This is a genomic window from Rugamonas aquatica (assembly GCF_009380215.1).
Classification (GTDB): domain Bacteria; phylum Pseudomonadota; class Gammaproteobacteria; order Burkholderiales; family Burkholderiaceae_D; genus Rugamonas; species Rugamonas aquatica_B.
Map to the genome: position 1 here is coordinate 1 of NZ_WHUG01000022.1, position 55,036 is coordinate 55,036.

Consider the following 55,036-nt stretch of genomic DNA (forward strand, 5'->3'; position numbering starts at 1 on the left):
TCGTACCCGCGAAGGCCGGTGCCGCGCCGGCGCGAAAAAAAAGCCACCCGAAGGCGGCTTGCTGACTTATCGGCCGCGGCCCGCGCAGCGGCAACAGCGCTCCGCGCTCGGCAGCACAGCACCGCTCCGGCGGCCGCGGCCGATAAGTCAGCAAGCCACCTTCGGGTGGCTTTTTTTTCGCGCCGGCGCGGCAGCGGCATTTGCGGTTACGATAAGGTTTCCGCCACCCTGCCCCGGAGCCCCCATGCCCCAGTTTGCCGCCAACCTGTCGATGCTGTTCAACCACGCGCCCTTCCTGGACCGCTTCGCGCTGGCCCGCGAAGCCGGCTTTGACGGCGTCGAATTCCTCTTCCCCTACGCCTACGAAGCCGAGGTGCTGGCCGAGCGCCTGCGCCAGCACCAGCTGCAACTGGTGCTGTTCAACCTGCCCTGCGGCGACTGGGACGCGGGCGACCGCGGCATGGCCTGCGATCCGCGCCGCCAGCAAGAGTTCCGCGCCGGCGTGCTGCGCGCGCTGGAGTACGCCACCGCGCTGGGCGTGCCGCGGCTGCACTGCATGGCGGGCAAGACGCCGGCCGGACTGGCGCCGGAACGCGCCCACGCCACCTATCTCGACAATCTGCGCTGGGCCGCCGCCGCGCTGGCGCCGCACGGCATCGAGCTGCTGATCGAGCCGATCAACCACTACGACATCCCCGGCTACTTCCTCAACTACAGCCGCCAGGCGCTGGACATCATCACCGAGGCCGGCAGTGCCAACCTGTTCCTGCAATACGACATCTACCACATGCAGCGCATGGAGGGCGAGTTGAGCAACACCATCCGCGCCAACCTGCCGCTGATCAAGCACATGCAGATCGCCGACACGCCGGGCCGCCACGAGCCCGGCACCGGCGAGATCAACTACCGCCACCTGTTCCGCTTCATCGACGAGATCGGCTACCGGGGCTGGCTGGGCTGCGAATACCTGCCGGCCGGCGACACCGCCGCCGGCCTGGGCTGGCGACAGGCGCTGAGCACCTGATCTGCGCTGACGCAAAACGAGGATATTCACCCAAGGCAACAATATCCTCACACTTTGCGGAGCGCTTATGAAAACCACCCGTGTCTTCCTCCTGCTTGGACTATTGACGCTGCTCGGCGGCTGCGCCAGCAGCACGCCGCGCATGTCCGCCGTGCGCGCCTTTGCCGCACAGGCGCCGCAGCTGGGTGCCTACCACGAACTGACCGAGCGCTACCGCACCACCTACCAGCGCGAACAACCGTTCCTGAGCGCGGCCGCCGACGCCCGCGAGCGCGAGCTCGACCGCCAGCGCCAGGCCGCCTGCGACGATTTCGCCCAGCTGCAGCGCGGCGTGCAAGCGTATATGCAGGCGCTGGGCCGGCTGGCCGGCGACGGCGCCTACGACATGGAAGACCAGGTCAAGTCGCTCGGCGACGGCATCAAGGCCTGGCCCGACAGCGGCCTCAGCGAGCACCACGTGAGCGCCTACGCCGGCCTGACGCGACTGGTGGCGCGCACTGTCACGCGGCCCATGCAGGAAGCAGCGGTGCAGCAGCTGATGCGCGACGGCCGCCCGGCCGTGCAGCAAGTGCTGGAAGCCATGCACATCCTGCTGACCCTGTACGGCAAGACCAGCGACAACGAAGAAAAAATCGTGCTCGGCATGCTGGAGACGGAGCTGCCCTTCCTCGATCCCAAGCGCGACCGCCTGCTGCAGGCATTGGCCCGCTCGCAGCAGCACGACAAGCAGGTCGAATACCATCTGATCGCCGCGCGCAACGCGCTGGCGCAGAAGAACCTGGCCGCCATCGAGCAAAGCCACCGCGTGCTGCTCGACCAATTCCCGCATCCCTGATCGCCGCAAGGAGCCGCCATGGCCGATACCCACAACATCATCGCGCTGGCCGACAGCCTGTCCGCCTGCGCCGACGCATTGCACACCCGCCTGATGCACGCCCTCCGCCAGCCGGCGCCGGGCGGCCAGGCGCCCGCCATCTCGCAGGGCGCGGCGCAGGCGCTGTTTGAAAACGAGGTGATCTTGCGCCAGCGCGCCAACGGCATCTACCTCGACGCCGCCCGCCTGTCCGCCAGCGGCCTGGACAGCGCGCAGCAGCAACTGCTGGACGTCACCGCGCGCGCCCGTGACGCCATCGACCGCATCGACCGCGCCAAGGACTTGATCGACATCGCCGCCGAACTGCTGTCGCTGGGCGCGGCGGTGGCCACCGGCAAGCCGGAGCGTCTGGTCGCGCCGCTGGAAAAACTCAAGCACCACGTGGACGCCTTGCTGCCGACGCGCTGACGCGGCCGCGAACAAAATCGCCGCGCGCGGGTCCAATGCCGTAAGGAGTGTGCGGCATGAACGGACTCGACGAGATGGAATGGATGGCCCTGCGGGCGCGGCTGGAAGGCGCGCGGGCCGCGCTGCTGAGCCAGCTGGCGGACGACCTGGACCGCAGCGCCGACGTGCGCCTGCCGCTGCCGCACGAGGCCGAGGCCTCGCCGGCCGACAACGCCAGCCAGCGCACCCTCAACGCGCTGGTGCACGAGGCGGCCGAACACACGACACGCCAGTTGCACATCGTGCGCCACGCGCTGGCCAAGTTCGACGACCGCAGCTATGGCTTGTGCGAGCGCTGCGGCGAGACCATCGGCTATTCGCGGCTCGATGCGCGGCCGGAGGCGCGGCTGTGCATCGCTTGCCAGACCTTGCAGGAACAGCGCCGCCGCTGAATTCAACAAGACTAAGCCGCGTCGCTCCACGGCTGGTTGCGGATCTTGGCCACCTGCCGCTGCGCCAGCAGGCGCCACAGCTGCAGCGCGTCGGCCTGCGCCAGCGCGGCCATGGTGCGCGGATCGGCCAGCGCGATTTCGCAATCGCGGTCCGACCATTCGGCAAAGCGCACCCTGCCCCCGGTCGACACTTCGACTTCATACATCAAGCCATCGTCGTAACCGAAGCGCAGCACCGCGCTGCCGGGACCACCGTCGGGACTGGCGGCGTTGCCGCTGTAGACCTCCGCCAGCGCCGCCGCCATCTGGGCTTCCGACGGCGCCGCCACATCGCGGCCGTCCGGGCGCGTGAGCACTACCCATGCCTGTGTCATAGCCGCATCCCCCTATCCAAACGCGTTAGTCCGACGGGTGCCAGGTTTTTTTATTGTAGCGACTATCATACCCAAAATTGCCGCCGGCGCAGGCATCGTCGCCGATAAGCAACAGCGCGCTGCAATGGGCGATGCCGGACTGGCACTGTTGCCGCCGCCCGCATTTCGCGCGGCATGACAAACCATCCCATGTCGTCCATAATCGACCGATAGTATTTTCGATCAGCAAGCTTCCATTACGATAGGAACGCCTGATGGAACTCGATTATCCCGGCCCGGCGCCCCTGCGCGACGATCTGCAAGCCGCGCTGCGGCTGGCGCTCGGCCGCGCGGAGCTGCAGCTGCTGTACCAGCCGCTGGTCGACCTGCGCAACGGCGCGGTGGCCAGCCTGGAGGCGCTGGTGCGCTGGCCGCAGCCGCCGCCCGGCCTGAGCGGCGCGCTGGGCGACTGGCTGCTGCGCCGCACCTGCCACGACCGCCTGCTGTGGCGCAGCGACACCCTCAGCGGCAGCGACCTGCAGGTGGCGATCAACGTCGCGCCGTGGCAGATGGACGACCCGCAGTTCGGCCCGGCCGTGGCGGCGGTGCTGGCCGAATACGCGATCCCGCCGGGCGCGCTGACGCTGGAGCTGAACGAAACGACGCTGACGCGCGACCCGGCCCGCAGCGACGCTGTGCTGGCCGGGTTCAAGCAGCTCGGCGCCTGCCTGACGCTGGACGACTTCGGCAGCGGCGACTCCTGCCTCGGCCATCTGCAGCGCTATCCATTCGACGTCATCAAGATCGCCGGCGCCTGCATCGCCGGTGTCGCGCAGCATGCCGGCGACGCCGCCTTCTGCAAGGCCGTGATCGCGATGGCGCACAACCTCGGCTTGCGGGTGGCGGCGCGGGGCGTCGACAGCGAGGCCCAGTGCGACTTCCTGCGCCGCCATATGTGCGACCTGGTGCAGGGCGCCTGTTTCGCGCCGCCGCTGGCGCCGGACGCCGTCGCCCAGCTGCTGCGCGACGACCGCCGCCTGCCGCCGCACCTGCTGCGCACGCAGGCGCGGCGGCGCAGCCTGCTGCTGGTCGACGATGAAAAAAACATCGTGGCGTCGCTGAAGCGGCTGCTGCGCCAGGACGGCTACGACCTGTACAGCGCGGCCAGCGGCGAGGAAGGCCTGGAGTTGCTGGCCCGCCTGCCGATCGACGTCATCATTTCCGACCAGCGCATGCCGGGCCTGAGCGGCGCCGACTTCCTGCGCCAGGCGCGCGTGGTGCGGCCGGAAACCATCCGCATCATGCTGTCCGGCTATACCGAACTGCAATCGGTGACGGACGCCGTCAACGAAGGCGCGATCTACAAATTCCTGACCAAGCCGTGGAACGACGAGCAGCTGCGCGCCCACGTCGGCGAAGCGTTCCGGCTCAAGGAAATCGCCGACGACAACCAGCGCCTGCACCTCGAAGTGCGCACCGCCAACCACGAGCTCGCCAGCGCCAACCGCCGCATGGAACAGCTGCTGCACCAGATGCAGCGCCAGATCCACCGCGACGAGATCAGCCTGAGCATCGCGCGCGAAATCCTGCAGCACCTGCCGCTGCCGGTGATCGGCATGGACGACGCCGGCATGATCGCCTTCATCAACGGCGCCGCCGAGCGCGTGTTCAGCGGCGCCACGCTGCTGGGCGCCGAGGCCGGCGTGGCGCTGCCGGCGCTGCTGCCGCCGGCCGGTCAGGCGGCCGGCCATCACGCGCTGATCGGCGGCGTGCGCTATGCCGTCATGGTGTATCCGATGGGCGAACATTCCGCCTCGCGCGGCAGCCTGATTACCCTGAGCCGTTTTGAGGAGAACGCATGAACCTGATCGAAAACCAGATCGCCATCGCCGACGTGGTGCGCAACATCCGCGACCTGCCCTCGCTGCCGGCGGTGGTGGCCGAGCTGCTGGCCAGCATGGAGCAGGACGACATCGACCTGCACGCGCTGGCCGCCAAGATCGCGCTGGACCAGGCGCTGACGGCCAAGACGCTGCGGCTGGCCAACTCCTCGTTCTACGGCATGCAGTCGACCGTCACCACCATCCAGCAGGCGATGGCGGTGCTGGGCTTCCACAGCGTGCGCACGCTGGTGACGGCCTGCGGCGTGATCGGCGGCGTGCCGGCCGTGCCCGGCATGGCGCTGGACTTCGACGCCTTCTGGCGCCATTCGATCGCCACCGCCGTCTGCGCCCGCACGCTGGCGCGCCACATGAAGCAAAGCCCGGACACCGCCTTCACCGCCGGCCTGCTGCACGACCTCGGCACGCTGGTGCTGGCCACCCGCTTCCCGGCCCAGTACGTCGCGGTGGAAGTCTGGCGCCTGCAGCACGACAGTTCGGTCAGCGCGGCGCAGCTGGCGGTGTTCGGCATCGACCACGCCGAGGCCGGCAGCGCGCTGGCCGCGCACTGGAAATTCCCGCGCAAGATCCAGGAGGCGATCACCGGCCACCACGACCCCGATGCCCCCGGCGCGGGCCAGAACATCTACCTGGCCAACCTGCTGGCGCACGCGCTGGAGGACGACGGCGCCGACGCCGCGCCGGTGTGGAGCACGCTGGGGCTGGACCAGGACGCGCAGCAGGAAGTGCTGGATACCTGCAGGCTGGTGTTCAACGAGATGTGCCAGATCCTGGTCGGCTGAGGGAGCACGATGAAACCCAATGTCCAGATCGCCGGCGCGGAAGTGGCGCTGTCGGAATTCTTCGACGGCCATCCGGTGGCCACCTTCGCCATCAACACGCGCCACATCATCATCCACTGGAACCGCGCCTGCGAACAGCTGCTGGGCTGGAGCCGCGCCGACATGATAGGCACGCAGAACCACTGGCTGCCGTTCTACGCCAAGCAGCGGCCGCTGCTGTCGGACTTGATCGTCGCCGGCGAGCAGGACATCGCCGGCCACTACCCGGGCCAGCACCAGCGCTCGCCGCTGATCCCGGACGCGTGGGAGGCCGAGGACTTCTTTCCCAACATCGGCGCCAGCGGCCACTGGCTGCACTTCACCGCCGCGCCGCTGCACGACCGCGAAGGCAAGGTGGTGGGCGCGATCGAAACGCTGCGCGACGTCACCGAGCGCCGCGTGGCCGAGAACGCGCTGCGCAAGGCGCACGACAACCTCGAACACGTGGTGGAAAAACGCACCGCCCAGCTGGCCGACGCCAACGAGCGGCTGGCCGACGACATCCGCCAGCTCACCGAACTGAACGACCAGCTGTCGATGGCCCAGCAGCAGCTGGTGCAGGCCGAGAAGATGGCGTCGATCGGCCAGCTGGCGGCCGGCGTGGCGCACGAGATCAACAATCCGATCGGCTATATTTTTTCCAACGTCGGCACGCTGCAAGGCTATCTGGAGCAGCTGTTCGAGATGCTGGCCGCCTACCAGCAGGCCGAGGCCAGCATAGGCGCGCCCGGCGTGGCGCAGCGCCTGGGCGCGATGCGCGAGCGCATCGACCTCGACTTCCTGCGCGAGGACATCCCGGCGCTGATGCGCGAATCGCGCGAAGGCATCGTGCGGGTGCGCCACATCGTCCAGGACTTGAAGGATTTTTCGCGGCTCGACGCCGGCCAGGACTGGAGCATGGCCGACCTGCACCAGGCGATCGACTCCACCCTCAACATCGTCAGCAACGAGGTCAAGTACCGCGCCGACCTGGTCAAGCAATACGGCGACCTGCCGGAAATCGAATGCCTGCCGCTGCAGATCAACCAGGTGGTGCTGAACCTGGTGATCAACGCCGCCCACGCGATCGGGCCGGAGCGCGGCGAAATCACGCTGCGCACCGGCGTCGCCGACCAGCACACGGTGTGGCTGGAAGTGGAAGACAGCGGCAGCGGCATCGCGCCCGAGGCGCTGTCGCGCATCTTCGATCCCTTCTTCACCACCAAGGCGGTCGGCCAGGGCACGGGGCTGGGGCTGTCGCTGACCTACGGCATCGTGCAGAAGCATGGCGGCCGCATCGAGGTCGATACCGAAGTGGGCCGGGGCACGCGCTTCCGCGTGCTGCTGCCGATCCGCCATACCGAGCCGGCCGAGGCCGGCGTCAAGGAGCACTCATGAGCCGCATCCTGCTGGTCGACGACGAACCCAACATGCTGAGCGCGCTGCAGCGGGCGCTGCGCCAGAGCAGCGCGCTGGCCGGCGCGCAGATCGAAACCTTCACCAATCCCTTCGATGCGCTGAACCGCATCTGCGTGTGCGATTTCGACCTGGCGATTTCGGATTTCATGATGCCGGAGATGAGCGGCGGCGAGTTCCTGCAAGCGTTGAAGGACGTGTCGCCGCTGACGGTGCGCATCATGCTGAGCGCATCGACCGATTTCAGCACGGCGATGGCGGCGATCAACGAGGCGCATGTGTTCCGCTTCCTGCCCAAGCCGTGGCAGCAGGCCGAACTGGAGCAGAACATCCTGCAGGGGCTGGAACACCGCGCCGCGCTGCTGGTCGAGGCGGGCCGCCAGCCGGCCGGCACGCCGACGCCCACGCCGCAGGAACAGGAGGCGCAGCGGCTGGAGCAGGAGGAGCCGGGGCTGCTGCACGTGAAGCGCGCGGCCGACGGCTCGATCATCCTGTGACTACCAGCCGCCGAGGAAGGAATACGGCTGCATCTGCGGTTCGGGCGGCGGTGGCGGCGGCGCCATCCATTCGCGCGGATCGACGCGGTAGTACTTGAGGAATTCGGCAAACAGCTCGGCGTGGTGCTCGGCCATCTGGTAGGGTTTTTCGAAGAAGGTCTCGGTGGCGACGGCGAAGAATTCGGCCGGATTGGTGGCGCCGTAATGGTCCATCACGCTGTGCTGGCGGTACATGGCGCTGTGGCGCAGGCTTTGGAAATCGCGCTCCAGCACTGCCGACCACTCGCTGTAGCTGGCCGGGTTGCCGAGATACGGGGCGCCGTTGGCGCGGCCCGATTCGCTGTCGAGCTGGTGGGCGAATTCGTGCAGCACGACGTTGTGGCCGCGGCCGGGGCCGGACATCACGTCTTCCCACGACAGCACGATGCGGCCATCGTCCCAGGATTCGCCCAGCATGGTCTGGTGGCCCGGCGTCACCACGCCGCCCGGCCCGACCTCGGCGCGCCGCGCCACGAAGGCGCCGGGGTAGACCAGGATGGTGTGCAGCGCCGGATAGACCTTGCTCGGCCGGTTCAGCAGCAGCAGACAGGCCTGGCCGGCGATGGTCACGGCCATCTCGTCGGTGACTTCCAGGCCCTCGCAGCCGATGAATTTTTTCTGGTGCAGAAACTGCACGACCAGGCGCTGCAACTGCTGCTGCAGCGCGGGCGCCATGCGGCGGTAGACCGGGATGTTGTGCTGCAGGACGGCCAGCGCGGCGGCCGGCAGCGGCTGCGCCAGCACCCGCCGCAAGCGCCAGCGCGGGTAGAAAAAAGGCGTCGCTATCAGCAGCGCCGTCAGGCCGATCCAGATCAAAGCTTCCATGTGCCGCGCGTCCGTTGAGATGTCCAGTCCAGGCTAGGTGGGGCGCCTTGCCGACATTTCAATATGCAAACAGCCGGGCATGCCCGGCTGTTCCATCATACGCCTGCGCTAACGCTCAGACCTGTTCTTCTTTTTGCAGCGAAGGAGCCGAGCCGAACAGTGCTGCCACCAGCGGATCGCGCATCACCGGGCCGCGGTTGACGCGGATCGCATAGTGCGTGTCGTCGGCCAGGATGTGGAAGTGGCGGCCGCTGCCGGCCATCGCCTGTTCGCGCAGGCCCGGACGTTCCTTGCGCGGTGGCGCGCCTTCGCGCTTCGGCTGGACGATGGCGGCCAGGAAGGCGGCCACGCGTTCAGGATCCGGCGTCAGCTGGTAGACGGCCTTGCCCAGATAGGTGGCCGTGCCTTCGACGTAGCGCGCCAGTTCGATCACGCCGGCTTCGCGCAGGTCGCGGATGTATTTGCGGGCGCCGGACGGCGAGAACTTCAGGAACCAGGCGATTTCGTCGGCCAGCATTTCGTGCAATTGCAGTTCGCCGATCAGCTTCTGCATGTTTTCGATGCGGCGCAGCGTGGCCGACGTCGAGCGGACGCGCTCGATCGAAGCCATCGACAGTGCCGGCTTGCGGTCCAGCGGCGCCGGACCCGGACGTTCCACCAGCATCAGCTTGGCGGTCGTCGCCTGCATTTCCGGCGAGGCTTTCATCTCGTTCTGGACCAGATGTTGAGGTTGTCTAACTGCATGCATGGGAACACTCCTTATAACAATTGCCGAGATTAGTGGCAGCGGATAGCGTGGCGGGCTGCTGGCATCGCGCTACGGTCTCTGCATCTGACGCCAGAATGCCTTTTCCTGGAGCATTAGTCTGTGCGGCAACGAACATTAGCGAAAATACTTGGCACTTAAGCTGTGACAAATGGCCGCGCACTAAGTTTCAGCAAACGTGCCGTATTTGATACAGCACAAGCTTAGGTACGCTAGCGCACGGAAGAGATGCACCAAACTCCCTAATCTTCAGTCCAACAGCGGTGCATGGTCATTGCTGCAACAACTCATCATTAATAATCGGGAGCTCACCTGTGAATAAATCCAAGAATATCGCCCTCGCCGTCGTCGCCCTGTGCGCGTCGTTTTCCGCCCTGGCTCAGGATGCGGTCATCAATCCATCGTGGTATATCCAGCCCAGCCTGAACGCCATGAAGCCCGATTCGGACTTCGGCGTGGACAAGCGCGGCTACGGCGCCGGCCTCAAATTCGGCAAGGCGCTCAATGAAAGCTGGGACGTGCAAGTCGGCACCACCTATGCCCGCTCCCGTGAAAACGGCCAGCGCTACCAGCAAAACACGCTGGGCGTGGATGGCTTGTACATGTTTTCCCGTAAATCGTTCCGTCCCTTCCTGCTGGTCGGCGTCGGCGCCGAGCGCGACAAGGCCAACCTGAACGTCATCGGCGAACGCCGCAAGAACTCGCCCTACCTGAGCGCCGGCCTGGGCTTCCAGGCCGACCTCAGCGACCAGGTCGCCTTCCAGGCGGACATCCGCAATGTGCACGGCTTCATCCGTGGCGATGAGTTCCCTAACAGCAAGAGCAATAACTACTACGCAACGGTCGGCCTGAACATCGCCTTCAACGCGCCGCCGAAAGCCGCCCCGGCCGCGCCGCCGCCACCGCCGCCGCGCGCGATCGAACCGCCGCCGCCACCACCGGCAGCCGTGGTGCCGCCACCGCCGCCACCGGCGCGCTTTGAAAAAGTGACGATGTCGGCCACCGAACTGTTCGGTTTCGACAGCGCCAAGCTGAACCCTAACCAGCCCAAGCTGGACGACATCGCCAATGTGCTCAACACGAACAGCGGCATCGACAACGTGGTGATCTCCGGCTACGCCGACCGTCTGGGCAGCGACAAGTACAACCAGAAGCTGTCCGAGCGCCGCGCGCAATCGGTCAAGGAATACCTGGTCGGCAAAGGCGTCGCCGCCAACCGCCTGAACGCCGTCGGCAAGGGCGAAGCCAACCCCATCGTCCAGTGCAACAACAAGAAACGCGCGGACTTGATCAAGTGCCTGGAACCGAACCGCCGCGTCGAGGTCGAGCAAATCACCATCGAACGCCGCGTGCAGTAAGCCAACAAGCCCCGCTCCCGCAGCGGGGCTTTTTTTATGATGAAACGAAATCTGGTCTCGGTACTGCGATGTACCGTCAGCGAATGGCTGGAACACCGCGCCAGCAGCAAGGGCGCGGCGTTGGCGTTTTACACGCTGTTTTCGCTGGCGCCCGTGCTGGTGCTGGTGTTGGCGATCGCCGGCTGGTTCTACGGGCCGCAGGCGGCGCAGGGCCAGCTGTTCAGCGAGCTGCGCGGCCTGATCGGCGCGCAGGGCGCCGAGGCGGTGCAACTGGTGCTGGCCGGCGCGCGCGACAAGGAGCAGGGACGGCTGGCCACCATGGTCGCCGGCGCCCTGCTGCTGTTCGGCGCGACCAGCGTGTTTGCCGAACTCAAGGCCAGCCTCGACGACATCTGGCAAGTCCCTCCCCTCGTGCACGGCACGGCGTGGGACGTGGTCCGCACCCGCCTGCTGTCCTTCGGCATGATATTGGTGCTGGCCTTCCTGCTGATGGTGTCGCTGGTGGTCAGCGCCGCGCTGACCGTGCTGGAAAAACTGTGGGGCGATTACTGGCGCGAGGCCGGCGTGGTGCTGTCGGCCGTCAACCTGGCGATCGGCTACCTCGTCATCGCCGCGCTGTTCGCGGCGATCTTCAAGCTGCTGCCGCGCATCCGCCTGTCATGGCACGACGTGACGATAGGCGCGCTGGGCACGGCCGCGCTGTTCACGCTGGGCAAATACCTGATCGGCGCCTACATCGGCAACAGCGGCGTCACCAGCAGCTACGGCGCCGCCGGCTCGGTGATCGCGCTGCTGCTGTGGGTGTACTACTCGGCGCAGATCTTCTTCCTCGGCGCCGAGTTCGCGCGCCAGTACGCGCTGCAGCTGGGCAGCCTGCGCGCTGCCGCCGCTACAGGCCGATAGCATCCAGGCCGGCGATCAGGCCGGCCTTGGCCGAGTCGTCGCGCCAGCCGGCGGCCACATGGCGCACCGTTCCACCGTTGAAGAAATAGAAGACCGGCGTGCTGCGCACATCGAGCATGGGCCAGCCGCGCCAGTGATAGGCGATCGCCATCGGCAGCGCCGGATGCCGGGCATTCCATGCCGCATAATCGTCGAAGCGCAGGCGCAGCGCGTGCGGCGCCTGCAGCTGCAAGGCGCCGTCGAAACGCCGCATCAGCGCGCCAGCGCGTCGGTGGCGGCGCGGGAAAAATGGCAGCCGGCGTCGGCGGCGACATGGATGAGCGGCGAAACCTCCAGCTGGCCGGGAAAGCGCTGCGCCAGCTGCGCGGCCGGCGCAAACATCCGCGCGTAGCAGCAGGCGTCGTAGCTGCGCTGCAGCTGTGCCGGCGTGGCCAGTCCGCTGCCGCAGCAGCTCATGGACTTGCAGCAGATGGCGCGCAAGGTCCTGGTCGGCGGTATGGAAAACGATAAGGAACAGATCGTCGAAAGGGGACGGCCGCGCGATCGCGGCGTACAGCCCCAGCCCGGCGGTCAGCTGCAGCGCGCGGCGCCGCGATTCGAGTGAGGGCTGAGCCATGTCCGGGACGATTGGCATTTAAGCAAGCTTAACTTTACCATCATTGTCGCCCGCACAAACTCTCGGATCATCACATGGGCTTGCGCCGCAGATAGGCGCGCGGCGTGGCGACCGGCAGATCGGCCACGGCCACCGTCGAGGCCAGCGCCTGCTGGTCTTCCTCGCGGATCACCGCGTCGGGCGCCAGCACGCGGGCGATCACCTGCGGGCTGATGCCTATCGATTGCAGGAACTGCACCGCGCTGGCGGTGCCGATGTCGCGCTGCACTTCCAGGGCCTGGCGGACGATGAACTCCAGCGAATGCCAGCCTGCAGTTTCCGAAGTCTCCGGCCGCGCGCGGCGGTCATGCTCTGGACTCATGTGCTGCTCCTCAAGACAGGTGTAACCGTATGTTAGCCGACTCGCGCACAGAAACAAGTGCGATTGCGAAAACTGCCCTACTCGCCCAGCAGTTCCGCCACCACTTCCATGCCTTCGACGCGCTCGGCCACGACCTTGACGATGACGATCAGCGGCACGCCCAGCAGCAGGCCGGACACGCCCCACAGCCAGCCCCAGAACAGCAGGCTGACGAACACCGCCGCCGCGTTCATGCGGGCGAAGCGGCCGGTCATCCAGGTCGCCACCACGGTGCCGACCAGCGTGGCGATCGCCAGCGACGTGCCCATCACCAGCGCGCTCATCTGCAGCGATTCGAACTGCATGAAGGCCACCGCGCCGGTGGCCAGCGTAATCAGCAAGGGACCGAAGTACGGCATCAGATGCAGCAGCCCGGCCACGATGGCCCAGGCGCCGGCATTCTCCAGCCCGATCCAGCGCAGCGCGACCCACATCAGCAAGGCCAGCAGGCCGTTGGTGACGAGCAGCATCAGCATGTATTTCTGGATCGATGAATTGATGTCTTCCAGGATGTGCACGGTGATCTTCTTCTTGCTCAGCGACGGCCCGGTCAGCTTGACCAGCTTGCGCTTGAAGGTATCGCCCGACAGCAGCAGGAAGAACACCAGGAAGATCACCATCACCGCCTGGCTGAGGAAACCCATCACGCCCATCGAACCGGCCCACAGCCAGTCCATGACGGGCAGCGCGCCGCTTTCCGGCGGCGGCGCGGCCTTGCGCGCGGCGCGGCGCTCCTGGGCGCCGGCGGTAGCCTGCTGCAATTCGGTGGCCACGGCCTGGATGCGCTGCAGGGTGCTCGGGCCTTGATGGGCCCGGTCGGCCAGCAGGCGCGACAGCTTATGGCTGACGGTGGGCAGTTCTTCGACGATGGATTCGAACTCGCCCTGCACCTTGTCGATGACGACCAGCGAGCCGCCCAGTATCGCGGCGGTAATCAGCGTCGCCCCGACCACGCGCGGCAGGCGCATGCGCTCCAGCCAGCACACGATGGGGCTGAGCATATAGGTAATCAGGATGCCGAGTAACAGCGGAACGAGGAAATTGCGCGACCATTGCAGCGCATAGATAAACGCCACCGTGGCGATGACGCCGAGCGCCAGGCCACGGGCGTGGACATGCAGGGGAATACGCAAGCTATCGCCATCGGCGGCGGCAGCGTTGACCAGGGGGAGTACTTCAGGCTGCTGGCTCATGATGGCTCGCTAAAAACCGCCGGCGCGGCTGGCCCGGATGGGCGGGCCGCGCCGGCAGGTAAGGCTTACTTGACGTGGATGTCGTTCTTCACGGCGGTCACGCCCTTGACGCCGCGGGCGACGTCGCCGGCCTTGGCGATGTCTTCAGGCTGGGCCACGAAACCGCTCAGCTGTACCGTGCCCTTGAAGGTTTCCACATTGATTTCCGTGGACTTCAGGCTAGGCTCGTTGAAGATGCTGGCCTTGACTTTGGTGGTGATCACGGAATCGTCGACATACTCGCCGGTGCCTTCTTTGGACGAGGTGGATGCGCAGCCGGCGGTGGCCAGCAGCGAAACGGTGAACAGGGCAGTAGCGATTTTGTGTGCGATTTTCATGGCATTCTCCTTGGAGTGATTAACAGTCGTTTGTCAGCTAGCGGGACTGGATGTCCTTGCTACCGATGTAGACGTTGTACGCCCCTTCCCCACCCATCTCTGTACGCTATCGTACAAAGACGGCACATCGCACACGGCGCCTGAACTGAGTGCGGAAGCGCACAGACCCTGGCCGGCGCGCTGGCTATGCTGGATTCATACTTTTTCGGGAGAACAACATGAAACACATGACCGCCATCGCCGCCGTGCTCGTCGCCGGCACCGCCGTCCTCAGCGGCTGCGCCAGCACCAGCTCGGCGCCGCAGCAGCAGGGCTATTACGCCAACCAGGCTGAAGCGGCCTCGTACGGCACCATCGACGCCATCCAGGTCGTGCAGACCAAGTCCGGCAGCAGCGGCGCCGGCGCCGTCACGGGCGGCCTGGTCGGCGCGCTGCTGGGCAACCAGATCGGCTCCGGCAGCGGCCGCACCGCCGCCACGGTGGCCGGCGCGGTCGGCGGCGCCGTGGTCGGCAACAATGTCGAGAACAACCGCAACCAGCCGCATGACCAGTACCAGATCAGCGTCCGCATGGACAACGGCGACTACCGCATCGTCACGCAAGACAATATCTACGACCTGCGCACCGGCAACCGCGTGCGCCTGGTCGACGGCCGCGTCTACCGCTACTAACCGCTGCTCACCGCTACTTATCCCACCATTAGGAGAATCCCATGGGCACCATCATTTTGATCATACTGGTCCTGGCGTTGATCGGCGCCCTGCCGGCCTGGCCGCATAGCCGCAGCTGGGGCTATGCGCCCAGCGGCGTCACCGGCCTCGTCGTCGTCATCCTGCTGATCATGCTGCTCACCGGCAGGCTGTAAGCGCAACGGAGGAAATCATGGCTCACATTCGACCCCTCATCATCGGCATGGCCATGGCCTGCGTCGCCTGCGCGGCGCAGGCCACCGACCAGACCACGCCGCCGCAAAACGCCCAGCTGCAACAGGCGGAAATCGCCAAGGGCGATCCGGCGCGCTGGTACCAGGACGACGCCACCGCCGCCGCGCAGCTGCGTACGCTGCGCAAGGAAATCGGCGCCGCGCTGGCCGAGGCCAACCTCGCCTGCAAACAAGGCCCGGCCGCCGAACGCAACCGCTGCATGCAGGAGGCGCGCGCCACCTACAAGCAGGACATGGCGAACGCGGCGCAGATCCGCGCCGAGAACCACCAGCACTAGCCCGCCAGTCCGCCGGCCGCGCTAGGCGGCCCGCTCCTGGTCGTGCGGCTGCCGCAGCGGCGGCAGTTCATGCACGACCAGCGGCGTATCTTCCGTGACAAAACTCAGCCAGCCCGCCGCCTTGATGGCGCGCAGCGCATCCTGATAGCCCTGGTCCCAGCGCCATTCGATCGAGCCCTTGGAAAAATTGATGTCCTTGGCCGCCATGTTCCAGTCGCGCCCGGCGTACGCCAGCCGCACCACGTGCAGCGTGGTGCCGCAGCCCAGCTCGGCCAGATCCTGCGCGCCCTCGACCGTCCTGGCCCGCTCCGGCAAGGCCTGGTACAGCGCGCGCAACTTCTGCTGCAGCTTGTGGGTGGCGACGTAGTCGTCCAGGTGGCGCTTGGAGCGCGAGGCGAAGGTCACGTCTTTCTGCCGCGTCTGCACCTCGTCCAGCGTGGTCGGTTCGGGGCCGTCGGCGCTCCACAGGTCGACCATGAAGCACAGCGTATCGACATGCTCGTTATCGTCCAGCACGGTCTCCAGCGGCGTGTTCGAATACAGGCCGCCGTCCCAGTACAGCTCGCCGTCGATGCGCACCGGCGGGAAGCCCGGCGGCAGCGCGCCGCTGGCGCGGATGTGGTCGGCGTTGAGGGTCTGTTCGCGGTTGTCGAAGCTGCGCAGGCTGCCGCAGGCGACCTTGAGCGCGTTGACCGTCAGCCGCATGCCGCCCGGCTGGTTCAGGTAGTCGAAATCGATCAGGCGGTTCAGCGTGTCGCCCAGTTCGCTCGTATCGTAGAAGCTGGCCTGCTCGGGATCGACCGCCGTCCCGGTAGCGAACAGGCTCATGAAGCGCGGCTTGAAGAAGCCCGGCACGCCGCGCACCAGCGTGTCCCAGGTTTGCAGCAGCACGTTGGAACGCCGCTGCTGGTCCGATACCTGGCGCATATCGTAGCTGTCGCGGTGGGCGATGCCGTCCCAGAATTGCCGCAACCGGTCCAGCCGCGTCTCGTGCGGATTGCCGGCCAGGATGGCGGCGTTGATCGCGCCGATCGAGGTGCCGACGATCCAGTCCGGCGCCAGGCCGTGCTCGTGCATCGCCTGGAACACGCCGGCCTGGTAGGCGCCCAGCGCGCCGCCGCCCTGCAGCACCAGCACCACGCGCAAGCGCTCGGGATTCAATTCGGGTTTGAGACTGCTCATCTGCATCGCTCCAATAAAAAAACGCCGCAGTTGCGGCGTTTGGGGGATTACTCCTGCTGCGGCGCGGGTTTGCGCCGTAACAGCCAGGCCATGCCGACGCCGGCGGCCAGCGCCACGCCGATGGCTGGCTTGACCAGGCGCTTGCGGGCGATGTAGGAACCCACCGTCAACGCATACGGCATCAGCGTCTTGAAGTTGACGCCCTTCAGGCCGCCCGGCTGCAACAGGCCGCCGAGGCGGGACTGGGCCATGCCGATGGCCTGCTCGACGGCGCCATGGAACATCGCGTCCGGCTGCAGCGCATTGGCCACCAGCGCCTTGGCGTGCACCACCTTGATGCGGTACAGCTCGCCCTCGCGTATCAGGCGCTGCTTGTCCGCGTCGATGGCGGCGCGTTCGGATTCTTTGCTCATCTGCTCTCCCGGTTACAACAGCATGTCGCGGTCGGACTTCAGTTCGGCCATCGTTGCCGGCATCGACAGTTTGCCGCTGCGTATCAGGCCGCGCGCATACAGCATCAGGCCGACGGCGATCAGCAGGAACACGCCGGTGATGATGGGCAGGATCTTCCAGCCCAGCGCATCCCAGGCCAGATAGGCGATCGTCACCGTGCCATAGGCCAGCGCGAAGCAGCCCGCCACCACGGCCAGCGCGAACACCAGCACCAGTTGCAGCAGGTGGTTGCGCACCTCCGACAGCTCCAGCGCGGCCAGCTCCAGCCGCGTCAGCACCAGGCCGATGCTGTTGCGGGCGATATTGCCCAGCGAAGCGATCAGACCCGGCGGACGGTTCATCTCATCGGACACGATGGCTTACTTGCGGCCGATGATGACGCCGATCAGCAGGCCCACGCCGGCCGCCGCGGCGATCGAACGCCATGGGTTTTCCTTGACGTAGACGTCGGCCTGCTTGGCCATTTCCTTGCTGGCGGCCACGGCGCTTTGCTGCGCCTCGTGGGCCTTGGCCAGCGCGGTGTCGAGCGCGCGCATGCCGCGGCCGCGCAGTTCTTCGGCTTTTTCGCCGGTCAGCGCGGTGGCGGCGGTGAACAATGCCTGCGCATCTTTAACCAGAGTTTTCACGTCGTTATTCACGGTACTGATGTTTTGTTCCAGCATGATGGAGCTCCTGTTATGGTTGTGTGAAGTGAAAACTGTACAGCAAAATACCAAATATGCATTAATCCAGCAAATCGCGCATATCGTCTGCGTGTTCTTCTTCCACCGCCATGATCTTGATCAAAAGGTGGCGGGTGGTCGGGTCGCTCATGCCGATCTGTTCGATCATCTGGCGATACGACTCGATGGCGACACGCTCGGCGATCAGATTGGCCTTGATCATCGATTGCACATCGTCAGATGCATCATACTCGGCATGGCTACGTGCGAGCAATGTTGCCGGATTGAAATCTGGCTGGCCGTTCAACTGAATGATACGCTCGGCCAGGCTGTCGGCGTGTTCCTGTTCCTCGACGGCGTGTTCGAGGAACTCGGCCTTGATCGGGCCGTTGTCGCGGCCGCTGACCGTGTAGTAGTGCCGCTTGTAGCGCAGCACACAGACCAGCTCGGTCGCCAGCGCCTCGTTGAGCATCTTGATGACGGCCTCGCGGTCGCCCTGGTAGCCTGCCGTGACCGGGCCGTCCTGCAGATTGCGTGCCGCTGCGCGGATGGCCTCTTTGTCGATGCCGGTGGGGGTGGATTCTGCCATGATGTTCTTCCTTAAAGTTTAGTGACGGGTGGCGATCGGCGCGCCGTTCTGCGACAGCACGATCTCGACGCGGCGGTTCAACTGGCGGCTGCCGGCATCGCCATTGCTGGCGACCGGGAAGGCTTCGCCATAGCCGCGGGTGGCGATCTTGTCGCTCTTCACGCCCATGCCGATCAGGGCGTTGCGCACCGATTCGGCGCGGCGCTGCGACAGCTCCAGGTTGTGCGAGGCGGTGCCGGTGCTGTCGGTGAAGCCTTCGATCAGCACGGCGCTTTGCGGTTCCTGCATCAGCACGTCGGCCAGTTTTTGCGCGGTGCGCATGCCTTCGGCGCTGAGCTCGGCGCGGTCGACGTTGAACAGCACGTCGCTCAGCGTGATGACGATGCCGCGATCGGTCTGCTTGGCTTGCAGGTCGGCCAGCTGCTGTTGCAGCGCGGCGTTCTTGGCCGCTTCGTCGCGGGCGCTGTTGGCGGCGGCGTCGGCCTGGGCGCGCGCGGCGTCGGCGTCAGCCTTGGCCTGGTTGGCCTGCGACTTGGCCTGGTCGGCGCTCATGCGGGCCTGGTTGGCTTCGGCGGTGCGGGCTTCCAGGCGGATCTCGTCGCGCTGGCGGCCGGCGTTGGCGATGTCGGCCTCGGCACGTTTGCCCTTGGCCACTTCCTGCGCGGTGGCGATCTTTTGCTTGGCGATGTAGGCCAGCTTGTCGATCTCGTCCAGGCTATCCTTTTTCGCGGCGGCGGCGTTGGCGCGGTCCAGCGCATCGGCGGCGGCCTTGAATTCCAGTGGCGCGTTGGCGGCCACCGAAGGATTGCTTTGCGCCGCCATGAAATCGCCGCGGGTCTGGTCGAGCAGGCTGGTGGTGGTCGGCGTGGTGCTGCAGGCGGCGAACATCATCGACATCGCGAAGGCGATTGGAATGAGTTGCAGCTGTTTCGTGCGCAGTGGATTCATGGTGAGCTCCTTATTGTTGGGTGGTATTGGTGCTGCGGTTCAATTCTTCGCGCAGCGTGCGTATGCTTTGCTGCAGCTCGTCGGCGGCGGTGGTGGCCTTGGCCGAGCTGGCCTTGCTCTGCGCCAGCTGGGCATCGGCCGACGCCTGGTTGGCCAGGTCTTGCGCGGTCTTGTAATCCTTGGCGGCCAGCGCCTGGTTGGCGCGCATCAGTTTTTCGCGGGCCGATTGCATTTCGGCCGGCGCCAGGTCGGCGGCGCCGGCGCTGGTGGCGTTGGCCACGGCGGCGCGCGAAACGGCGACGTCGGCGGTGGCCGGCGTCTTGTTGCTGGCGCAGGCGCTCAAGCCCAGTACGGCGGCGACGGCGCACAGCGCGGCGAGGTGGTGTTTGGTCGTATTCATTATTCTTCTCCTAAAAAGTCATGCGGTAGGTTGACGTTATAAGCCCATGCCGCCGCAGCTTCAGTACGGTGCCGCACATTCCGCGCCGACCATGCCGCCCTGCGTGCGCCAGCGCACCCGCGCGCCGCGTGCGCCGGTGTAGCCTTGTAAAATACCGTCATTCCAATAAGAAGAAAGGCCAGCCATGTCCCTGCCCCGCCGCACCCGTATTGCCCTCGCCGTCGCCGGCGTCCTGGTCGCCGTGCCCACCGTCGCCGTCATCGCGCTGATGAATTACGACTGGAACCGCGCCCGCCCCTGGCTCAATGAAAAAGTCAGCGAAGCCATCGACCGGCCGTTCGCCATCCGCGGCGATCTGTCGCTGACCTGGGAACGCCAGGGCCACAGCGACGCCGACCGCACCTGGCGCGACTACCTGCCGCTGCCGCATCTGGTGGCGCGCGATGTCCACGTCGGCAACCCGGCCGGCATGCAGGCGCCGCAGGAAATGGCCAGCGTCGGCCAGTTCGCCTTCTCCATCGACCTGCTGCCGCTGCTTGAGCACAAGATCAGCATCCCGGTGCTGCGCTTCGATACGCCGGCGGTGCTGTTGCAGCGCGACGGCGACGGCCGCAACAACTGGACCTTCAAGCAGGCCGACAAACCGTCGCCGTGGAAGCTGGACTTGCAGCGCGTGGTGTTCACCAAGGGCACGGTGCATTACGTCGACGCGCTCACCCATGTGGACGCCGTGGCCGAGGTCGACACGCTCAACGCCGATCCGAGCTACGGCGTGGCGTGGAAGGTGAAGGGCACATGGAACCGCCAGACCGTCAGCGGCGGCGGCAAGGCCGGCGCCGTGCTGTCGCTGCAACAGCAATCGACGCCCTACCCGCTGGCGGCCGACATCAACGTCGGCGGCACCCGCATCGCGGTGGTCGGCACGCTGACCAAGCCGTCGTCGCTGACCGCGCTCGACATGCGGCTCAAGCTGTCCGGCCCCAGCATGGCGCGGCTGTACGGCCTGACCGGCGTGCTGCTGCCGGAGACGCCGGCCTTCGCCACCGAGGGCCATCTGACCGGCAACCTGGGCGAACACGCCAGCCGCTGGGTGTACGACCAGTTCACCGGCCGCGTCGGCAATTCCGATATCGGCGGCAAGCTCGAATACCGCTACGGCCAGTCGCTGCCGCGTCCGTTGCTGACGGGCGCGGTGCAATCGAAGCTGCTGCAATTTTCCGACCTCGGCCCGCTGATCGGCGCCGACTCCAACGCCGCCAAAGAGGCGCGCGGGGTGGCGCCGGTGCAGCCGGGCGACAAGGTGCTGCCGGTGGAAACCTTCAAGACCGAGCGCTGGACCGCGCTGGACGCCAACGTCGGCTTCCAGGCCCAGCGCATCACGCGCGACAAGGATTTGCCGATCTCCAAACTCGACACGCAGATCGGCATGAAGGATGGCGTGCTGACGCTCAAGCCGATGAACTTCGACATCGCCGGCGGCCGCTTCACCTCCAACGTCATGCTCGACGGCAGCGGCAAGCTCAACGCCAACGCCATCCGCGCCGAACTGAAGGCCGGCGCGCGCCATCTCAAGCTCAAGCAGCTGTTCCCGCGCATCGAGGAAATGCAGGCCACGGTGGGCGAAGTCAACGCCGACATCTCGCTGTCGGCCACCGGCAACTCGGTGGCCAGCCTGCTCGGTTCGTCGAACGGCGAATTGAAGGGCGTCATCAACGAAGGCAGCGTCAGCAAGCTGCTGCTGGAAGAGATGGGCCTGAACATCGGCAACGTGGTGCTGACCAAGATGGTGGGCGACAAGCAGGTCAAGCTCAACTGCATGGTCACGGACTTCGGCGTCACCAACGGCTTGATGCAGTCGCGCCTGTTCGTGGTCGACACCTCGGACGCCAAGATCGACATCGCCGGCACAGTCAACCTCGGCAACGAAAAGCTGGACCTGACGCTGCGGCCGGACGCCAAGGGCTTGCGCGTGATTTCGCTGCGCGCGCCGATCTATGTGCGCGGCACCTTCAAGGATCCGGATGTCAGCATCGACAAGGGCGTGCTGGCCTTGCGCGCCGGCGGCGCACTGGCGCTGGCCGTGGTGGCGCCGGTGGCGGCCATCCTGCCGCTGATTAACGCCGGCCCCGGCGAAACCACCGGCTGTGAAACCTTGCTGGCACAGCAAGGCGGCAAGCCGGTCGCGCCGCCGCCGGGCAAGACGCTGGCGCCGAAACCGCCGGTCAAGCGTCAAAACTGACTTGGGCTCTATGTGTGCTGGCGAACGGAGACGCGACGGGGACTTGCGTACTCTATAGTCATTGGTGCAGGCGTTCTCTGCCGCGCCTTAATCAGCCAAGGAGTAGACCATGAAGAACGTCAAACAACTCGTATCGACCGCAGCCGTTGTGGCGGCCACGCTGGGCCTGAGCGCTTGCGCAGGCATGTCGAATCAGGACCGTAACACCGCCGTCGGCGCGGGCGTGGGCGCCGTGGCCGGCTCCGTGCTGACCGGCGGCAGCGCCATCGGCACCGTCGGCGGCGCAGCCGTCGGCGGCGTGATCGGCAACCAGGTCAACAAGCCACCGCGCTGATCGCCAGCACCATGAAAAAAGCCCGGCTGCGCGCCGGGCTTTTTTTATACCATTGATACTTTTTATAAGAATACATTGGCCATGCCGATGGCGCCATTGTCCTTGACCAGCTCGTAGCAGCGGCAGGACACGGCTTCCAGCCCGGCCGAATCGAGGATCTCGATATTGCCCCGGCTGTAGCTGATGAGCTTTTGCTGCTGCAAGGCGCTGGCGGCCTTGGTCACGCCGACCCGCCGCACGCCCAGCGCGTGCGCGAGGAACTCGTGGGTCAGGTGGAATTTTTCCGATTGCAGACGGTCGCGCGTAATCAGCAGCGAGCGCGCCAGGCGCGCCTCCAGCACGTGGAAGCGGCTGCACACGGCGATCTGGATCGCCTGCGCCAGCAAGGTGTCGGTGTAGCGGTACAGCAGGCGCTGCAGCGATGCGGTGCGGCGGAACTCGGCGCAGAAGTCGGCGGCGTCGATGCGGCTGGCGCGGCCGGCGCGCTGCACCACCGCGCGCACCTGCGCCTGCCTGTGCCCCAGCGCCACCGACGCCCCTATCATGCCCTCCTGCCCCACCGAGCCCACTTCCAGCGTCATGCGGCCTTCGGCCACCGCCAGCAGCGAGATCAGGCTGTCGACCGGAAAGTAGACGTGGCGGATGGTCTGGCCCGGCTCGTACAGCACCTCGCCCACCTCCACCCTGACCGTGTCGCACAGGGCCAGCAGTTCGCCCTGCTCTTCGTCGGGCAGGCTGGCCAGCAGGCGGTTCAGCACAGGCCGGGGCTGTGTTCTGTCTTCTTCGGTTTGCGATGAGGGATAGGTATGCATGGAATCAGCCTAATGGCAACGATTTGCGCTGTATGTACGCTCACGCACGGAAGCAGAACATGTCCTGAGCGAAAATCTGCCGCGTAATGCACTACTTTAACCAAAATAAAAGGACACACCATGGACACCCCAACCTCCACCAAGCAATCGCTGCATCCGATCATGGTCATCGCCGCCGTCGCGGTGGTACTGTTCTGCGGCGTCGGCAGCGCCGCCATCATGGGCTGGCTGCCGAACTCCAGCGCCACCGTGCCGGGCGCGGCACCGATGCCGGGCCAGCTGTCGTCGGTGCCGCCGGCCGAGCAGCAAGCGCTGCCGCCGCAAGCGGCCGGCTACGCGAACAACGCCGCGCCGGCGCAGCAGCAACAACAGGAACAAGTCGCCCAACAAGGCCCGGCCGTCTGCACCAGCTGCGGCGTGGTGGAGTCGGTGCGCTCGATCGAACATCGCGGCCAGGGTAGCGGCGTCGGCGCGGCCGGCGGCGCCATCCTGGGCGGCCTGCTGGGCAACCAGGTCGGCAGCGGCCATGGCCGTCAACTGGCTACCGTGGCCGGTGCGGTCGGCGGCGCAGTGGCCGGCAACCAGGTCGAAGGCAATATGAAAACCACGCACAGCTGGGAGATCACCGTGCGCCTGGACAATGGCAAGAAACGCGTGCTGCACCAGTCGTCGCAGCCGCAATGGCGCTCGGGCGACCAGGTCAAGATCGTCAACGGCCAACTGCGTTCCATTTAAGTACGGCAGCGTACAGAGAAGCAAGCCGGCATTGCAGATAATGGAAGCCAGATACACGAACACGACAACATAATCAAACGTTCGCAATCGCTTTCGATGACCACCGTGGACATCGCATAACAACCTGAGGAGAGAGTCATGCTCTATACCATCGCTGTAGTTTTGCTTATCCTGTGGCTGCTGGGCCTGGTCACTTCGTACACCATCGGCGGATTTATCCACATCCTGCTGGTTGTTGCTATCATCATGGTGCTGCTGCGCCTGATTAGCGGACGCGGCGTGTAGCGCCCACTCTGCAAGCCCCTCCGAAGCGGCGCTCCACTTGACGGTGGCGCGCCGTTTTTCTTTTATGGGAGTTCACATGAAACGACTGATCGTGTCGCTGGCCATGCTGGCCGCGGTGCAAGCCTCCGCCCAGACCATCAAGCCCGGCCTGTGGGAGCTGACCAACAAGGTCAAGACCGGCAACGCCCAGACCGACCAGGCGATGAGCATGGCGCTCAAGCAGCTGGCCAATCTGCCGCCCGAGCAGCGCGCGCAGATGGAAGCGATGATGAAGCAGAACGGCGTCTCCATGCCCAAGGCCGGCGGCGACGGCGGCATCGTGCTGACTGCCTGCGTCACGCCCGAGATGGCGGCGAAAAAGGAATTGCCAATGAATCAGAAAGGCAAATGCACGTCGAACAGCGATCCGGTGGCGGGCGGCATGAACATCTCGTTCAGCTGCACCGAGCCGGCCTCCAGCGGCACCGGCACGCTGCGCTTCAACGGCGACAGCAGCTATGTGATGAACATGAACGTCAGCAGCGAAGCGGGCGGCAAGCCGCAGAACGTGCAGGTGGAATCGACCGGACGCTGGCTGAGCGCCAGCTGCCCGGCCAAGCCCCAGTGATTACTCGCTGTCGGAGAACGCCATGTAGCGCTGGAAGGCCAGCGTGGCGATCGGGCCCACCGGCAGGCTGCGCGCTTCATAGCGGATGCACGGCGTGACCTTGCCGTAGTTGCCGGTGTTGAAGATCTCGATCGCCGTCTCCAGCTCCTCGGGACGCACCGAACGCTCTTCGACGACGATGCCCTCTTTCGCCAGCAAGGCGATCACGCGCGCGCGGGTGATGCCGGACAGGAAAGTGCCATTGGCGACCGGCGTCACGACCTTGCCTTCCGGCGTGACCAGGAACAGATTGGCGGAAGCGAACTCGGCGACATTGCCGGCGTTGTCGCACACCACCGCGTTGTCATAGCCGCGCTGCTGGGCTTCGCGGATGGCCTTGCTGGTGTTGGCGTACAGCGCCGACGCCTTGGCATCGGTCGGCGCCATCGACGGGTCCGGGCGGCGCAGCGCCGTCAGGCAGGCCGAGAAGCCGGTGAAGGCCGGCATAGGCGCATCGAACAGCGTCAGCGCGAACGCGCTCTTGTCCGGCACCGGCACCAGCAGGCCGTCGGTGCCGAACACCAGCGGACGGATGTACAGCTCGGCATCGGCCGGGAACTTGGCCACGCCTTCCCGCACCAGCTTTTCCATCTCATCGACGCTCAGCGGGCACACCAGGCCGAGGCGCTCCGACGAGGTGATGACGCGCTGCAGGTGCAGGCGCAGGTCCGGCATATGGCCGCGCAGCGAGCGCGCGCCGTCGAATACGGACGAACCCAGCCACACACTGTGGTCCATCGCGCCAAACAAGGGGGTGTTACCTTCAGACCAGCTGCCGTTGAAGAAAGTCAGATACATGCTCGTTCCTGGTGAGTGCTAAAACGAGCAATTTAGCACGGATCAGAAAGCGTGGCGCAGCCCGACGTGGATGGCCTGGTCGCCGTGTCCGGCGCTGCTGGCGTTGCCGACCGTGTAGCCGGCGCCGTTGCGGTTCTGGATGCGGGCATAGGCCGCATACACATCGCTGCGCTTGGACAGCGCATAGCTGACGCCGACGGCGATCTGGCTGGCGTCGCGGTTGGCGCCGCTGCGGTCATCCTTGCGGATGTAGGAAGCCAGCCAGGTGGTGGCGCCCCTCGGCACGGCGACGCCGACCAGCACGTCGCGGCTGTTGTTGGACGGCGTGCTCTGCGCCACCGCGCCGTAGGGGTTGGACATGTCCCACGGCGAGCTGCCGTCGCCCCTGCTGTGGCCGTAGGCGGCATAGCCGACGAAGCGGCCGAAGTCGATATTCGCCGCCACCAGCGTGTTGCGGGCCGACTGGTCGACCGCCGGCGTGGTGCCGGTGGCGTCCAGCAGATTGTCCTTGCGCTGGTGGGTGATGCGCAGCGTGGCCGCGCCGTGGGCATAGCCGATGGTGGCGCCGTAAGCCCGGTTGACCTTGCTGTTGTACGGCGATTCGCCGAAGCTGTAGATCGCCGCGCCGGTCCAGCCGCCCTTGCTGCGCGGCGACTGGTACTTGATGGTGTTGTCGTAGCGCTTGACGGTGTAGCCGACCAGGTTGGCGGCGCTGCCGGCCATGCCGCCGTGGAAGGGATCGGCCACGTCGGTCAGCGTTTCGTAGACCAGGTTGTACTGCCGGCCCAGCGTGACGGCGCCCAGCGGCCCGTCCAGCCCGACATAGGCCTGGCGGCCGAACAGCTTGCCGTTCTGGTCGGAGCCGCCGGTATCGTTGAGCACGCCCGCCTCCAGCGTGTAGACCGCCGCCGTGCCGCCGCCCAGGTCTTCGCGCCCGCGCACGCCCAGCCGCGAGCCGGAAGCGATGCCGCTGTCGACGCGGGTGCGGGCGCAGCCGCCCTGCGGGCAGCCGCGCTCGGCCACCACGCCCGCATCGAGCAGGCCATAGACTTGCTGCGCGCTGGCGGCCAGCGGCAGGATCAGGGGCAACGCGAACAAGATCGGTTTCATGGCAGGCGAGAGTCGAATCAGTGATAGGCCCATGGTACGACGGCCGCCGCCGCGTTTCTGTGCGGACGACCACGCTCCCGGCGTCTTGCTTCGGCCATCAATAAGTTTCCCAGCGGATAGACTATGTACGCCAGCGTACATACTTGGCAGACTTATACGTCTATACTGCGTTTTTGTCCTACGCGGTCCGCCCGCCTTATGCATGCTAGATATCCTCGAACGCATAGACGCAGACAGCAATGACATCGGCCTGATGGTCGAGCTGTTCGATACCCTGCGTCCCGCGCGCGCCACCGACGGCGCCCGCGCCACGGCCAATGTGCGTACCCTGTGCCAGCTCCTGCGCGGCAATCCCGCCCACGCGCTGGCCCTGCACCACTACGCCCGCAAGCTGCTCTCCAGCCGCCGCCACGCCAGCCTGTACACCGAGATCGGCGTGCTGTCGAACGACGGCTTCTTCACCGAACTCAAGCGGCGCATCGCCTACCGCATCCTGCCGCCCGCGCTGGGCGACGATTACCTGAGCGACGCGCTCGACCGCGTGGTCTACCGCCGCACCGATTACCTGTGGATCGCCGCCGTGCCGGCCGCCGACTGGCTGGCCCTGCTCGACGTGGTCAACGACGCGCCCGCCGCGCCCAACCTGATGCTGCCCGGTCTGCTGGAAGCGATACGCACGCTGTCCTACCGCGTGTGCGCCATCGGCCTGGAACCGACGCTGACCAATTTCCACACCGAGATGGAAACCTACGAGTCGCCCTTCATGGTGCAGAACTTCGAGGTCAACGCCTATCTCGACCACTACCAGCGCATGCTGGGCGGCGAACAGGCCGCGCCGGAAGACGCGCGCCACCTGCTGGTGATGCTGGACCAGTGCGACGCCGTGGTCGCCAAGATCCGCAAGAAGGCGCTGAGCCAGGGCACCAGCATCGCCCTGACCTATCTGCTGGTGACGCTAACGCAAAGCATAGACCGGCTGCGCAAGCTGCTGTTCCTGGTCGATGTCAGCGGCGAGTTGCAGGCCGCGCCGGCCGAGATCCAGCCGATGGACGCCGGCCACGCGCCGCACCAGCAGGAAGGCCCGCCCAGCCCGCGCCGCGGGGCCGCCATCGGCCTGGCGCTGGAACTGATCGAGGCGCACAACAACAAGTACATGGTGCGCGACCTGATGCGCGACAATATCGACCTGTTGGCGCGCAACGTCACCGAGAACGCCAGCCACACCGGCGAGCATTACGTGGCCGACCACCGCAAGGAACTGGGCGGCATGTTCGTGTCCTCGGCCGGCGCCGGCCTGGTGATCGGCTTCATGGCGCTGTTCAAGATATTGATGTCCTACCTGCGCGCCGCGCCGCTGGTCGAAGCCTTCCTGTTCAGCATGAACTATTCGCTGGGCTTCATGTTCATCCACCTGCTGCACTTCACCGTCGCCACCAAGCAGCCGGCGATGACGGCCTCGCGCATCGCCGCCGGCCTGCACAGCAAGGACGGGCGCAACATCGACATCGACAGCATGGCCGAGCTGTGCAACAAGGTGATACGCACGCAAAACATGGCGGTGCTGGGCAACCTGGCCACCGCCATCCCGACCGCATGGCTGATCGCCATGGCCTGGCCGCTGGTCACCGGCCACCACTTGGTGTCGCCGGACAAGGCCATGCACCTGCTGCACGACATCGATCCCTTCCACGCGCCGACGCTGATTTACGCCGCCATCGCCGGCGTCTGCCTGTTCGTCGCCGGCCTGATTTCCGGCTACTACGACAACAAGGCGCTGTACACGCGCTGGGCGCAGCGCATCGCGCAACTGCGCGGCCTGCGCTGGCTGCTGGGGCAGGAACGCCTGAACCGGCTGGGCGTGTACATGGAAAACAATCTGGGCGGGCTGATGGGGAATTTCTTCTTCGGCATCCTGCTCGGCGTGATGCCGCTGCTGGGCTTCCTGCTGGGCATGCCGCTGGACATCCGCCACGTCACTTTCTCGTCCGCCAACTTTGCGACAGCGATGGTCGGACTCGATCACAATGTCACTTGGCAACTGGTGGCGACCTCGGTGGCCGGCTTCCTGCTGATCGGCACGGTCAACCTGCTGGTCAGCTTCGGGCTGGCGCTGTGGGTGGCGCTGCGGTCGCGCCAGGTACATTTCAAGCACGGCTGGCAGTTGCTCAAGGCGCTGGGGCGCAGGTTCCGTCAGGGGCCGGTGTCATTCTTCTTCGGCTCTGCCGCGGAAGAGGCGGCGCCCCAGGCGCTGGCCGATGAATCGAAGTCTCCCGAAAAGGCGCACAAATGAAAACTGTCCACATGCGTTACTTGCTGCCTCCCGCCTTGATGTGCTGGGGCTTGCTGGGCGCATGTGCATCGCTGCCCAACGTGACGGCGATGAGCGACAAGCTCGACCCCGCCGCCACGCCCAGCGTCCAGGGCGCCAACGGCGTCATCGGCGAGGCGCGCACGCGCACGCTGCTGGCCAAGCGCTGGCCGAAGGGATCGCTGGACTTGCAGGCCCAGGCCGCGCTGGAGGAAGCGGCCACCGGCGTGCCCCTAATCGCCGGCAACAAGTGCACGTTGCTGTTCGACGGCCCGCAGACCATGGCCGAGATGCTCAAGGCCATCAACGGCGCGCGCAGCAGCATCAATCTGGAAACCTATATCTTCGACCAGGACGAGCTGGGCCTGAAGTTCGCCGATGCGCTGATCGAGAAGCAGCAGCAAGGCGTGACGGTCAACATCCTGTACGACAGCGTCGGCACCATCGGCGTGCCGGCGGCGTTCTTCGAGCGCATGCGCAAGGCCGGCATCCGGCTGGTGGAATTCAACCCCGTCAATCCGGCCAAGCTGAGCGGCGAAAGCTGGAAGCTCAACAGCCGCGACCACCGCAAGGTGCTGATCGTCGACGGCGCGATCGCCTTCACCGGCGGCATCAACATCAGCGCCACCTACGCCAAGAGTTCCTTGTTCCGCTCCGCCTCGCGCCCCACCGACAAGTCGCAGGTGGGCTGGCGCGACACCCACATCAAGATCGAAGGGCCGGCGGTGCAGGCGTTCCAGTGGCTGTTCGTGCGCCAGTGGGCGACGCAGGACAAGGACGACCTGCCGGCCGCCGACTACTTCCCCAAGCCGGTGATCGCCGGCGACAAGGTGGTGCGCGTGCTGGGCAGCGAGCCCGGCGGCAAGTTCGAAATCTACAAGGCCTACAACCTGGCGATCCAGGAGGCGAAGAAGAGCATCCACATCACCTCCGCCTACTTCGTGCCGGACCGGCAGACGGTGGACGCGCTGATGGCCGCCGCGCGGCGCGGCGTGGACGTGAAAATCGTGCTGCCGGGCGTATCGGACAGCGGGCTGGTGTTCTACGCCGGCCACGCCTTCTACGACGATCTGCTGGACAGCGGCGTGCAGATCCACCAGTTGAAGCTGGCGGTGCTGCATGCCAAGACCGCCGTCATCGACGGCAACTGGTCGACCGTGGGATCGACCAATATCGACACCCGCAGCTTCCTGCACAACAGCGAGCTGAACGTGGTGGTGATGGGCGAGGTGTTCGGCACCGAGATGGAGAAGGCCTTTCAGGAGGACTTGCGCGACTCGGTGCGGATCACGCCGGAAGCGTGGCGCCACCGCCCGTGGGCCGACCGCCTGCGCGAATTCGCCGCCCGCTTCATGAACTACTGGCTCTAAAAATCGGGGGTCAAGTCTGACATTTGGACATGAGCTCAACTGTAGCAAGCCGCTACAGTTGAGCTCATGTCCAAATGTCAGACTTGACCCCCATGGTTTTCACGCCGCGGCGGTCAGCGACCACGTGTCGCCGCTGCGCTGGAAGCGTTCGGTGTGGGCCAGCTCGAAGCTGCCCGTGCCGTCCACCCAGCTGTAGCGCTGGACTTCCACCTGGTCATGCTCGACCCGGATCACGTTGAAGGAATTCGACTCGCCCCGCCCGCGCGTGGACGTGGCTGTGCCGGCCTGCACCATCAGCGCCGCGTAGCCGCTGATCTCGTAGCGCTCGGCCGTGTTGTGCGCGTGGCTGACATGCATATGCCCCGCCAGCAGCAGATCGACACCGCATTCGGCAAACGCCCGCATCGCCAGCGGCGCGCGGTCCACCAGATCGTCCTTGTCGAACGATTCCGGCAAATCGAAGGGATGATGGGTGACGATGATGCGCGTCAGATGCGGATCGACCGCGCCCATGCGGCGGCGGATCTGCTCGATCTGCTCGCGGTTGATGCGGCCATCCTTGAACGTCAGCGAACGCGCCGTGTTAATGCCCAGCACGGCGATTTCCTCGTCCACATATTCCGGCGTCAAGTCCAGCGTGACGTAGCGCGTGTACTTGCGCAGCGGCGCCAGGAAACGGCTGGCGACGTTGTACAGCGGGATGTCGTGATTGCCCGGCACCACGATCTGCGGCCCCGGCAAGGTGTCGAGAAAAGCCCGCGCCGCCTTGAACTCCTCGGTCCTGGCGCGCTGCGTCAGGTCGCCGGACACCACCACCACATCCGGCGCCAGCCTGGCGACCAGTTCCTGCAACGGCCGCAGCAAGTTCTGGTCGACGCGGCCGAAATGCAGATCGGATAAATGAACGATGGTGCGCATAAGGCCCTCCTAGGCCGGAACGATGACGCTCAAGGCCGCCGCCCGCGAGCGGTAGCACAGCGGCGGCTTCATCAGCGTGACCTCGCCGTCGGTGGCGACGCGCATATGATGATGGCGGGTTTCGATCACCAGTTCCGGCGCCGACAACACGTCGAAATCGCGCGCCTGCCCCAGCTTGCCGAACAGCGCATGCAAGCCGTAGCGCAGCAGGCCGAGGCGGGTCGGCTTCTGCGCCACGTACAGGCACAGCTTGCCGCTGTCAATGCGCTCGCGCGCGCCCAGCGTCAGGCCCTGCAGGTATTCGTTGTTGCCGATGAAGACGAAGGGCGTGCGCCGCAGATGGTCTTCACCGTTGATCTTGAGCCGCACGCTCATGAACGGAAAGCGCCGCAAGGCCGCGAACAGCGCGCGCCCGAACGCCGGCCACTTGCCGCGCCCCAGGTGGCGCTGCTGCTGTTCGCGGTCGCGCACGATGTCGGGATAAATGCCCAGGCCGGAGTTGTTGAGGAAGATGCGGCCGTTCACCTCGCCCACGTCCACCTGGCACACCCTGCCCTGCACCACATTGGCGACGGCCTGGTCCAGGTCCAGCGGTATCTTCAAATCCTTGGCGAAATGATTCAGCGTGCCCAGCGGCAGCACGCCCAGCCGCGTGTCGCTGCCGATCAGCACCGAGGCCACCGCGTTGATGGTGCCGTCGCCGCCGCCCGCCACCACGACGGGCGCGCCAGCGGCCAGCGCCTGCTCGGCGCGCGCGATCATCTCGGCGCCGCTCTTGGCCAGCGTGATGTCGGCCTCGACGCCGTGGCTGCGGAACTTCTCTTCCAGCGCGGCGACCCAGCCGCCGCAATAACCCAGCCCGGCCCCGGCGTTGACGATAACGATGATGCTGTCCAGCGCGTTCTCCTGAAAATAGTTTATACCGTTCTGCCTTCGCGGCGCCTGCGCAGCGTCGAGATCGCCGTGATGCAGACCGCCAGCCACGCCACGCTCTCGGCCATCGCCGCCAGCACGTCGCTCAGGTAGTGGGCGCCGAGATAGACGCGGCTCAATGCCACCAACAATACCATCAAGCTGCAGCCGGCGGCTGTACCCAAACGCACATGCCAGTGAGGCCGGGCGATCACAAGATAGCTCGCCAGCAGTCCGTAGAACACCGTCGCGGCCGAGGTATGGCCGCTGGGGAAGCTGTAGGTCATCAGCGTCACCAGCGGTTCGTCGAATGCCGGCCGGGCGCGCTGGAAGTAGTATTTCAGCGCCACGTTCAACAGCGCCCCGGTAGGCACCGCCACCAGCAGCGCCAGCAGCCAGTAGCGCGCCTTTACGCGCCAGAAGTACCAGCCCAGCGCCGCCACCAGCACCGCCATGCCATAGCCCGTATGGACTAGCGACACGCCCAGCATGAAGCTGGTCAGCGGTTCGAAGGCGTGGGCATGGAACCAGTGCGCCACCTGCAGGTCCAGCACCGTGATTTCTTCCTTGCCCATCACATCCTCGGCCAGGTCGCCGAAGATCGCGCCCGAGACCAGCAGCAGCGCCAGTCCGACGGTCAGGTGCAGGCCGAATTCGCCGCTGGGGGAGAGTCTTGCTTCGATGAAACGGACGAATTTGTTGAAAATTTGGTGCTCCAAGGCCGATGGCCGATCAAGTTAGCGTAAAAACCACGAAATAGCGAATTTACTGTTTATTTACACAGTACCTGTTTATTCATACAGTACTTATGCTATTCTGAACTCCTCGATAAACACTACTCCTCCAAAAGGAAACGTCATGACTACACTGCACAGCAGCTTTGGTTCCCGCTTCGGTCTGGAATATATGCCTACCTCTTTCCTGGTTCGCATGGGCAAACGTGAGTTGCTGGTCTGCCGTGACTTCCGCAAGCGCTACTACGCGGTCAACCCCATCATGGAATGCGACACCGGCGTCCAGGCAGGCCATCTGGAAGTGCTGATGTTCCGCCGCTGGTTGTTGATCCTGTCGAAGGCGCACTAATGGTTGCCGGTGCCAGTTGCCCGATCCAGTCGCAAGACAGGCCGGCCGACGCCGCGGCCTCGCTCGCGCTCCTCACCTGGGTTTGGCAACTGGCGAACCGTCATCAAACAGATTCGCCTCGTACCACAGCGTCACAAACAACACCATCACGACCGGACCAATAAACAGTCCGACCAGGCCCAGGGTCTCGACCCCGCCCAGGATGCCGAACAGTACGGCCAGGAACGGCAAGCGCGTGGCGTTGCCGATCATGCCGGGCCGTACGAAGTGGTCCGCCACGAACAGCACGATCGTACCCCACACCGCCACTGCGATGGCGGCCGGTACAGCGCCGTTGAACACCAGCACCGCCGCCGCGCTGACAAACGCCAGCGGCGCACCGAATGGAATGATCGCCAGGATGCCCGTCACCGCCGCCCACAGAGCGGGGGACGGCAGGCCTGCGAACGCGTAACCGATGCCGATCAACACGCCCTCCGCCAGACCGACCAGCACCAGGCCGTTGACGGTGGCGCGTATCGCCGTGGGGATTTTTTCCGCGTAGCGCGCCCAGCGCTGTTCGCTGAGGCAGTGGCTGCCGATGGCGGCTATCTGCCGGTTCAGCGCCTCGCCGTCCTTGTAGAAGAAGAACAGGCACAGGAAGGCCAGGCCGAAATCGACCAGCCGGTGCATAAAGCCCACGCCTGCCACCTTGATCATGTCGCTGGCCGAGTGCAGGCCGTTGATTTCGCGTTCGGACAGCAGGTGCGACAAGCCGTGCGGCTGGCTCAGCGTGGCTTGCCACCAGTCGCTGATCCACTCGCCAACCATCGGCAGATGCTGGACAAAGGCCGGCACGGGGATGCCGTCGGTGTTGGCGGTGACGATGTAGTTGGCCAGTTCCGGCGCCTGCCTGGCGGCCTGCGCCACGCCCAGCGATACCGGCACGATGAAGACGGCGGCGCAGATCAGCGTCAGCACGGCGGCGGCCAGTACATCGTGACGGCCGAAGCGCGCCCGTATGCGCTGGTACAGCGGCCACGTCGCCACGCACAGGATGCCGGCCCAGATCAGCGGCAGGAAAAAGCGATGCATGACGAACGCCGCCAGCGCGATCAAGGTCAGGGAAAAGCCGGCACTGAGGATGTCGCGCTGGGTTTCGGTCATCGGAGTATCTCCTGGAAAATATTGTGGCTATGGTAAGCGCATTTGCCCCGACCGCAAACGGCGGCCTGGCGTTTTAATCAATCTCTAAGCGTGGGCCTGCTCGCATTGTGCGCGCAGGAAGTCGCGCAGTTGCAGTACTGTCGGCGTGATCTGCGCCCGGTGCATGCACAGCATATTCAACGGCGCCGGTTCGCCCAGTATGTCAGGCAACAGGATACGCAGGCGCCCGCTGCGGATATCGTCGGACACGTCCAGCCGAGATTTGTAGGCGATGCCCAGTCCCGCCACCGCCCAGCGCCGCACCACGTCGGCGTCGTCGGCGCTGCGGTTGCCGTTGACGTGCAGCGCCGCCGGCTCGGCGGCGGCGTCGCGGTAGAAACTCCAGCGGTCGTGAATCACCTCCTCCACCATGAAGCGCAGGCAGTTGTGGCGCAGCAGTTCGTCCAGCGCTTTCAACTTGCCGTGCTGGCGGATGTAGTCGGGCGACGCCACCAGCACGCGGCGATTGTCCGGCGCCAGCGGCAAGGCGACCAGGCTGGAATCTTCCTGCCGCCCGTAGCGTATGGCGATGTCGACCGGTTGCCGGTACATATCCGACACGCGGTCGCTGATGCCGAGCTGGAAGCCGACCTTGGGATACAGCGTCTGGAACTGGTCCAGCCAGCCGACCATCATATTGCGGCCCAGGTCCGACGGCATCGAAATCTTCAGCGTGCCGCCCAGCGTGGCCTGTCCCTGGATCAGCGCGTCATGCCCCTCCTTCAGCAGCCGCAGCGCTTCGCGGGCGTTACCCAGGTAGTGCTCGCCCACTTCAGTCAGCCGCAGCGAGCGCGTGGTGCGGGCGAACAGCCGCAAGCCCAGCTCGCCCTCCAGCCGCTTGACGGCGGCGCTGGCCAGCGCCGGCGAAATCTCCAGCTCGCGGGCGGCGGCCGACAGGCTGCCCCGGTCGGCGGTGCGGACAAAGACCGTCAAATCATCCAATCGCAGCACTATCTTCATTCCTTTGAAAGTGTTTCGTTATCCAGCCTCTTTTTCAGCCGTACGAAATAAATGATGATACGCCCATCGCCACTTATCCGGAACATTCCATGAAAGCCGTTGCCTACCGCAAGTCCCTCCCCATCACCCACGACGACGCGCTGATCGATATCGAGCTGCCGGCGCCGCAAGCGACCGGCCGCGACCTGCTGGTCGAGGTCAGGGCCATCTCGGTCAATCCGGTGGACGTGAAAATCCGCGCCAACATGGCACCAGCCGAAGGCGACAGCAAAGTCATCGGCTGGGATGCGGCCGGCATCGTCAAGGCCGTCGGCCCGGATGTCACGCTGTTCAAGCCGGGCGATGAAGTCTGGTACGCCGGCGCGCTGATGCGCCCGGGCACCAACAGCGAGCTGCACCTGGTGGACGAGCGCATCGTCGGCCACAAGCCGGCCAAGCTGGATTTCGCCCAGGCCGCCGCGCTGCCGCTGACCGCCATCACCGCGTGGGAACTGCTGTTCGAACGCCTGGGTGTGAGCCGCGACAAGGCCGCCACGCATGGACAGTCGCTGCTGGTGATCGGCGCGGCTGGCGGCGTCGGCTCCATCCTCGTGCAGCTGGCGCGCCAGTTGACCGGGCTGACCGTGATCGGCACCGCCTCGCGTGACGACACGGCAGCCTGGGTCAAGCAACTGGGCGCGCACCACGTCATCGACCACAGCAAGCCGCTGAACGAAGAGATCACCCGTCTCGGCCTGCCGCCGGTCAGCCACGTCGCCAGCCTGAACCAGACCGACCAGCACTGGAACGCCATCGCCGAACTGGTCGCGCCGCAAGGCAAGGTGGCGCTGATCGACGACCCGGCCGCCATCGACGTGCGCCTGCTCAAGCGCAAGAGCGTGTCGCTGCATTGGGAGTTCATGTTCACCCGCTCGATGTTCGAGACGGCGGACATGCAGAAGCAGCATCAGCTGCTGAACGATGTGGCGACGCTGGTGGACACCGGCGTCATCAAGACCACGCTGGCCGAACGCTACGGCAAGATCAACGCGGCCAACCTGAAGCGCGCGCACGCCCTCATCGAAAGCAACCGCGCCAAAGGCAAGCTGGTGCTGGAAGGGTTTTAAGCGGCGGGGGTTCCACCGTCGGCCGCGCGCTGTTCCATCTGGCGCATGCGCAGCAAGTCCAGCACCGCGTTGTCATGTTCGGCAAGCGCCGCCTGCATGGTGCTGGCCGAGACGCAGGAGGTTTCCAGGATCTGCAGGAACTGCGCCTGCCGCCGGCGCAGGCCAGCCGACTGGTAGCCCAGCTGCTCGAACATGCGGCCGACATCGATGCAGTAGCTGCGCAATTCCCACATGGTGTTCTTGGTGGCCTCGATATCGCCGCGCATGCTGAAGTCAACGTCGATCAGCTCAGTCTGCGCCGGCCCCTCCTTCGCGTACGAACGGATCGCCGGCAGCCACTGGTCGAACTTGCCGGAGATGCGTTTGATGCGGACGATCTTCTGGTCCAGCGTGCGGCAGTAATGCCAGCACAGCCAGCACACGGGCAGCCGCGCCAGCACGCGTGGCAGGCCGGCGGATTGCAAGGTGAGTTCGAGTTTCCTGACGGCGTCGAGCAACCGACGCGTGCTGTCGCTGACGGGCGAGGAAGACATGATGGACGCTCCTGAGGGATATCAGGAACACAGTAGCCGCCGCATCAAGCAAGGCGCTTGATGCGGCGTAAAGTCCACGCAGATTTATTCGGCTTTGCGCAACATGGCCTTGATGCCGCGGAGTCCCTGGCGGATGCGGGCTTCGTTCTCGATCAGCGCGAAGCGCACGTACTCATCGCCGTAGTCGCCGAAGCCGATGCCGGGCGACACGCACACCTTGGCCTCGGACAGCAGCAGCTTGGAAAACTCCAGCGAACCGAGATGACGATACGGCTCGGGGATGCGCGCCCAGATGTACATCGAAGCCTTGGGCTTGTCCACCGGCCAGCCCGCTTCGCACAAGCCTTTGTGCAGCACGTCGCGGCGGCTCTGGTACATGGCGCAGATCTCGCTCACGCAGCTCTGGTCGCCTTCCAGCGCGGCGATCGCCGCCACCTGCACCGGCGTGAAGCTGCCGTAGTCGTGGTAGCTCTTGATGCGCGCCAGCGCCGCCACCAGCTCCTTGTTGCCGACCATGAAGCCGATGCGCCAGCCCGCCATGTTGTAGCTCTTCGACATGGTGAAGAATTCCACCGCCACCTCGCGCGCGCCCGGCACCTGCATGATGGACGGCGCTTTCCAGCCGTCGAAGGTGATGTCGGCGTAGGCCAGGTCGTGCACCACCAGGATGTTGTGCTGCTTGGCCAGCGCCACCACGCGTTCGAAGAATTCCAGCTCCACGCACTGCGCGGTCGGATTGGACGGGAAGCCCAGTATCATCATCTTCGGTTTCGGATAGCTCTCGCGCACCGCGCGCTCCAGCTCGTCGAAGAAATCGACGCCGGGCGTCATGCGCACCGAACGGATATTGGCGCCGGCGATCACCGCGCCCCAGATGTGGATCGGATAGCTGGGATTGGGCACCAGCACCGTGTCGCCCTGGTCCAGCGTGGCCAGCATCAGGTGCGCCAGGCCTTCCTTGGAACCGATGGTGACGATGGCTTCCGAGTCGGGATCGAACTCGACTTCGTAGCGGTTCTTGTACCACTTGGTGATCGCCCGCCGCAGACGCGGGATGCCTTTGGATGCCGAGTAGCCATGCGTGTCGGGACGCTGCACGGTATCGACCAGCTTTTCGACGATGTGGGATGGCGTGGCGCCGTCAGGATTGCCCATCGACATATCGATGATGTCTTCGCCGCGACGGCGGGCCGCCAGCTTGAGCTCGGCGGTGACATTGAAAACGTAGGGAGGCAGGCGATCAATGCGCGAAAAGCTGCGCGGAGTTTGGGTGTCAGTCATGGATGTCTCACGTAAGCGCCCGGAACCGTCCGAGCGACGTCGATGCAATGTTGCATCGGCATCCATACTAGCCCAAGGTTTCGGCTTTTTGCAATAGCCTTTTTAAGCGCCGGCTTGTTTCTCCTGTTCGCTGAACCACTCGAACAGGATCAGGCCGACGATGGACGCGATCGGGAACAGGCACAGGCAAACGACCACCCACAGCGCAGGCGAACGGCCGAGGCGCTGCGCCGACATGCCGATGAAGATCAGGTGCACGATCAGGCTGACCGCGATGCCGACACCGGCCATGATCATCAGCGGCACCGAGTTCAGCGTGTATTTGTTCAGCGGCGGCAGGAAGGCGGCGACGCAGAAAATCCAGGCGATCAGCGAGACCGCTGCGGCGGCGATAGGTTGTTGTGCTGGGGCGGTTTGCATAGTGGTCTCCATCGATGAGCGGCTATGCTGCCACGAACTAGTCAGAAACGCAACACGCCTCAGCGCAGCGACGTCAGCGCCGAGGCCAGCACGATGCTGCTGATCGCCAGCCATTGCGTCAGCGTCAGGTGTTCGCCCAGCACCACCATGCCGGCCAGCGCGCTGAGCGCCGGGGCGCCGCTGCTGAACATGCTGAAGGTACGCGACGACAGCGTGCGCATCGACACCATCTCCAGCGTGTACGGCAAGGCGCTGGACATCACCGCAATCACCAGGCCGATCAGCAGATAGGTCGGCGTCAGCAAGGTCGCGCCCGCGTACCACGCGCCGATCGGCACGATGAACATCGACGCCGCCAGCATGCCCCACGCCACCGACTGCCCGCCATGCATCGCCGACACGCGCTTGCCGAACACGATGTACAAAGCCCAGCACACCGCCGCGCCGGCCGCGTACATGACGCCGACCGGGTCGAGCTGGCCGACTTCGCCGTGGATCGGCAACAGGAAATACAAGCCCACCACGGCCAGGCAGACGGCGGCGAAATCGCGCGGGCGGCGCGACGACAGCACCGCCACCGTCAACGGCCCGGCCACTTCGATCGCCACCGCGATGCCCAGCGGGATCAGGCTGAAGGAGCGGTAGATCAGCAGGTTCATCAAGCCGATCACGCTGCCGTAGATCGCCACGTTGCAGCCCTGCTTCCAGGTCAGCGGCGTGCGCCATGGGCGGAACACCAGCATCATCAGCACCGCCGAAATGCCGACGCGGTAAGCCGTCACGCCTTCCACGCCGATCAGCGGGAACAGGTGTTTGGCCACGGCCGCGCCGACGTTGATCGACAGCTGGCTGGTCAGCAGCGCCAGCCCGGCCAGCAGTGCGCTGCCGTGTTTTTTATCGTCCGTCATCTTATTTGGCCGACAGACCGAGCTTCAACGCAATCGGCTTGCCGGCGCTGGCGTCCACAGTTTCCGCTGCGGCGACACGCGCGGACGCAGGGTCTACGCCGTCATCTTTCAAGGCGGCGAGAATGGCGGCGGCTCGCTTGGCGCCCAGTTGCGGCAAGGCGTCCGCCGGCAACGGCTGGTTTTTCTCAAGGCGTTCCTGCAGCTTGGCGTAGAAGTCGCTGGCGTCCGCAACCTGCGGCTCGCCCTGCACCATCTTGCCCAGACGCTGCAGCATAGGCAGCTTCTTTTGCGCGGCGGCGTTGGCGTCGGCGGCGGCTGGAGCGGCGGACTCGGCGGCCTTCTTCTGCTTGTCCAGCTCGGCCGCGCCGAAGCGTTCTGCATACAGGTCGCGCATGGCGCCGCGTACCTTGCGCTGGCCGATGTCGAGCGGTCCCGGTTGCTCGCCGGCGGCCAGCTTGATGTCGGCACGCGCCAGCACCACGCGGCGCAGCGCTTGCGCGCGCAGGGCCGCGCCGTCGGACTCGACGCTGTACTGGCCGGGCACCGACAGTTTCAGCTGCGCCTTCTTCGCCAGGATCTGCGCCACCTGTTTCAATTTCTCGCGCTCCGGCGGCAGCACGACATCGCTGCCCGGATCGAAGTCGATGGACTCCAGCTTGTCGCCGCTGACGCCGAACAGACTGCCCAAGGCGCGGAATGGCGAGGTGACGATCTTGGTCATGATGTTGCCGATGGCCTTCCACACCACGCTGCCGTAGCTGAACTGCGGATCGTTCATATTGCCGGAGACCGGGACGCCGAGGTCGATGCGGCCGTCGCTGTCCTTCAGGATTGCCAGCGCCAGTTCCAGCGGCAGCTTGAGCGCGTCCGGGCTGTCGATGCGTTCGCCAAGGGTCAGCTTGTCGAGCACGATGTGGTTGTTGCCTTCCAGCTGGCCCTGGCGCACCTTGTACTCCAGGTCCAGCGAGATCTTGCCTTCGGCGATCTTGTAGCCGGCGAACTTCATGCTGTACGGCGAGGCCGAGACCATATCGACGTTCTTGAACACGACGTTGACGTCGGTGTTGTCGGCCGGGACGAAGGGGTTGAGCTTGCCGCGTATGCGCGCCAGGCCGAAGTCGTCGACGCGGCCATCCAGTTCGATCTGGCTGCTGGCGTCGCGACGCGACGACAGGCCTGTAATCACGCCGCCCAGCTCGTAAATTTTGGCGCTGAACTGCGGACGCAGACTGAGGTCGGTGAAGGCCAGCTTGGCATTCTCGACACGCACGCGGCGCACGCGCACGGGGAACGGTTCGGTCGCCGTTGCTGGCGCTGCGGCTGGTTTGGCTGCGGGTGCAGCATCGGCAGGCTGCTGCACCAGCAGGCGCTGGGCGTTGAAGCTGCGGTCGTTTTCAATGATGAGGGCCGCGTCCGGCTGGACCACGCGCAGTTCGGCCACGTCCAGCAGATCCGGGGACAGGCTGAAGGCCAGCTTGTCGGCACGCACCGTTTTCCAGTGGGCGAAGCGGCCGTTGTCTTCTTCGTTCAGCGTCAGCTCGGCCACTTCCAGTGAACCGTCGTAGCGCAGCGATGGATCGGCTTTGCCGCCGGCGCCGGTATGCAAATGTCCCTGGCCGGAAATGCTGCCGTCGGCGATCTTCAGCTTGACGTGCTTGGACAGCAAAGGCTGCACCGGCGCGATCGCCAGCTTGGTCAACTTGAGGTCGGTCTCGACGGCGCCAGTGGCAGGCACTACCTTGCCCTTGGCGACCAGCTGTCCACCTTCACGCATGCCGACGCTGCCGTCGAAAGCCAGCGGTTTCTTCAGGTCGGTGTTGGCGTCGGCCAGCTTGAGGTTGAAGTCTTGCAGGTTGACTTTGATGCCGGTGCTGGCGTCGTCGTAGCGGGCGCCGAATTTGTTGAACTCCACTGTCTTGACGTTGGCCGTCCACGGCGCGGCGGCTGGCGCGTCTTTCGCGGCCGGTTGCGCGGCGCTGCCACTGCCCGATTTCGGGAAGGTACTCAGGAACAGGAATTTGCCTTGTTTGTCGCGAGACAGGTCCAGCTGGCCGCCGTCCGCGTACAGGCGGCCCAGCTTGGCGCTATGCGCAGCCAGATCGATCTCGCCGCCATCGAAGCCCAGTTGCACCAGCTTCAACGGCGTCAACGCGCCGCTGCTCAGGACCAGATTGTCCAGCGAGAAGGCGGCGTCGGCGATGTTGAGCTTGAGGCCATCGGCAGCGGGTTCGGCTTGCAGTTGCAGGCGCAGTTTCAGTTTGTCCGCATTGAACTTCAGCGCGGGGCTGACGGTTTCGTCGACCGCAGCCACAGCGATTTCGTCGAACGCGAGTTGTTTGAGGTGGACTTTCCAGTTGCCGGCCGGAGCCGGTTTCGCGGCAGGTGCAGCGACAGGCGCCGGGGCCGGAGCCGACGCTGCGGCCGGCGCAGCAGGCACCATCAAGCCAGCCAGGTCAAGCTCACCCTTGGCATCGCGACGCACCGCCAGTGCACCGCCGCTGACATGCAGGCCGCCCACGTTCACCGTCCGCTTGAGCAAGTCCACGCCGACATCGCTGACATCGAACAGCTTCAGCTTGACGAAGGCCTCCGCCGCACCATCACGCTTGACCGCGAGATCGTTCAGCGCCAGGCCAGCTCCTGACAGGCCAGCATCCAGCTGCCCATCCTTGTAAGCGAATTTGTAAGGCAGCTTGGCCGACAAGCGGCCATCCACCACGGCCACCCGCGCAAACGACTTTAGATAAGCCGCCATGCCCGGCAAGGCCACATTCTCCAGCGTCAGCAAGCCGCTGCCCGCGATAGGATTGAGCGCCGACGTACCCTTCCAGCGCAACTTGCCGCCCAGCCCCGCATCGGCGCTCAGCGTGTAGTCGCCATTTTCGTCGGGCAGCGTGCTCAGGTTGTTCAGCGTGAACGCGATCGGCGCATAGGTATCGTTGTAGCCGGCATGACGGTCATGCATATCGACCTTGCCCTGCTCCAGCGCGAAATGCTCAATGACCAGGCGCGGCATGCCGCTATCGCTGTCATCATGCTTGCGCTTGTTCAGCGTCGCCACGAACTCCGCGATATTGAACTTGCCATCCGCCGCAATCGCCAGCTGCACCGATGGCGCCACGATGCGGATATCGGCAAAGCTCCAGGCGCGACGCAGCAGCGAGCGCCACTGCATCTCCACCTCCAGCGCGCCGACGCCAAACAGCGGCGCACCATTCGCCTCGGTCAGCTGGAACTGCTGCACCGCCAAGCGCAAGGTGAAGGGATTGAAACTGACTTCGCCGATGCTAGCCTTGCGCTCCAGCTCGGTCTCGACAAACTTTGGAAGCTGGCTTTTTATCAGCTGCGGCAACACCCAGGCACCCGCCAGCGCATACACGCCCACGGCGCCGGCCAAGCCCGCACCCCATCGCTTCCATCGTTTGTTCAATACCTGCAAACTATTCCCCTGAAGATTTCTATTCCACAGGCAACAGTATAGCAAGCACGACAACAATCAGTTGAATAGCGAGCAGTACTGTGTGTTGCTCTCGATATTCTGCCCCGGCGCGCCATCGGCCGCGATCACCTTCAGCCAGCCGTCCGGCTTGGACGGATTCGGCTTCTTGCCGCAGTTGGTGTGCACCCAATGAATGCCTACCCCGCCGTGCGTGTACAACTGGCCGCAGACCTCCACCTTGTCGTTGACGCGGATGCCGCTCAACGACGTCGGCACGGTGCGCTGGTTCGGCTCGAAGCCGCTGGCGAATACATTGTCGATAGCGACATCGTATTCCTTGCCATCCTGGTCGGCCTTCATCTTCAGATGCGTGTGCGACAGTTCCACGCCTTTGCGGAACTGGCCGTGCGCAAACTTCGGTCCCTTGACGACCACACCGGTGCGATAAGTGCCGGCCGATGCCGAGCACATGGCGGCTTCGTCTGCATGGGCGGCGAACGCCACCAGCAACGCACAGCCAAGCAATGCATGTTTCATATAAGCCTCCCGTGATGTGTGAGTGATCGCATTATCCACCACAATCTACTTGCCACGCCATACGGTGCCGATAGACAGCGACGCCAGTTTCTTGCGCCGGCCATACCAAAGATTAACCACGCCGCGCGAAACGAACACCGCCGAGAACATCGACGTCAGAATACCCAGGCAGTGCACCACAGCGAAGCCGCGTATCGCCCCCGAACCGAACACCCACAGCGCCACGCCGACGATCAAGGTGGTGATGTTGGAATCGAGGATGGTGGCCCACGCACGGTCGAAGCCGATGGCGATGGCCTGCTGCGGCGTGGCGCCGCCGCGCAGCTCCTCGCGTATGCGCTCGTTAATCAGCACGTTGGCATCGATCGCCATGCCCAGCGCCAGCGCAATCGCGGCGATGCCCGGCAAGGTCAGCGTCGCCTGCATCCGCGACAGCAGCGCCAGCAGCAACAACAGATTGCAGGCCAGCGCCAGCACGCTGAAGAAGCCGAACAACATGTAGTAGCCGATCATGAACACGGCAATCGCGGCAAAGCCGTACACGGTCGATGAGAAACCCTTGGCGATATTCTCCGCGCCCAGTTGCGGGCCGATGGTGCGTTCCTCGACGATTTCCATCGGCGCCGACAGCGCGCCGGAGCGCAGCATCAGCGCCAGGTCGGCCGCGTTCTGCGCGGTGCCGACGCCGGTGGTGCGGAAGTGGGCATTGAGCTCGCTGGTCAGCGTAGCCACCGAGATCACTTCCGGCTTGCCGGTTTTCTCGATCAGCACGATGGCCATGTGCTTGCCGACGCGGTCGCTGGTGGCGGCCGACATCTTGCGGCCGCCCACCGAGTTCAGGTCGATGAACACGGCCGGCTGGTTGTTCTCGTCCTGGCCGGCGGTGGCGCTGGTGATGTAGTCACCGGTCAGCACGACTTCCTTGTACAGCACGGCCGGCGCATCCCTGCCCACGGTGTACAGCTGCGAGCCCAGTGGAATCGCCGCGCCCATCTCGGTTCCGCGTGTAACGGTCTCGTCGACCATATGCACCTCCAGCGTCGCCGTGCGGCCGATGACGGCGCGGGCACGCGCCACGTCCTGCTCGCCGGGCAGCTGCACGACGATGCGGTCCGCACCCTGCTGCTGGATGATGGGCTCGGCCACGCCCAGCTCATTCACGCGCTTGGACAGCGTCGAGATATTCTGCGTGACGCCGTCGCTGATGGTCTGCTTCAACGCCTCCGGCTTCAGCGTGACGATGGTCTTCAGCTGCGCGCCATCGGCCGCATCGGCCAGCAGCAGCTCTGTGCCCTGCCCTGCGATCACGTCCCGGCCCTTGTTGCGCATGGCCTCGTCGCGGAAGCTGACTTCTATCGTGTCGCCGACGCGCACCATGCCGCTATACAGCACGGACTTGTCGCGCAAGGCGCTGCGCAGCGACGCTTGCACGCCTTGCAGCTTCTTGTCCAGCACGGCTTTGGTATCGACCTGCATCAGGAAGTGCACGCCGCCGCGCAAGTCCAGGCCCAGGTACATCGGCAGCGCGTGCAGGCTCTGCATCCATTGCGGCGTATCGGACAGCAGGTTCAGCGATACCAGATAGTTCGGATCGGAGGTATCGGCATTCAGGCTTTTTTCCAGCACCGACTTGGCGCGGAATTGTGTATCGGGATCGGCGAAGCGCGCGCGCACCGAGGCATGGGCGCTGTCATAGGCCACGCCGGAGGTCGGCACCTGCGCCTGCTTGAGCGCGCTCTCCACCTTGTCGACCAGCTCCGCACCGATGCGCACGCTGGTCTTGCCGCTGCTGATCTGCAGCGCCGGCGATTGTCCAAAATAATTGGGCGCGGTGTAAAGCGCGCCCAACAACAACGTGACCACAATCACGATGTACTTCCACAGCGGGTAACGATTCATCTCTTAATCACTTTTTAAGAATGGACCGACCTAAACTGTGGCTGCTTGAAACTTTTACAAGCCCGTCGCTGAACTATTTCTCGCGTCCACCGGCTGGCTGTATTTGCGGAACTGTTCGCGCATGTGGCGCAGCTTGGCCGCCAGATGGGCGTCCTGCATCACGTACAGGTCCAGACGCGCGGCGTAGTCGGGCGTCATCATCCAGCCGAAGGTTTCGGCCTTGTCTTCTTCCTGGCCGTAGCTCGAATACAGGCTGACCACGCCGGGCTTGGCATGGCCGACATCCTGCAGGTTCTTGCCGTAGAAGCTGGCGCCACCCTTGCCGTACGTGAGCCCGGCCGGATTCATCGCCAGCCATGCGGGATCGGCGTGGTAGTAGTCGTTGTGCTCGCGGTAGTCGATGAAGTGGTAGAACTCGTGATGCACGCGCATCTCCATGCCGGCCGGGCACAGCCTGGCGCTGTTGTCGGCGTAGGCCACGCTGTCCACCTCGGCCATCGGCATCGCCAGCCGGCGCTGGCCGGCCACCGCCAGCTCCTTCACCAGCACGATGTTGTGCAGGCGGACGTTGGCGAAGAAGGCGGACGGATAGCGCTCCATGCCAGGCAGCACCACGCTCAGCAAACGATGCAGGCGCTGGCGGTCGGGCTCGCTGTCGGTAAACGCTTCGGCGGTCGCGCCTTCGCTGTTCAGCTCCCACTGCGCGTTCAGGTTCAGCGCGGCCAGGCGGCGCGTGGCCGTCTCGCGCAATTGGGCCAGCGTGGCGTCGGCCGGCGCCACGCTTGGGTATTGCAGATCCCAGTGGCATTCGATGCGTAAGGCATCGTTGTTGTGATCGACAGGCGCGAGGGTGCTGCAGGCGGACAGCAGCAGCGCACTCAGCGCGCATAAAATTCTGTGACAGGACATGTGGAGACTCATGAAACGGCGCCGGCGCAAGGCCGGCGCCTGGGTTGATTACTTGAATTTGTAGCTGGCGGTCAGCTGCACGAAGCGGCCCAGCTGGCTGTGGTAAGACGTGCCGTAGCCTTGCAGATAGGCCAGCTGGCTGGCGTCCATCGGCGCTTCCTTGTTGGCCAGGTTCTGCACCGACAGCGACAGTTCCAGATTGCGCCAGCCCTTGTAGCGGACAAAGGCACTGGCCGTCAGCCACGAGTGGACATCGCAGTACTGCGGCGTCGCCGCTTCGAAGGAGCAAACCGCGTCAGGCGTGCTCTTGATCGAATAGCCGCCCACGTAGTTCCAGTTGAGGCTGGCGTCCCACGGGCCGCGATCCCAGGCCACGCCGGCGCGGCCGCGGTTCTTCGGCTGCAGGTAGTAGCCGACGTAGTCGACCGGATCCTCGCCCGGATTGCCGCTGCTCAGGTAGCTGTTCATGCGGTTGTAGCTGGCGCTCAGCGAGAAGCGGCCCCAGTCGCCGACGCTGAAGCTGCCGCGCGCATCGACATCGACGCCGCGCGTCTGCGTGGACGACAGGTTGGCGGTAATCAGGCTCAGGTGGTCGAGCTTGCCGCTGACCGGATTGCGCACGATGCGGTCGGCATACTTGGCCTCGTTGTCCAGCAGATAGCTGGCGCTGATGGTGGACAGCTCATCGCGGCGCTTGATGTGGTACGCATCCACCGACAGCGACCAGCCCGGCACCGGCTCGGCGACGAAACCTATCGTCACGCTCTTGGATTTTTCCGCCTGGATGTCGGGATTGGCGCCGGTGGTGAAGGCCACATAGCGTTCGCAATCGTCGTTGGTGGAGCTGAACACCGGGCAGCGCTTGGGATCGAGCACCTTGCTGTAGCCGTTGGTGTTCCCGGCGTGCAGCTCCGGCAGCGACGGCGCGCGGAAGCCTTCTGCATACGTGCTGCGCAAGGCCAGCTGCGGCAGCGGACGCCATTTGATGCCGGCCTTGGGCGTGAAGGCCGAGCCGAAATCGCTGTAGCGGTCGGAGCGCGCGGCCAGGCTCAACTCGACGGACTTGAGCACCGGCGCCGACAGCTCGCCATACGCTGCGGTGACGCTGCGCGAGCCGCTGGAACCGGTCATGCCGATCAGCTGGATGGAGCCATCGGTGAACAGCGGATCCGGCGTGGCGTCGAACTTCTCGCGGCGGTACTCGGCGCCGACCGCGATCGACAACGCGCCGCCCGGCAGCGTGTACAGCTCGCGGTTGCCGTGCAGGTCGATGCTGCTGGTGCTGGTGTCGGCGTGGTTGTCCAGCTGCGGATACAGGCGGCCCATCAGCCCGGCATCATTTTTGGCCGGCTGATGCAGCAGGAAGCTGTTGCGCACCAGGCCGTTCGCATCGAGCACGTCGTTAATCAGCACCTTGTCCTGAATGTAGCCGCGATAGCTGGTGTCGGTCAGCGAGCGCGAGAACATGGCCGCGCCTTCCACATCCCACTTGCCCAGCGTGCCGCGCGCGCCCAGCGTGGCGCGCATGTTGCGGCTCTCGCTGTTGATGGTGGTGGGAATATCGTTGAACACATAGCGCACGCCGACCGTCTTGCCCCACTGGTTTTGCGGATGGTCGGCCGGCAGCAGCAGGTAGCTGATGGTGGTGCCGGGCGCGTTGCCGTACAAGCCGAACTTGTCGACCAGGTCGTTCGTGTAGGCGCCGTAGGAATTGGTGGCGTAGCTGTACATGCCGGACGCCTGGCGGCTGCGGCTGAGCGCGGCGTCGCCGAACATTTCCCAGCCCTGTCCCAGGTCGTAGGTCAGCGCGCTGTAGACGTTGTCGCGCTGGCTCTTCGATTGCAGCGTGACGGCGGTGGTGTTGTCGTTGACGCAGCGGCCGTTCAGCGGCGAGCCCGCATCCACCAGCGGCGGGCAATCGCCGATGATGCCGAGGAAGCTGCCGCCGGTGGTGCCGGACGCGGTGTAGGCGTTGCTGGAGAAGGAGGAACGGCGGTCGGTCAGGCCGAAGCGGCGGAAGTCGGAGTCCCTGGTGCGCGGGCGGGCGTTGACCAGCACCGGGCTGCTGTCGCGGTGGGACAGGCTCAGCAGCCAGTTGTAGCCGTCCTGCGCCAGCGTGCCCTTGCCGTAGGTGAGGCCGATGGCGCCGGTGTTGCCGTCGTGGTAGGCCGAGGTGCCGGCCGAGGCCGTCACGCCCAGGCCCTCGTAGTTCTTGCGCAGGATGATGTTGATCACGCCGCCGATGGCGTCGGCGCCGTAGATGGCCGAGGCGCCGTCCAGCAGCACTTCGATGCGGTCGATGGCGTCGACCGGGATGGCGTTGGTGTCGACAAACGAGGCCGAGCCGAAACCGAACGGCGCCACGCGGCGGCCGTTAATCAGGGTCAGCGTCGCGCCCGCGCCGAGGCCGCGCAGCGATATGCCGGACGAGCCGAAAGCCTGGCCGGGCGTGCCCTCGCTGGTGTAGCCGCCGGCATTGCCGGACGGCAGATCGCGCAGCACGTCGGTGACGGTGGCCGCGCCCGAGCGGGCGATCTGCTCGGCCGTGATAAGCTGCACGGCCGACGCGGTTTCGGCATCGACGCGCTTGATGCGCGAGCCGGTGATCTCCACGCGCGGCGGCGCGCCGGCGTTAGTGTCAGCGCTGCTCTCGGCAGCGGCGTACAAGGGTGCGGCGCCGGCGCACAACAGCGCGACGGCACGAACGATAGGGCGAATTTGCGACATGAACACTCCGTTGTGTGACAGTTTGATGAATTCCCTGAAACTGTCTGGAGTGTGTTGGGTCGCCGTGCCGAGGTCACGGACAGAACTGCTGTTTTTGTACTATCCGGCTCGCATTCCCATGCCGCAGTGCAAACTGTGGGATGCAGGCCACGCCATCGCCGGCGGACGGCGCTACCGCGCCGCGCCGCTCAACGCCGGCCACGGCTGACCACGCGGCGCGCGCAGCGCCGGCGCGTTTGCGCGGCTGCCATCCTTCAACTGGAACACGCTGACCAGCTGCGACAGCGTGGCCGCCTGCTCCTGCAAACCCTGCGCGGCGGACGCCGCCTGCTGCACCAGTTCGGCATTCTGCTGGGTCACGGTATCCATCTGCGAAATAGCCTGGTTGACCTGCTCGATGCCGGAACTCTGCTCGCGGCTGGCGTGGCTGATTTCCGCCATCACGCCGGCCATGCTCTGCACGCTTTCCAGCACTTCGTTCATGGTCGCGCCGGCCTCGGCCACCAGCTTGCTGCCGATTTCCACCTGGCCGACCGATTCGCCGATCAACTCCTTGATCTCCTTGGCCGACGCGGCCGAGCGCTGCGCCAGGTTGCGCACCTCGGTCGCCACCACCGCGAAGCCCCGTCCCTGCTCGCCCGCGCGGGCCGCCTCGACGGCCGCGTTCAGCGCCAGGATATTGGTCTGGAAAGCGATGCCGTCCATGACGGCGATGATGTCGGCGATCTTGCGCGATGACGTGTTGATCGCGCCCATGGTATCGACCACCTGCGCCACCACCGCGCTGCCCTTTTGCGCCACACTGGCGGCGTCGGTGGCCAGCTGCTTGGCCTGGGCCGAGTTGTCGGCGTTGTGGCGCACGGTCGAGGTCAGTTCCTCCATCGACGCGGCGGTCTCTTCCAGCGAACTGGCCTGCTGCTCGGTGCGCGAGGACAGGTCCAGGTTGCCGGCGGCGATCTGGCCCGAGGCGCTGGCGATGACGCCGGTCGCGCCGCGCACTTCGCCGACGATCTTCTCCAGGTTGTCGCGCATGGTGCGCATGCCGAACAGCAGGCTGCTGCTGTCGCCGGCCCGCGTCTCGACGGTGACGCCGAGGTCGCCGGCGGCGATCTGGCTGACGATGCCGGTGGCGTAGTCCGGCTCGCCGCCCAGGCTGCGCGTCAGCCAGCGCGTAATCAACAGCGCGCCGACGGCGCCGAACGCCACGCTGCCGGCCATCAGCACCAGTATCCACAGCCGCGACGAGGTATAACGGCGGTCGCCCTCGACCGCCTCCTGCTTGCCGCCGTCGGTGTAGAAATCGACCAGCTGGTCGACCTGGCCGCGCAGGGCCACGATCAGCTTGTTCGACTCGCCGCGGATCAGCGCCCTGGCCTGGTCGTCGTCCTTGGCGCGGGCGGCGGCGCGGATCTTGGCGTCTTCCTGCATGTAGCGGCCCCACAGCTCGACGAAATTGGCGTACTTGGCGCGCTCCTCGTCGGAGACGGCCAGCGCCGTGTAGTCATCCTGCATTTTCTTCAAGTCTTCCAGGTCCTTGGCGATCACCTGGTCGTACTTGTCCATGTCCGCCGCGCTGGACGAAATGATGTATTGCAGCTCCCGCGTGCGGATGCGCGCGATCTGCGATTTGATGTCCTCGATCACCCGGATGCTGGGCATCCAGCGCGCCGAAAAACGCTTGGCCGTATTATTAACCTGGGAAAGTTCCCAAATTGAAAACACCCCCACGAGCACGGTCATGGCTAATACAGACGAGAATGCCAAGCCCAGTTTTTGCGCCAGGCGCAGGGAATTAAACCATTTCATAATGCTAGTCCTTCGACGTTTAATTTGATAGTAACTTCGACAATACGGCTCGGGTCAGCATCGAATAATAGCGCATCGTACGCCCACGCATGGAATGGCATTTATTTCCTGTAGGATATTCACAACACCTTGTTTCTAAAGCATTTTCACAATAACACCAGATGAAATTTTAGTTTCCAAATCACATTAAATACAACAGTTCAATACGTTTTGCGGCATTAGAATGTGCGCACTCCACGCCCCATTTCGTCTTAAACAAAAGGAACTATTATGTCTACGTCACTAAATAAAAGTGAGAATGTCACTATTTGCGTTTCTGATATATCATGGGGAGATGATTTAAATAACATATATAAAATTATCAGCCGCCGATTTAATGACTTTAATGAAAACGGTTTTTACGCCCACCCGGAGGAAGTGACGCTGCGTGCCGAGCTGGGCGAAGTCGGCGCGCTGCGCCGGCTGACGCGGCAGCTGCGCGCAACGGGCAGCAACGGCGTCGCCCTGACCGGCCTCGGATTGCACGGCTTGAGCGAAGACCGCCGCAACGCCGCGCTGTACGCGATCACGCTAATGCTGGGCTACCCCACCTCCACCGACCAGCGTACCGGCCGCGTGGCCTGGGACGTCAAGGCGCGGCCGGGCGCGCACAGCGACGCCCGCTTCACCACCTTTTCCGAGCGCGTCGGCAGCGCCGACATGCACACCGATTCCTCGTTCTATCCGATGCCGGAAGAGCAGTTCATCCTGTACGTGGTGCAGGCGGCCGACTGCCAGGGCGGCCACTCGCTGCTGATCGACGGCGAAGACATTTACCAGACGCTGCAGCAAACAGCGGCCGGCCGCGACGCCTACGAGCTGCTGCGCAGCACGCCGGTGCCGTTCCGCGTGCCGGCCGTGTACGCGGCCGGCGACACCGCCATCGAGCATCACGTGGCGCGCGTGTTCGATGCGCCGCGCCGCGACGGCGACCGCTTCACGCTGCGCTGGCGTTACGACGCCATCCAGAAAGGCCTGGCCGTGCGGGCCGACCTGAGTTCGCCCGCGCTGGTGGACGCGCTGGCGTTGATGAACGAGGTGGCCGAGCACAGCGCGCCGCGCTTCAAGCAGCAGCTGGCCACCGACACCCTGCTGTGGGCCGACAACCACCGCATGCTGCACGGCCGCACCACCTACGAGGATGAGCGCCGCCACCTGATCCGCATCCGCATGTCCGACGTGCCCAACGCCGAGCGCATCGGCCCATCCGGCGTGGTGCGCGATTGAGCGCGGTGGACGCCTGCGCCACAACGGAGACCGGCCTGCCGCCGGCCGAACGCACGTGGGCCATGCTGTCGCTGATGACCGGCGTGGCGCTGGCCTCGCTGGACACGGCGATCGCCAACACCGCGCTGCCGGCCATGGCGCAGCAGCTGCATGCGACGCCGGCGACGTCGGTGTGGATCGTCAACGCCTATCAGCTGGCAATGGTGGCGACGCTGCTGCCGCTGGCCGCGCTGGGCGAGATCGCCGGCTACCGCCGCGTCGCCCTCTGCGGACTGGCATTGTTCACAGTCGCCTCGCTGGCCTGCGCGCTGGCGTGGTCGCTGCCGGCGCTGGTGGCGGCGCGGTTGCTGCAAGGCCTGGGCGCCAGCGCCATGATGGCCGTCAGCACCGCGCTGATACGCGCCATCTACCCGCCCGAGCGCCAGGGCCAGGGCTTCGGCACCAACGCGCTGGTGGTCGCGGTGGCCTTCGCGGTGGGGCCGACGGTGGCTTCGGTGATCCTGTCCGTATCGTCGTGGCCGTGGCTGTTCGCGATCAACGTGCCGCTGGGCGTGCTGGCGCTGGCCGCGGCCTGGCGGGCGCTGCCGCACACGGGACGCGCGGCGCATAAGCTGGACTTGCCGGCGGCGCTGTACAACGTCGGCGCCTTCGGCCTGCTGATCCTGGCGCTGGGCGAGGCCGCGCATGGCGCCGCGCCGGCGCGGCTGCCGTTCGAACTCGGCGCCGCCGCGCTGTGCTGGGTGCTGTTGCTGCGTCGCCAGCGCGGCCACGCGGCGCCGCTGTTTCCGGTGGACCTGTTCTGCCAGCCGATGTTCGCGCTGTCGGCGCTGACGGCCTTCTGTACCTTCGCGGTGCAGGGCCTGGCCTTCGTCTCGCTGCCGTTTTTCTTCGAGCACACGCTGGGCCGCTCGCCGATCGATACCGGCTTCCTGATGACGCCGTGGCCGGCGCTGGTCGCGGTGATGGGGCCGGTGGCCGGCAGGCTGAGCGACCGCTACGCCGCCGGCGCGCTGGGCGGCATCGGCCTGGTGGTGCTGTGCGTCGGCGCGCTGCTGCTGGCGACGCTGCCGGCGCACGCCACGGCCTTCGACATCGGCTGGCGCATGGCCTTGTGCGGGCTGGGTTTCGGCTTCTTCCAGGCGCCCAACATGAAGGCCATCATGGGCAGCGCGCCGCGTGCGCGGGCCGGCAGCGCCAGCGGCATCGTCGCCACCGCGCGCCTGAGCGGCCAGGCCACCGGCGCGGCGCTGGTGGCGTTCTGCTTCACGCTGTCCGACACGCAGGGCCCGGCCTATGCGCTGGCGACGGCGGCCGGCTTCGCCGCAGTGGGCGCGGTGGTGAGTTTTTCGCGCCAGTTGCTGAAGACCTAGTTGCCGCGCAACTGGCGGAACCTGGCCGGCGGCGTGCCGAAGTGGCGGCTGAAGGTGCGCGACAAATGGCTGGCGTCGTGGAAGCCGCAGGCTTCGGCGATGTCGCCCATCGGCCGGCCGCCGGCCAGCAGCATGGTGCGCGCCTGTTCCAGCCGCATCTTCATCAGATAGCGGTGCGGCGGCAGGCCCAGCGCCAGATGGAACTCGCGCGAGAAATGCGCCTCGCTCATGCCGCACAGCGCCGCCAGGTCGCGGTTGCTGACGCCGGTCGCCAGGTTGCTGCCCATGTGGGTCAGCACGCGGCGCAGGCGTCCGCCGCCCAGGGTGCTGGACTGCGGCGCCGCCGCCGGACGGCTGTAGTGCTCCAGCAGATAGCTCAGCAGCGCCACCATCATGCCGTCGCAATACTGCGATTGCAGCGGCCCGGCCAGCGCGTCGGCGTTGAGCATGCGGCGCACCAGCTCCATCACGTGACGGTCCGAGGTGAACTGCTGGGCGCCCAGGCTCAGCGGCGTTTCGCGCTGCGCGTTCAGGTTGTCGATCAGCGTGGCGGGCACAAACAGGTTGACGATGTCGCAGCTGCTCAGGCGGCTCCACTGGCTGGAACCGCTGGGCGGGCAGATGCGGAAACGCTCGGCCGCGATCACCCCGCCCCACACCGGCTGGCCGTGCAGCCAGATGCGCGCGTCGACCGGTTCCAGCATGATGGCGATGCGGTAATCGTTGGGGTGGGAGCTGATGGTCTGGATCATCGAGTCCGGCTGGTTGCTGGTCCAGCGCACGATGGAGGCCTTGGAGCTGGGCAAGGGGCCGATGCAGGTGTGCAACGGCGTATGCACGCCGCTGCGCAGGAACCAGTCTTTCAACACTTCGGTATTGTCTATCGCGGTACCCATGGGCTCGTCCAGGCTTATGGCGGAGAAGCGATTATCGAGCGCGGATACTGCGGTGTCAAATCATCAATTATTCAGGTTTGGCCCAGTCCCTGTCCAATTCGGTTAACTCTGGTGCAGCGGAACTGCGGGGCAATCGAATTGGATGGACGCCAGGAAACTCCCGCAGGCCGCGCGCAGCAAGATTATCGACCGCTTCATAATTCACACCGTTGAGGTGGTTGGCAGGTGCTGTGAGCGCATCCAGCGACAATTCTTCCCGCCCTTCGGCAAACCGGAACAGCCGCTGCGTTTCAGCAAAGGAGAACGGACCGATCGTGGAGTCGTCATGCTGAATGATCCACCAGCGTGAAATGACAGCATCGGGAATCGCCAGAAAAACCACCTCTTCCCCGGTGACGTCGGTGCTCACCGAAGCGCCGACGGTCGCGGTAGGCATCTCACCCAGTTCATACACGAACGTACAAGAGTAAATTTCTCTGGCGTTCGGCCCGGAGTTGCTCCGCCTGACGAACTGCATCATCCATCTGGGAATCCGCCCTTCCGGAGCGAGCTCCTGGGATTGGGCCCCCTTGGCTGCGTTAATGGCCACCTTCAGGTCGGTCGAGGTC

60 protein-coding genes (1 of these 60 cut by a window edge) are annotated in these 55,036 nt (G+C 65.4%); 25 read left to right on the top strand and 35 right to left on the bottom strand.

Annotated elements, in window-relative coordinates:
* The first annotated feature begins 244 nt into the window (after positions 1-244).
* The 4 genes from hyi to GEV02_RS30680 all read left to right on the top strand — a co-directional run bounded on the left by hyi (position 245) and on the right by GEV02_RS30680 (position 2,737).
* Positions 245-1,024 carry a hydroxypyruvate isomerase gene (gene hyi / locus GEV02_RS30665; protein ID WP_152841601.1) on the top strand — a complete coding sequence of 260 codons (780 nt, stop codon included), beginning with the start codon at positions 245-247 and terminating at the stop codon, positions 1,022-1,024.
* 67 nt (positions 1,025-1,091) lie between these two features.
* A complete protein-coding gene (locus GEV02_RS30670) occupies positions 1,092-1,859 on the top strand; it encodes a hypothetical protein (protein WP_152841602.1) in 768 nt (255 codons plus the stop codon).
* An 18-nt stretch (positions 1,860-1,877) separates the two neighbouring features.
* Positions 1,878-2,306, top strand: coding sequence for a hypothetical protein (locus GEV02_RS30675; protein ID WP_152841603.1), 429 nt, complete (start codon positions 1,878-1,880; stop codon positions 2,304-2,306).
* 56 nt (positions 2,307-2,362) lie between these two features.
* Entirely contained in the window at positions 2,363-2,737 is a 375-nt protein-coding gene (locus GEV02_RS30680) for a TraR/DksA family transcriptional regulator (protein ID WP_152841604.1), read from the top strand.
* Positions 2,738-2,748: 11 nt separating this feature from the next.
* Here GEV02_RS30680 and GEV02_RS30685 read toward each other — a convergent pair whose 3' ends face one another.
* The gene (locus GEV02_RS30685; RefSeq protein ID WP_070361599.1) at positions 2,749-3,111 is read right to left on the bottom strand and encodes a hypothetical protein; all 363 of its coding nucleotides are present in this window, start codon (positions 3,109-3,111) and stop codon (positions 2,749-2,751) included.
* 254 nt (positions 3,112-3,365) lie between these two features.
* On the opposite strand from GEV02_RS30685, the gene GEV02_RS30690 reads away from it, so the two are divergent.
* From GEV02_RS30690 to GEV02_RS30705, 4 genes are read left to right on the top strand one after another with little or no spacing between them, the layout of a single operon-like run.
* Positions 3,366-4,952 (top strand): EAL domain-containing protein, encoded by a 1,587-nt coding sequence (locus GEV02_RS30690; RefSeq protein ID WP_152841605.1) that lies wholly within the window; start codon positions 3,366-3,368, stop codon positions 4,950-4,952.
* Complete coding sequence (locus GEV02_RS30695; protein ID WP_152841606.1) at positions 4,949-5,773, top strand: HDOD domain-containing protein; 825 nt, start codon at positions 4,949-4,951, stop codon at positions 5,771-5,773. Before GEV02_RS30690 ends, GEV02_RS30695 begins: the two co-directional genes overlap by 4 nt.
* 9 nt (positions 5,774-5,782) lie before the next feature.
* On the top strand, positions 5,783-7,189 hold the full coding sequence (locus tag GEV02_RS30700) for an ATP-binding protein (protein ID WP_152841607.1): 1,407 nt from the start codon (positions 5,783-5,785) through the stop codon (positions 7,187-7,189).
* Positions 7,186-7,704, top strand: coding sequence for a response regulator (locus GEV02_RS30705; protein ID WP_152841608.1), 519 nt, complete (start codon positions 7,186-7,188; stop codon positions 7,702-7,704). Before GEV02_RS30700 ends, GEV02_RS30705 begins: the two co-directional genes overlap by 4 nt.
* On the opposite strand, the gene GEV02_RS30710 is transcribed toward GEV02_RS30705, so the two are convergent.
* Both GEV02_RS30710 and GEV02_RS30715 read right to left on the bottom strand, forming a co-directional pair.
* A complete protein-coding gene (locus GEV02_RS30710) occupies positions 7,705-8,568 on the bottom strand; it encodes a M90 family metallopeptidase (protein ID WP_152841609.1) in 864 nt (287 codons plus the stop codon). It abuts the gene before it with no gap.
* Positions 8,569-8,683: 115 nt separating this feature from the next.
* Positions 8,684-9,274, bottom strand: coding sequence for a winged helix-turn-helix domain-containing protein (locus GEV02_RS30715; RefSeq protein ID WP_152841665.1), 591 nt, complete (start codon positions 9,272-9,274; stop codon positions 8,684-8,686).
* A gap of 374 nt (positions 9,275-9,648) precedes the next feature.
* On the opposite strand from GEV02_RS30715, the gene GEV02_RS30720 reads away from it, so the two are divergent.
* Both GEV02_RS30720 and GEV02_RS30725 read left to right on the top strand, forming a co-directional pair.
* On the top strand, positions 9,649-10,692 hold the full coding sequence (locus GEV02_RS30720; RefSeq protein WP_328595957.1) for an OmpA family protein: 1,044 nt from the start codon (positions 9,649-9,651) through the stop codon (positions 10,690-10,692).
* Positions 10,693-10,731: 39 nt separating this feature from the next.
* Entirely contained in the window at positions 10,732-11,595 is an 864-nt protein-coding gene (locus GEV02_RS30725; RefSeq protein WP_152841667.1) for a YihY/virulence factor BrkB family protein, read from the top strand.
* Here the strand turns inward: GEV02_RS30725 and GEV02_RS30730 are convergent.
* Positions 11,582-11,848 (bottom strand): hypothetical protein, encoded by a 267-nt coding sequence (locus GEV02_RS30730; RefSeq protein WP_152841610.1) that lies wholly within the window; start codon positions 11,846-11,848, stop codon positions 11,582-11,584. The genes GEV02_RS30725 and GEV02_RS30730 overlap by 14 nt on opposite strands.
* The gene (locus GEV02_RS30735) at positions 11,848-12,051 is read right to left on the bottom strand and encodes a hypothetical protein (RefSeq protein WP_152841611.1); all 204 of its coding nucleotides are present in this window, start codon (positions 12,049-12,051) and stop codon (positions 11,848-11,850) included. Before GEV02_RS30735 ends, GEV02_RS30730 begins: the two co-directional genes overlap by 1 nt.
* On the opposite strand from GEV02_RS30735, the gene GEV02_RS33055 reads away from it, so the two are divergent.
* A complete protein-coding gene (locus tag GEV02_RS33055) occupies positions 12,050-12,199 on the top strand; it encodes a hypothetical protein (RefSeq protein ID WP_174999417.1) in 150 nt (49 codons plus the stop codon). The two genes, GEV02_RS30735 and GEV02_RS33055, sit on opposite strands and share 2 nt — an antisense overlap.
* Positions 12,200-12,281: 82 nt before the next feature.
* On the opposite strand, the gene GEV02_RS30740 is transcribed toward GEV02_RS33055, so the two are convergent.
* The 3 genes from GEV02_RS30740 to GEV02_RS30750 form a co-directional block, all read right to left on the bottom strand.
* A complete protein-coding gene (locus tag GEV02_RS30740) occupies positions 12,282-12,572 on the bottom strand; it encodes a hypothetical protein (RefSeq protein ID WP_152841612.1) in 291 nt (96 codons plus the stop codon).
* Between the two features lie 77 nt (positions 12,573-12,649).
* The gene (locus GEV02_RS30745; RefSeq protein WP_152841613.1) at positions 12,650-13,804 is read right to left on the bottom strand and encodes an AI-2E family transporter; all 1,155 of its coding nucleotides are present in this window, start codon (positions 13,802-13,804) and stop codon (positions 12,650-12,652) included.
* A 65-nt stretch (positions 13,805-13,869) separates the two neighbouring features.
* Entirely contained in the window at positions 13,870-14,181 is a 312-nt protein-coding gene (locus GEV02_RS30750) for a BON domain-containing protein (protein ID WP_152841614.1), read from the bottom strand.
* Positions 14,182-14,399: 218 nt separating this feature from the next.
* Here GEV02_RS30750 and GEV02_RS30755 point away from each other — a divergent pair, with 218 nt between their 5' ends.
* From GEV02_RS30755 to GEV02_RS30765, 3 genes are read left to right on the top strand one after another with little or no spacing between them, the layout of a single operon-like run.
* On the top strand, positions 14,400-14,852 hold the full coding sequence (locus tag GEV02_RS30755) for an outer membrane lipoprotein (RefSeq protein WP_152841615.1): 453 nt from the start codon (positions 14,400-14,402) through the stop codon (positions 14,850-14,852).
* Between the two features lie 41 nt (positions 14,853-14,893).
* The gene (locus tag GEV02_RS30760; RefSeq protein WP_152841616.1) at positions 14,894-15,046 is read left to right on the top strand and encodes a DUF3309 domain-containing protein; all 153 of its coding nucleotides are present in this window, start codon (positions 14,894-14,896) and stop codon (positions 15,044-15,046) included.
* Positions 15,047-15,063: 17 nt separating this feature from the next.
* Positions 15,064-15,402 (top strand): hypothetical protein, encoded by a 339-nt coding sequence (locus GEV02_RS30765; protein WP_152841617.1) that lies wholly within the window; start codon positions 15,064-15,066, stop codon positions 15,400-15,402.
* Between the two features lie 21 nt (positions 15,403-15,423).
* Here GEV02_RS30765 and GEV02_RS30770 read toward each other — a convergent pair whose 3' ends face one another.
* From GEV02_RS30770 to GEV02_RS30800, 7 genes are all read right to left on the bottom strand, one after another.
* A complete protein-coding gene (locus GEV02_RS30770) occupies positions 15,424-16,584 on the bottom strand; it encodes a patatin-like phospholipase family protein (RefSeq protein WP_152841618.1) in 1,161 nt (386 codons plus the stop codon).
* A gap of 47 nt (positions 16,585-16,631) precedes the next feature.
* On the bottom strand, positions 16,632-16,997 hold the full coding sequence (locus GEV02_RS30775) for a hypothetical protein (RefSeq protein WP_152841619.1): 366 nt from the start codon (positions 16,995-16,997) through the stop codon (positions 16,632-16,634).
* Positions 16,998-17,009: 12 nt separating this feature from the next.
* A complete protein-coding gene (locus GEV02_RS30780) occupies positions 17,010-17,378 on the bottom strand; it encodes a phage holin family protein (protein WP_152841668.1) in 369 nt (122 codons plus the stop codon).
* Positions 17,379-17,396: 18 nt separating this feature from the next.
* The gene (locus GEV02_RS30785; protein ID WP_008446875.1) at positions 17,397-17,699 is read right to left on the bottom strand and encodes a DUF883 family protein; all 303 of its coding nucleotides are present in this window, start codon (positions 17,697-17,699) and stop codon (positions 17,397-17,399) included.
* A gap of 61 nt (positions 17,700-17,760) precedes the next feature.
* Positions 17,761-18,288: a ferritin-like domain-containing protein gene (locus GEV02_RS30790; protein ID WP_152841620.1), complete on the bottom strand. Its 528-nt coding sequence runs from the start codon at positions 18,286-18,288 to the stop codon at positions 17,761-17,763.
* A gap of 18 nt (positions 18,289-18,306) precedes the next feature.
* The gene (locus GEV02_RS30795) at positions 18,307-19,236 is read right to left on the bottom strand and encodes an OmpA family protein (protein ID WP_152841621.1); all 930 of its coding nucleotides are present in this window, start codon (positions 19,234-19,236) and stop codon (positions 18,307-18,309) included.
* A gap of 10 nt (positions 19,237-19,246) precedes the next feature.
* Positions 19,247-19,636 (bottom strand): DUF4398 domain-containing protein, encoded by a 390-nt coding sequence (locus tag GEV02_RS30800; RefSeq protein ID WP_152841622.1) that lies wholly within the window; start codon positions 19,634-19,636, stop codon positions 19,247-19,249.
* Positions 19,637-19,820: 184 nt separating this feature from the next.
* Between GEV02_RS30800 and GEV02_RS30805 the strand changes: the two genes are divergently transcribed.
* Both GEV02_RS30805 and GEV02_RS30810 read left to right on the top strand, forming a co-directional pair.
* Positions 19,821-21,875 carry an AsmA family protein gene (locus GEV02_RS30805; RefSeq protein WP_152841623.1) on the top strand — a complete coding sequence of 685 codons (2,055 nt, stop codon included), beginning with the start codon at positions 19,821-19,823 and terminating at the stop codon, positions 21,873-21,875.
* A gap of 109 nt (positions 21,876-21,984) precedes the next feature.
* Entirely contained in the window at positions 21,985-22,209 is a 225-nt protein-coding gene (locus GEV02_RS30810; RefSeq protein WP_152841624.1) for a glycine zipper 2TM domain-containing protein, read from the top strand.
* A gap of 62 nt (positions 22,210-22,271) precedes the next feature.
* Here GEV02_RS30810 and GEV02_RS30815 read toward each other — a convergent pair whose 3' ends face one another.
* Positions 22,272-23,021: a Crp/Fnr family transcriptional regulator gene (locus GEV02_RS30815; RefSeq protein ID WP_152841625.1), complete on the bottom strand. Its 750-nt coding sequence runs from the start codon at positions 23,019-23,021 to the stop codon at positions 22,272-22,274.
* Between the two features lie 120 nt (positions 23,022-23,141).
* Here GEV02_RS30815 and GEV02_RS30820 point away from each other — a divergent pair, with 120 nt between their 5' ends.
* From GEV02_RS30820 to GEV02_RS30830, 3 genes are all read left to right on the top strand, one after another.
* The gene (locus tag GEV02_RS30820) at positions 23,142-23,756 is read left to right on the top strand and encodes a glycine zipper 2TM domain-containing protein (RefSeq protein ID WP_152841626.1); all 615 of its coding nucleotides are present in this window, start codon (positions 23,142-23,144) and stop codon (positions 23,754-23,756) included.
* 138 nt (positions 23,757-23,894) lie between these two features.
* Positions 23,895-24,041, top strand: coding sequence for a lmo0937 family membrane protein (locus tag GEV02_RS30825; RefSeq protein WP_008446864.1), 147 nt, complete (start codon positions 23,895-23,897; stop codon positions 24,039-24,041).
* 76 nt (positions 24,042-24,117) lie between these two features.
* Positions 24,118-24,648: a DUF3617 domain-containing protein gene (locus GEV02_RS30830; RefSeq protein WP_152841627.1), complete on the top strand. Its 531-nt coding sequence runs from the start codon at positions 24,118-24,120 to the stop codon at positions 24,646-24,648.
* On the opposite strand, the gene GEV02_RS30835 is transcribed toward GEV02_RS30830, so the two are convergent.
* A complete protein-coding gene (locus GEV02_RS30835; RefSeq protein ID WP_152841628.1) occupies positions 24,649-25,485 on the bottom strand; it encodes a branched-chain amino acid aminotransferase in 837 nt (278 codons plus the stop codon). It abuts the gene before it with no gap.
* Between the two features lie 42 nt (positions 25,486-25,527).
* On the bottom strand, positions 25,528-26,595 hold the full coding sequence (locus GEV02_RS30840) for a porin (RefSeq protein ID WP_152841629.1): 1,068 nt from the start codon (positions 26,593-26,595) through the stop codon (positions 25,528-25,530).
* A 202-nt stretch (positions 26,596-26,797) separates the two neighbouring features.
* Between GEV02_RS30840 and GEV02_RS30845 the strand changes: the two genes are divergently transcribed.
* Both GEV02_RS30845 and cls read left to right on the top strand, forming a co-directional pair.
* Positions 26,798-28,885: a site-specific recombinase gene (locus GEV02_RS30845; protein ID WP_152841630.1), complete on the top strand. Its 2,088-nt coding sequence runs from the start codon at positions 26,798-26,800 to the stop codon at positions 28,883-28,885.
* Positions 28,882-30,273, top strand: a complete 1,392-nt coding sequence (gene cls, locus GEV02_RS30850; RefSeq protein WP_152841631.1) for a cardiolipin synthase — start codon at positions 28,882-28,884, stop codon at positions 30,271-30,273. Before GEV02_RS30845 ends, cls begins: the two co-directional genes overlap by 4 nt.
* A gap of 99 nt (positions 30,274-30,372) precedes the next feature.
* Here cls and GEV02_RS30855 read toward each other — a convergent pair whose 3' ends face one another.
* From GEV02_RS30855 to GEV02_RS30865, 3 genes are read right to left on the bottom strand one after another with little or no spacing between them, the layout of a single operon-like run.
* A complete protein-coding gene (locus GEV02_RS30855) occupies positions 30,373-31,191 on the bottom strand; it encodes a metallophosphoesterase family protein (protein WP_152841632.1) in 819 nt (272 codons plus the stop codon).
* A 9-nt stretch (positions 31,192-31,200) separates the two neighbouring features.
* Positions 31,201-32,175: a diacylglycerol/lipid kinase family protein gene (locus GEV02_RS30860; RefSeq protein WP_328595958.1), complete on the bottom strand. Its 975-nt coding sequence runs from the start codon at positions 32,173-32,175 to the stop codon at positions 31,201-31,203.
* Positions 32,109-32,822, bottom strand: coding sequence for a phosphatase PAP2 family protein (locus tag GEV02_RS30865; protein ID WP_152841633.1), 714 nt, complete (start codon positions 32,820-32,822; stop codon positions 32,109-32,111). Before GEV02_RS30865 ends, GEV02_RS30860 begins: the two co-directional genes overlap by 67 nt.
* 139 nt (positions 32,823-32,961) lie before the next feature.
* Here GEV02_RS30865 and GEV02_RS30870 point away from each other — a divergent pair, with 139 nt between their 5' ends.
* The gene (locus GEV02_RS30870) at positions 32,962-33,186 is read left to right on the top strand and encodes a hypothetical protein (RefSeq protein WP_008446853.1); all 225 of its coding nucleotides are present in this window, start codon (positions 32,962-32,964) and stop codon (positions 33,184-33,186) included.
* Between the two features lie 72 nt (positions 33,187-33,258).
* On the opposite strand, the gene GEV02_RS30875 is transcribed toward GEV02_RS30870, so the two are convergent.
* Entirely contained in the window at positions 33,259-34,332 is a 1,074-nt protein-coding gene (locus tag GEV02_RS30875) for an AI-2E family transporter (RefSeq protein WP_152841634.1), read from the bottom strand.
* Positions 34,333-34,416: 84 nt separating this feature from the next.
* Positions 34,417-35,322: a LysR family transcriptional regulator gene (locus tag GEV02_RS30880; RefSeq protein WP_456320533.1), complete on the bottom strand. Its 906-nt coding sequence runs from the start codon at positions 35,320-35,322 to the stop codon at positions 34,417-34,419.
* A gap of 98 nt (positions 35,323-35,420) precedes the next feature.
* Between GEV02_RS30880 and GEV02_RS30885 the strand changes: the two genes are divergently transcribed.
* Complete coding sequence (locus GEV02_RS30885) at positions 35,421-36,437, top strand: zinc-binding alcohol dehydrogenase family protein (protein WP_152841636.1); 1,017 nt, start codon at positions 35,421-35,423, stop codon at positions 36,435-36,437.
* Here the strand turns inward: GEV02_RS30885 and GEV02_RS30890 are convergent.
* The 10 genes from GEV02_RS30890 to GEV02_RS33745 all read right to left on the bottom strand — a co-directional run bounded on the left by GEV02_RS30890 (position 36,434) and on the right by GEV02_RS33745 (position 50,896).
* On the bottom strand, positions 36,434-36,970 hold the full coding sequence (locus tag GEV02_RS30890) for a hypothetical protein (protein WP_152841637.1): 537 nt from the start codon (positions 36,968-36,970) through the stop codon (positions 36,434-36,436). The genes GEV02_RS30885 and GEV02_RS30890 overlap by 4 nt on opposite strands.
* Positions 36,971-37,054: 84 nt before the next feature.
* On the bottom strand, positions 37,055-38,251 hold the full coding sequence (alaC, locus tag GEV02_RS30895; protein WP_152841638.1) for an alanine transaminase: 1,197 nt from the start codon (positions 38,249-38,251) through the stop codon (positions 37,055-37,057).
* 102 nt (positions 38,252-38,353) lie between these two features.
* A complete protein-coding gene (locus GEV02_RS30900) occupies positions 38,354-38,671 on the bottom strand; it encodes a hypothetical protein (RefSeq protein WP_152841639.1) in 318 nt (105 codons plus the stop codon).
* 59 nt (positions 38,672-38,730) lie between these two features.
* Positions 38,731-39,579, bottom strand: coding sequence for an EamA family transporter (locus GEV02_RS30905; protein ID WP_152841640.1), 849 nt, complete (start codon positions 39,577-39,579; stop codon positions 38,731-38,733).
* A 1-nt stretch (position 39,580) separates the two neighbouring features.
* The gene (locus tag GEV02_RS30910) at positions 39,581-43,018 is read right to left on the bottom strand and encodes a DUF748 domain-containing protein (protein ID WP_152841641.1); all 3,438 of its coding nucleotides are present in this window, start codon (positions 43,016-43,018) and stop codon (positions 39,581-39,583) included.
* 57 nt (positions 43,019-43,075) lie between these two features.
* A complete protein-coding gene (locus GEV02_RS30915; protein ID WP_152841642.1) occupies positions 43,076-43,555 on the bottom strand; it encodes a hypothetical protein in 480 nt (159 codons plus the stop codon).
* 45 nt (positions 43,556-43,600) lie between these two features.
* The gene (gene secD / locus GEV02_RS30920; protein ID WP_152841643.1) at positions 43,601-45,454 is read right to left on the bottom strand and encodes a protein translocase subunit SecD; all 1,854 of its coding nucleotides are present in this window, start codon (positions 45,452-45,454) and stop codon (positions 43,601-43,603) included.
* A gap of 54 nt (positions 45,455-45,508) precedes the next feature.
* Positions 45,509-46,363, bottom strand: a complete 855-nt coding sequence (locus tag GEV02_RS30925) for a hypothetical protein (protein ID WP_152841644.1) — start codon at positions 46,361-46,363, stop codon at positions 45,509-45,511.
* Between the two features lie 48 nt (positions 46,364-46,411).
* Entirely contained in the window at positions 46,412-49,090 is a 2,679-nt protein-coding gene (locus GEV02_RS30930; RefSeq protein WP_152841645.1) for a TonB-dependent receptor plug domain-containing protein, read from the bottom strand.
* Positions 49,091-49,261: 171 nt separating this feature from the next.
* Positions 49,262-50,896 (bottom strand): methyl-accepting chemotaxis protein, encoded by a 1,635-nt coding sequence (locus GEV02_RS33745; RefSeq protein WP_174999419.1) that lies wholly within the window; start codon positions 50,894-50,896, stop codon positions 49,262-49,264.
* A 417-nt stretch (positions 50,897-51,313) separates the two neighbouring features.
* Here GEV02_RS33745 and GEV02_RS30940 point away from each other — a divergent pair, with 417 nt between their 5' ends.
* Both GEV02_RS30940 and GEV02_RS30945 read left to right on the top strand, forming a co-directional pair.
* Complete coding sequence (locus GEV02_RS30940) at positions 51,314-52,162, top strand: TauD/TfdA family dioxygenase (protein WP_174999420.1); 849 nt, start codon at positions 51,314-51,316, stop codon at positions 52,160-52,162.
* 62 nt (positions 52,163-52,224) lie between these two features.
* Positions 52,225-53,532 (top strand): MFS transporter, encoded by a 1,308-nt coding sequence (locus GEV02_RS30945; protein WP_152841671.1) that lies wholly within the window; start codon positions 52,225-52,227, stop codon positions 53,530-53,532.
* Here GEV02_RS30945 and GEV02_RS30950 read toward each other — a convergent pair.
* Positions 53,529-54,428, bottom strand: coding sequence for a helix-turn-helix domain-containing protein (locus GEV02_RS30950; protein WP_152841647.1), 900 nt, complete (start codon positions 54,426-54,428; stop codon positions 53,529-53,531). The two genes, GEV02_RS30945 and GEV02_RS30950, sit on opposite strands and share 4 nt — an antisense overlap.
* A gap of 67 nt (positions 54,429-54,495) precedes the next feature.
* A protein-coding gene (locus GEV02_RS30955; RefSeq protein WP_152841648.1) for a hypothetical protein crosses the window boundary here: on the bottom strand, positions 54,496-55,036 show its 3' end. It continues 665 nt past the right edge of the window; the window shows 541 of its 1,206 coding nt (coding positions 666-1,206); the start codon falls outside the window, past its right edge; it ends in the stop codon at positions 54,496-54,498.

Coding starts and splice junctions, on each gene's coding strand:
- GEV02_RS30685 (WP_070361599.1), bottom strand. CDS start 3,111: ATGACACAGGCATGGGTAGTGCTCACGCGCCCGGACGGCCGCGATGTG.
- GEV02_RS30840 (WP_152841629.1), bottom strand. CDS start 26,595: ATGAAACCGATCTTGTTCGCGTTGCCCCTGATCCTGCCGCTGGCCGCC.
- GEV02_RS30870 (WP_008446853.1), top strand. CDS start 32,962: ATGACTACACTGCACAGCAGCTTTGGTTCCCGCTTCGGTCTGGAATAT.
- GEV02_RS30905 (WP_152841640.1), bottom strand. CDS start 39,579: ATGACGGACGATAAAAAACACGGCAGCGCACTGCTGGCCGGGCTGGCG.
- GEV02_RS30915 (WP_152841642.1), bottom strand. CDS start 43,555: ATGAAACATGCATTGCTTGGCTGTGCGTTGCTGGTGGCGTTCGCCGCC.
- GEV02_RS30670 (WP_152841602.1), top strand. CDS start 1,092: ATGAAAACCACCCGTGTCTTCCTCCTGCTTGGACTATTGACGCTGCTC.
- GEV02_RS30675 (WP_152841603.1), top strand. CDS start 1,878: ATGGCCGATACCCACAACATCATCGCGCTGGCCGACAGCCTGTCCGCC.
- GEV02_RS33745 (WP_174999419.1), bottom strand. CDS start 50,896: ATGAAATGGTTTAATTCCCTGCGCCTGGCGCAAAAACTGGGCTTGGCA.
- GEV02_RS30845 (WP_152841630.1), top strand. CDS start 26,798: ATGCTAGATATCCTCGAACGCATAGACGCAGACAGCAATGACATCGGC.
- GEV02_RS30760 (WP_152841616.1), top strand. CDS start 14,894: ATGGGCACCATCATTTTGATCATACTGGTCCTGGCGTTGATCGGCGCC.
- GEV02_RS30770 (WP_152841618.1), bottom strand. CDS start 16,584: ATGAGCAGTCTCAAACCCGAATTGAATCCCGAGCGCTTGCGCGTGGTG.
- GEV02_RS30725 (WP_152841667.1), top strand. CDS start 10,732: ATGAAACGAAATCTGGTCTCGGTACTGCGATGTACCGTCAGCGAATGG.
- GEV02_RS30710 (WP_152841609.1), bottom strand. CDS start 8,568: ATGGAAGCTTTGATCTGGATCGGCCTGACGGCGCTGCTGATAGCGACG.
- GEV02_RS30835 (WP_152841628.1), bottom strand. CDS start 25,485: ATGTATCTGACTTTCTTCAACGGCAGCTGGTCTGAAGGTAACACCCCC.
- cls (WP_152841631.1), top strand. CDS start 28,882: ATGAAAACTGTCCACATGCGTTACTTGCTGCCTCCCGCCTTGATGTGC.
- GEV02_RS30790 (WP_152841620.1), bottom strand. CDS start 18,288: ATGGCAGAATCCACCCCCACCGGCATCGACAAAGAGGCCATCCGCGCA.
- GEV02_RS30825 (WP_008446864.1), top strand. CDS start 23,895: ATGCTCTATACCATCGCTGTAGTTTTGCTTATCCTGTGGCTGCTGGGC.
- GEV02_RS30765 (WP_152841617.1), top strand. CDS start 15,064: ATGGCTCACATTCGACCCCTCATCATCGGCATGGCCATGGCCTGCGTC.
- GEV02_RS33055 (WP_174999417.1), top strand. CDS start 12,050: ATGGACTTGCAGCAGATGGCGCGCAAGGTCCTGGTCGGCGGTATGGAA.
- GEV02_RS30705 (WP_152841608.1), top strand. CDS start 7,186: ATGAGCCGCATCCTGCTGGTCGACGACGAACCCAACATGCTGAGCGCG.
- GEV02_RS30775 (WP_152841619.1), bottom strand. CDS start 16,997: ATGAGCAAAGAATCCGAACGCGCCGCCATCGACGCGGACAAGCAGCGC.
- GEV02_RS30800 (WP_152841622.1), bottom strand. CDS start 19,636: ATGAATACGACCAAACACCACCTCGCCGCGCTGTGCGCCGTCGCCGCC.
- alaC (WP_152841638.1), bottom strand. CDS start 38,251: ATGACTGACACCCAAACTCCGCGCAGCTTTTCGCGCATTGATCGCCTG.
- GEV02_RS30925 (WP_152841644.1), bottom strand. CDS start 46,363: ATGTCCTGTCACAGAATTTTATGCGCGCTGAGTGCGCTGCTGCTGTCC.
- hyi (WP_152841601.1), top strand. CDS start 245: ATGCCCCAGTTTGCCGCCAACCTGTCGATGCTGTTCAACCACGCGCCC.
- GEV02_RS30900 (WP_152841639.1), bottom strand. CDS start 38,671: ATGCAAACCGCCCCAGCACAACAACCTATCGCCGCCGCAGCGGTCTCG.
- GEV02_RS30745 (WP_152841613.1), bottom strand. CDS start 13,804: ATGAGCCAGCAGCCTGAAGTACTCCCCCTGGTCAACGCTGCCGCCGCC.
- GEV02_RS30890 (WP_152841637.1), bottom strand. CDS start 36,970: ATGTCTTCCTCGCCCGTCAGCGACAGCACGCGTCGGTTGCTCGACGCC.
- GEV02_RS30950 (WP_152841647.1), bottom strand. CDS start 54,428: ATGGGTACCGCGATAGACAATACCGAAGTGTTGAAAGACTGGTTCCTG.
- GEV02_RS30700 (WP_152841607.1), top strand. CDS start 5,783: ATGAAACCCAATGTCCAGATCGCCGGCGCGGAAGTGGCGCTGTCGGAA.
- GEV02_RS30820 (WP_152841626.1), top strand. CDS start 23,142: ATGGACACCCCAACCTCCACCAAGCAATCGCTGCATCCGATCATGGTC.
- GEV02_RS30795 (WP_152841621.1), bottom strand. CDS start 19,236: ATGAATCCACTGCGCACGAAACAGCTGCAACTCATTCCAATCGCCTTC.
- GEV02_RS30755 (WP_152841615.1), top strand. CDS start 14,400: ATGAAACACATGACCGCCATCGCCGCCGTGCTCGTCGCCGGCACCGCC.
- GEV02_RS30810 (WP_152841624.1), top strand. CDS start 21,985: ATGAAGAACGTCAAACAACTCGTATCGACCGCAGCCGTTGTGGCGGCC.
- GEV02_RS30740 (WP_152841612.1), bottom strand. CDS start 12,572: ATGAGTCCAGAGCATGACCGCCGCGCGCGGCCGGAGACTTCGGAAACT.
- secD (WP_152841643.1), bottom strand. CDS start 45,454: ATGAATCGTTACCCGCTGTGGAAGTACATCGTGATTGTGGTCACGTTG.
- GEV02_RS30730 (WP_152841610.1), bottom strand. CDS start 11,848: ATGCGGCGTTTCGACGGCGCCTTGCAGCTGCAGGCGCCGCACGCGCTG.
- GEV02_RS30690 (WP_152841605.1), top strand. CDS start 3,366: ATGGAACTCGATTATCCCGGCCCGGCGCCCCTGCGCGACGATCTGCAA.
- GEV02_RS30715 (WP_152841665.1), bottom strand. CDS start 9,274: ATGAAAGCCTCGCCGGAAATGCAGGCGACGACCGCCAAGCTGATGCTG.
- GEV02_RS30930 (WP_152841645.1), bottom strand. CDS start 49,090: ATGTCGCAAATTCGCCCTATCGTTCGTGCCGTCGCGCTGTTGTGCGCC.
- GEV02_RS30785 (WP_008446875.1), bottom strand. CDS start 17,699: ATGCTGGAACAAAACATCAGTACCGTGAATAACGACGTGAAAACTCTG.
- GEV02_RS30780 (WP_152841668.1), bottom strand. CDS start 17,378: ATGAACCGTCCGCCGGGTCTGATCGCTTCGCTGGGCAATATCGCCCGC.
- GEV02_RS30805 (WP_152841623.1), top strand. CDS start 19,821: ATGTCCCTGCCCCGCCGCACCCGTATTGCCCTCGCCGTCGCCGGCGTC.
- GEV02_RS30885 (WP_152841636.1), top strand. CDS start 35,421: ATGAAAGCCGTTGCCTACCGCAAGTCCCTCCCCATCACCCACGACGAC.
- GEV02_RS30680 (WP_152841604.1), top strand. CDS start 2,363: ATGAACGGACTCGACGAGATGGAATGGATGGCCCTGCGGGCGCGGCTG.
- GEV02_RS30815 (WP_152841625.1), bottom strand. CDS start 23,021: ATGCATACCTATCCCTCATCGCAAACCGAAGAAGACAGAACACAGCCC.
- GEV02_RS30875 (WP_152841634.1), bottom strand. CDS start 34,332: ATGACCGAAACCCAGCGCGACATCCTCAGTGCCGGCTTTTCCCTGACC.
- GEV02_RS30695 (WP_152841606.1), top strand. CDS start 4,949: ATGAACCTGATCGAAAACCAGATCGCCATCGCCGACGTGGTGCGCAAC.
- GEV02_RS30945 (WP_152841671.1), top strand. CDS start 52,225: ATGCTGTCGCTGATGACCGGCGTGGCGCTGGCCTCGCTGGACACGGCG.
- GEV02_RS30735 (WP_152841611.1), bottom strand. CDS start 12,051: ATGAGCTGCTGCGGCAGCGGACTGGCCACGCCGGCACAGCTGCAGCGC.
- GEV02_RS30830 (WP_152841627.1), top strand. CDS start 24,118: ATGAAACGACTGATCGTGTCGCTGGCCATGCTGGCCGCGGTGCAAGCC.
- GEV02_RS30750 (WP_152841614.1), bottom strand. CDS start 14,181: ATGAAAATCGCACACAAAATCGCTACTGCCCTGTTCACCGTTTCGCTG.
- GEV02_RS30855 (WP_152841632.1), bottom strand. CDS start 31,191: ATGCGCACCATCGTTCATTTATCCGATCTGCATTTCGGCCGCGTCGAC.